General features: G+C 43.2%; 57 protein-coding genes, 1 tRNA gene and 2 pseudogenes (2 of these 60 running past the window's edge). 29 read left to right on the forward strand and 31 right to left on the reverse strand.

The annotated features are described in order from the left end of the window. From priA to dnaA, 22 genes are all read right to left on the reverse strand, one after another. Window positions 1-996: the start of a primosomal protein N' gene (gene priA, locus ICE94_RS04090; RefSeq protein WP_216149135.1), read on the reverse strand. It extends 1065 nt beyond the left edge of the window; 996 of the gene's 2061 nt are visible here — the first part of the coding sequence; it begins with the start codon at window positions 994-996; its stop codon lies off the left edge, out of view. 251 nt (window positions 997-1247) lie between these two features. Next, window positions 1248-2360 (reverse strand): uroporphyrinogen decarboxylase, encoded by a 1113-nt coding sequence (gene hemE, locus ICE94_RS04095; protein ID WP_216149137.1) that lies wholly within the window; start codon window positions 2358-2360, stop codon window positions 1248-1250. Then, complete coding sequence (locus tag ICE94_RS04100; RefSeq protein ID WP_216149139.1) at window positions 2361-2777, reverse strand: F0F1 ATP synthase subunit epsilon; 417 nt, start codon at window positions 2775-2777, stop codon at window positions 2361-2363. It abuts the gene before it with no gap. Between the two features lie 18 nt (window positions 2778-2795). Continuing rightward, complete coding sequence (atpD, locus tag ICE94_RS04105) at window positions 2796-4199, reverse strand: F0F1 ATP synthase subunit beta (protein ID WP_216149141.1); 1404 nt, start codon at window positions 4197-4199, stop codon at window positions 2796-2798. A 32-nt stretch (window positions 4200-4231) separates the two neighbouring features. Next, window positions 4232-5107, reverse strand: coding sequence for a F0F1 ATP synthase subunit gamma (atpG, locus tag ICE94_RS04110; RefSeq protein WP_216149143.1), 876 nt, complete (start codon window positions 5105-5107; stop codon window positions 4232-4234). A gap of 17 nt (window positions 5108-5124) precedes the next feature. Further along, window positions 5125-6666 carry a F0F1 ATP synthase subunit alpha gene (gene atpA / locus ICE94_RS04115; protein ID WP_216149145.1) on the reverse strand — a complete coding sequence of 514 codons (1542 nt, stop codon included), beginning with the start codon at window positions 6664-6666 and terminating at the stop codon, window positions 5125-5127. A 25-nt stretch (window positions 6667-6691) separates the two neighbouring features. Next, on the reverse strand, window positions 6692-7225 hold the full coding sequence (locus ICE94_RS04120) for a F0F1 ATP synthase subunit delta (RefSeq protein ID WP_216149147.1): 534 nt from the start codon (window positions 7223-7225) through the stop codon (window positions 6692-6694). Between the two features lies 1 nt (window position 7226). Continuing rightward, window positions 7227-7697 carry a F0F1 ATP synthase subunit B gene (locus tag ICE94_RS04125; RefSeq protein WP_216149149.1) on the reverse strand — a complete coding sequence of 157 codons (471 nt, stop codon included), beginning with the start codon at window positions 7695-7697 and terminating at the stop codon, window positions 7227-7229. A gap of 82 nt (window positions 7698-7779) precedes the next feature. After that, entirely contained in the window at window positions 7780-8046 is a 267-nt protein-coding gene (gene atpE / locus ICE94_RS04130; RefSeq protein ID WP_216149151.1) for a F0F1 ATP synthase subunit C, read from the reverse strand. A 36-nt stretch (window positions 8047-8082) separates the two neighbouring features. Beyond that, window positions 8083-8949 carry a F0F1 ATP synthase subunit A gene (atpB, locus tag ICE94_RS04135; protein ID WP_216149153.1) on the reverse strand — a complete coding sequence of 289 codons (867 nt, stop codon included), beginning with the start codon at window positions 8947-8949 and terminating at the stop codon, window positions 8083-8085. A 26-nt stretch (window positions 8950-8975) separates the two neighbouring features. Next, window positions 8976-9533 (reverse strand): ATP synthase subunit I, encoded by a 558-nt coding sequence (locus ICE94_RS04140; protein ID WP_216149154.1) that lies wholly within the window; start codon window positions 9531-9533, stop codon window positions 8976-8978. 18 nt (window positions 9534-9551) lie between these two features. Continuing rightward, window positions 9552-10412 (reverse strand): ParB/RepB/Spo0J family partition protein, encoded by an 861-nt coding sequence (locus tag ICE94_RS04145; protein WP_216149155.1) that lies wholly within the window; start codon window positions 10410-10412, stop codon window positions 9552-9554. Window positions 10413-10416: 4 nt separating this feature from the next. Further along, on the reverse strand, window positions 10417-11187 hold the full coding sequence (locus ICE94_RS04150; protein ID WP_216149157.1) for a ParA family protein: 771 nt from the start codon (window positions 11185-11187) through the stop codon (window positions 10417-10419). Between the two features lie 12 nt (window positions 11188-11199). Continuing rightward, window positions 11200-11898 carry a 16S rRNA (guanine(527)-N(7))-methyltransferase RsmG gene (gene rsmG, locus ICE94_RS04155; RefSeq protein ID WP_216149159.1) on the reverse strand — a complete coding sequence of 233 codons (699 nt, stop codon included), beginning with the start codon at window positions 11896-11898 and terminating at the stop codon, window positions 11200-11202. Then, window positions 11895-13820, reverse strand: coding sequence for a tRNA uridine-5-carboxymethylaminomethyl(34) synthesis enzyme MnmG (gene mnmG, locus ICE94_RS04160; protein WP_216149161.1), 1926 nt, complete (start codon window positions 13818-13820; stop codon window positions 11895-11897). The genes rsmG and mnmG overlap by 4 nt, the downstream gene beginning before the upstream one ends. A 68-nt stretch (window positions 13821-13888) precedes the next feature. Then, the gene (locus ICE94_RS04165) at window positions 13889-14668 is read right to left on the reverse strand and encodes a TSUP family transporter (RefSeq protein WP_216149163.1); all 780 of its coding nucleotides are present in this window, start codon (window positions 14666-14668) and stop codon (window positions 13889-13891) included. Then, entirely contained in the window at window positions 14668-16302 is a 1635-nt protein-coding gene (locus tag ICE94_RS04170; protein WP_370623775.1) for a GMC family oxidoreductase, read from the reverse strand. The genes ICE94_RS04165 and ICE94_RS04170 overlap by 1 nt, the downstream gene beginning before the upstream one ends. Further along, window positions 16299-16520, reverse strand: coding sequence for a DUF3717 domain-containing protein (locus ICE94_RS04175; RefSeq protein WP_216149165.1), 222 nt, complete (start codon window positions 16518-16520; stop codon window positions 16299-16301). The genes ICE94_RS04170 and ICE94_RS04175 overlap by 4 nt, the downstream gene beginning before the upstream one ends. Continuing rightward, window positions 16521-16997: an SET domain-containing protein gene (locus ICE94_RS04180; protein ID WP_216149167.1), complete on the reverse strand. Its 477-nt coding sequence runs from the start codon at window positions 16995-16997 to the stop codon at window positions 16521-16523. Next, window positions 16990-19488, reverse strand: a complete 2499-nt coding sequence (gene gyrB / locus ICE94_RS04185; RefSeq protein ID WP_216149169.1) for a DNA topoisomerase (ATP-hydrolyzing) subunit B — start codon at window positions 19486-19488, stop codon at window positions 16990-16992. Before gyrB ends, ICE94_RS04180 begins: the two co-directional genes overlap by 8 nt. A gap of 22 nt (window positions 19489-19510) precedes the next feature. After that, window positions 19511-20626: a DNA polymerase III subunit beta gene (gene dnaN, locus ICE94_RS04190; RefSeq protein WP_216149171.1), complete on the reverse strand. Its 1116-nt coding sequence runs from the start codon at window positions 20624-20626 to the stop codon at window positions 19511-19513. 278 nt (window positions 20627-20904) lie between these two features. Beyond that, window positions 20905-22332 (reverse strand): chromosomal replication initiator protein DnaA, encoded by a 1428-nt coding sequence (gene dnaA / locus ICE94_RS04195; protein WP_216149173.1) that lies wholly within the window; start codon window positions 22330-22332, stop codon window positions 20905-20907. Window positions 22333-22539: 207 nt separating this feature from the next. Between dnaA and rpmH the strand changes: the two genes are divergently transcribed. From rpmH to ICE94_RS04230, 7 genes are read left to right on the forward strand one after another with little or no spacing between them, the layout of a single operon-like run. Further along, the gene (rpmH, locus tag ICE94_RS04200; RefSeq protein ID WP_088812781.1) at window positions 22540-22674 is read left to right on the forward strand and encodes a 50S ribosomal protein L34; all 135 of its coding nucleotides are present in this window, start codon (window positions 22540-22542) and stop codon (window positions 22672-22674) included. Further along, entirely contained in the window at window positions 22643-23062 is a 420-nt protein-coding gene (locus ICE94_RS04205) for a ribonuclease P protein component (protein ID WP_216149175.1), read from the forward strand. The genes rpmH and ICE94_RS04205 overlap by 32 nt, the downstream gene beginning before the upstream one ends. After that, on the forward strand, window positions 23043-23279 hold the full coding sequence (gene yidD, locus ICE94_RS04210; protein ID WP_216149177.1) for a membrane protein insertion efficiency factor YidD: 237 nt from the start codon (window positions 23043-23045) through the stop codon (window positions 23277-23279). The genes ICE94_RS04205 and yidD overlap by 20 nt, the downstream gene beginning before the upstream one ends. Window positions 23280-23327: 48 nt before the next feature. Continuing rightward, window positions 23328-24983 (forward strand): membrane protein insertase YidC, encoded by a 1656-nt coding sequence (yidC, locus tag ICE94_RS04215; RefSeq protein WP_216149179.1) that lies wholly within the window; start codon window positions 23328-23330, stop codon window positions 24981-24983. Next, a complete protein-coding gene (mnmE, locus tag ICE94_RS04220) occupies window positions 24983-26374 on the forward strand; it encodes a tRNA uridine-5-carboxymethylaminomethyl(34) synthesis GTPase MnmE (RefSeq protein ID WP_216149181.1) in 1392 nt (463 codons plus the stop codon). The genes yidC and mnmE overlap by 1 nt, the downstream gene beginning before the upstream one ends. Further along, window positions 26371-27282, forward strand: coding sequence for a patatin-like phospholipase family protein (locus ICE94_RS04225; RefSeq protein ID WP_216149183.1), 912 nt, complete (start codon window positions 26371-26373; stop codon window positions 27280-27282). The genes mnmE and ICE94_RS04225 overlap by 4 nt, the downstream gene beginning before the upstream one ends. A 57-nt stretch (window positions 27283-27339) precedes the next feature. Then, entirely contained in the window at window positions 27340-29208 is a 1869-nt protein-coding gene (locus ICE94_RS04230; RefSeq protein WP_216149185.1) for a phosphoenolpyruvate carboxykinase (GTP), read from the forward strand. Between the two features lie 104 nt (window positions 29209-29312). Here the strand turns inward: ICE94_RS04230 and ICE94_RS04235 are convergent, their stop codons facing one another. Continuing rightward, entirely contained in the window at window positions 29313-30239 is a 927-nt protein-coding gene (locus ICE94_RS04235; RefSeq protein ID WP_255539080.1) for a M23 family metallopeptidase, read from the reverse strand. Between the two features lie 66 nt (window positions 30240-30305). Here ICE94_RS04235 and ICE94_RS08460 point away from each other — a divergent pair. After that, window positions 30306-31298, forward strand: a pseudogene (locus ICE94_RS08460) (FAD-dependent oxidoreductase); the annotation flags it as partial. Between the two features lie 50 nt (window positions 31299-31348). Here ICE94_RS08460 and ICE94_RS08480 read toward each other — a convergent pair. After that, complete coding sequence (locus tag ICE94_RS08480; RefSeq protein ID WP_216149187.1) at window positions 31349-33958, reverse strand: DNA topoisomerase III; 2610 nt, start codon at window positions 33956-33958, stop codon at window positions 31349-31351. Between the two features lie 120 nt (window positions 33959-34078). After that, the gene (dprA, locus tag ICE94_RS04245) at window positions 34079-34756 is read right to left on the reverse strand and encodes a DNA-processing protein DprA (protein WP_216149189.1); all 678 of its coding nucleotides are present in this window, start codon (window positions 34754-34756) and stop codon (window positions 34079-34081) included. A 69-nt stretch (window positions 34757-34825) separates the two neighbouring features. Here dprA and def point away from each other — a divergent pair, with 69 nt between their 5' ends. The 10 genes from def to ICE94_RS04295 all read left to right on the forward strand — a co-directional run bounded on the left by def (window position 34826) and on the right by ICE94_RS04295 (window position 44861). Beyond that, on the forward strand, window positions 34826-35332 hold the full coding sequence (gene def / locus ICE94_RS04250; protein ID WP_216149191.1) for a peptide deformylase: 507 nt from the start codon (window positions 34826-34828) through the stop codon (window positions 35330-35332). A gap of 1 nt (window position 35333) precedes the next feature. Then, window positions 35334-36317: a methionyl-tRNA formyltransferase gene (gene fmt / locus ICE94_RS04255; RefSeq protein WP_216149192.1), complete on the forward strand. Its 984-nt coding sequence runs from the start codon at window positions 35334-35336 to the stop codon at window positions 36315-36317. An 86-nt stretch (window positions 36318-36403) separates the two neighbouring features. Continuing rightward, a complete protein-coding gene (htpX, locus tag ICE94_RS04260; protein WP_216149194.1) occupies window positions 36404-37264 on the forward strand; it encodes a zinc metalloprotease HtpX in 861 nt (286 codons plus the stop codon). 22 nt (window positions 37265-37286) lie between these two features. Then, window positions 37287-38558, forward strand: a complete 1272-nt coding sequence (rsmB, locus tag ICE94_RS04265) for a 16S rRNA (cytosine(967)-C(5))-methyltransferase RsmB (protein WP_216149196.1) — start codon at window positions 37287-37289, stop codon at window positions 38556-38558. 56 nt (window positions 38559-38614) lie between these two features. Further along, window positions 38615-39136: a DUF4390 domain-containing protein gene (locus tag ICE94_RS04270; protein WP_216149198.1), complete on the forward strand. Its 522-nt coding sequence runs from the start codon at window positions 38615-38617 to the stop codon at window positions 39134-39136. 5 nt (window positions 39137-39141) lie between these two features. Further along, a complete protein-coding gene (locus ICE94_RS04275; protein WP_216149200.1) occupies window positions 39142-41355 on the forward strand; it encodes an ATP-binding protein in 2214 nt (737 codons plus the stop codon). Window positions 41356-41357: 2 nt separating this feature from the next. Further along, window positions 41358-42023, forward strand: a complete 666-nt coding sequence (locus ICE94_RS04280) for a response regulator (protein ID WP_216149202.1) — start codon at window positions 41358-41360, stop codon at window positions 42021-42023. 99 nt (window positions 42024-42122) lie between these two features. After that, window positions 42123-42680, forward strand: coding sequence for a peroxiredoxin (locus ICE94_RS04285; protein ID WP_216149204.1), 558 nt, complete (start codon window positions 42123-42125; stop codon window positions 42678-42680). A 375-nt stretch (window positions 42681-43055) separates the two neighbouring features. Continuing rightward, window positions 43056-44267: a tyrosine-type recombinase/integrase gene (locus tag ICE94_RS04290; protein ID WP_216149206.1), complete on the forward strand. Its 1212-nt coding sequence runs from the start codon at window positions 43056-43058 to the stop codon at window positions 44265-44267. Between the two features lie 9 nt (window positions 44268-44276). Beyond that, on the forward strand, window positions 44277-44861 hold the full coding sequence (locus ICE94_RS04295) for a hypothetical protein (protein ID WP_216149208.1): 585 nt from the start codon (window positions 44277-44279) through the stop codon (window positions 44859-44861). Window positions 44862-44929: 68 nt separating this feature from the next. On the opposite strand, the gene ICE94_RS04300 is transcribed toward ICE94_RS04295, so the two are convergent. Beyond that, on the reverse strand, window positions 44930-45334 hold the full coding sequence (locus ICE94_RS04300) for a hypothetical protein (RefSeq protein WP_216149210.1): 405 nt from the start codon (window positions 45332-45334) through the stop codon (window positions 44930-44932). A 156-nt stretch (window positions 45335-45490) separates the two neighbouring features. Between ICE94_RS04300 and ICE94_RS04305 the strand changes: the two genes are divergently transcribed. After that, complete coding sequence (locus ICE94_RS04305) at window positions 45491-46132, forward strand: outer membrane beta-barrel protein (protein ID WP_216149212.1); 642 nt, start codon at window positions 45491-45493, stop codon at window positions 46130-46132. A 40-nt stretch (window positions 46133-46172) separates the two neighbouring features. On the opposite strand, the gene ICE94_RS04310 is transcribed toward ICE94_RS04305, so the two are convergent. Beyond that, window positions 46173-46742 (reverse strand): site-specific integrase, encoded by a 570-nt coding sequence (locus ICE94_RS04310; RefSeq protein ID WP_216149214.1) that lies wholly within the window; start codon window positions 46740-46742, stop codon window positions 46173-46175. Window positions 46743-48009: 1267 nt separating this feature from the next. Here ICE94_RS04310 and ICE94_RS04315 point away from each other — a divergent pair. The 9 genes from ICE94_RS04315 to ICE94_RS04355 all read left to right on the forward strand — a co-directional run bounded on the left by ICE94_RS04315 (window position 48010) and on the right by ICE94_RS04355 (window position 53544). Continuing rightward, window positions 48010-48450, forward strand: a complete 441-nt coding sequence (locus ICE94_RS04315) for a DUF6641 family protein (protein WP_216149216.1) — start codon at window positions 48010-48012, stop codon at window positions 48448-48450. Window positions 48451-48687: 237 nt separating this feature from the next. Then, entirely contained in the window at window positions 48688-49068 is a 381-nt protein-coding gene (locus ICE94_RS04320) for a hypothetical protein (protein WP_216149217.1), read from the forward strand. 426 nt (window positions 49069-49494) lie between these two features. Further along, entirely contained in the window at window positions 49495-49872 is a 378-nt protein-coding gene (locus tag ICE94_RS04325) for a hypothetical protein (protein WP_216149219.1), read from the forward strand. Window positions 49873-50172: 300 nt separating this feature from the next. Next, window positions 50173-50248, forward strand: a tRNA-Phe gene (locus ICE94_RS04330). Window positions 50249-50320: 72 nt separating this feature from the next. Then, on the forward strand, window positions 50321-50719 hold the full coding sequence (locus ICE94_RS04335) for an MAPEG family protein (protein WP_216149221.1): 399 nt from the start codon (window positions 50321-50323) through the stop codon (window positions 50717-50719). A 34-nt stretch (window positions 50720-50753) separates the two neighbouring features. Continuing rightward, entirely contained in the window at window positions 50754-51584 is an 831-nt protein-coding gene (locus ICE94_RS04340) for a methyltransferase domain-containing protein (RefSeq protein ID WP_216149223.1), read from the forward strand. A gap of 65 nt (window positions 51585-51649) precedes the next feature. Further along, window positions 51650-52582, forward strand: coding sequence for a ketopantoate reductase family protein (locus tag ICE94_RS04345; protein WP_216149225.1), 933 nt, complete (start codon window positions 51650-51652; stop codon window positions 52580-52582). Then, a complete protein-coding gene (locus ICE94_RS04350; protein ID WP_216859824.1) occupies window positions 52572-53189 on the forward strand; it encodes a glutathione S-transferase in 618 nt (205 codons plus the stop codon). The genes ICE94_RS04345 and ICE94_RS04350 overlap by 11 nt, the downstream gene beginning before the upstream one ends. 1 nt (window position 53190) lies before the next feature. Further along, window positions 53191-53544 carry a hypothetical protein gene (locus ICE94_RS04355; RefSeq protein ID WP_216149227.1) on the forward strand — a complete coding sequence of 118 codons (354 nt, stop codon included), beginning with the start codon at window positions 53191-53193 and terminating at the stop codon, window positions 53542-53544. Between the two features lie 38 nt (window positions 53545-53582). Here the strand turns inward: ICE94_RS04355 and ICE94_RS04360 are convergent, their stop codons facing one another. Beyond that, window positions 53583-54125 carry a hypothetical protein gene (locus ICE94_RS04360; protein WP_216149229.1) on the reverse strand — a complete coding sequence of 181 codons (543 nt, stop codon included), beginning with the start codon at window positions 54123-54125 and terminating at the stop codon, window positions 53583-53585. Window positions 54126-54253: 128 nt separating this feature from the next. Between ICE94_RS04360 and ICE94_RS04365 the strand changes: the two genes are divergently transcribed. Next, window positions 54254-54538: an HU family DNA-binding protein gene (locus tag ICE94_RS04365; RefSeq protein ID WP_216149231.1), complete on the forward strand. Its 285-nt coding sequence runs from the start codon at window positions 54254-54256 to the stop codon at window positions 54536-54538. An 83-nt stretch (window positions 54539-54621) separates the two neighbouring features. Here ICE94_RS04365 and rodA read toward each other — a convergent pair whose 3' ends face one another. From rodA to mreD, 3 genes and pseudogenes are all read right to left on the reverse strand, one after another. Further along, window positions 54622-55764, reverse strand: coding sequence for a rod shape-determining protein RodA (gene rodA / locus ICE94_RS04370; protein ID WP_216149233.1), 1143 nt, complete (start codon window positions 55762-55764; stop codon window positions 54622-54624). 5 nt (window positions 55765-55769) lie between these two features. Continuing rightward, window positions 55770-57662, reverse strand: a pseudogene (mrdA, locus tag ICE94_RS04375) (penicillin-binding protein 2); the annotation flags it as partial. A 1-nt stretch (window position 57663) separates the two neighbouring features. Further along, window positions 57664-57671, reverse strand: partial view of a rod shape-determining protein MreD gene (gene mreD / locus ICE94_RS04380; RefSeq protein WP_216149237.1) — the 3' end only. 511 nt of this gene lie beyond the right edge of the window; only the last 8 of its 519 coding nucleotides appear in the window; its start codon lies off the right edge, out of view; its stop codon occupies window positions 57664-57666.

A 57671-nucleotide genomic window follows, 5' to 3' on the forward strand; every position in this document is an offset into this window, starting at 1 on the left:
GATTGCCTCAGGCACGGCCTTATGGCGAATGGTTAGCAATTCAAAACGGCCTTGTTTGGCATTGTTCCAACTTTCTAGGGAAGGCGTAGCCGATCCTAAGAGAATCGGTATCTTCAAATCATTGGCACGCCAAATAGCCAAATCTCGCGCCGAATAACGAACGCCTTCTTGTTGCTTATAGGATGTATCGTGCTCCTCATCGATAATGATGGCTCGCAGATGCGGGGCTGAAACACTCACCGAGAGTCGAGTTCCCAAGATTATTCTTGCTTGAGCCCTATGGGCCTTTAACCAAGCTTGGCCACGCTGAACTTCGCTGAGTGCGCTATTGAGTACCACGATGCTCTCTTGTGGGAATGCCTGCTGAAATAAGTTTTCTAATTGTGGTGTCAAATTGATTTCTGGCACCATCACCAATACTTGTGAGCGAGGGTGCTGACTTAATAACTCCCGAATCCAGTGAAGGTAAACCAAAGTTTTACCTCCTCCTGTGACACCATAGAGTAAATGTGTCTTAGGGCCAGCCGATAAAAGCTGATTGAGCACCACCTTTTGTTCTTCATTCAATGGCATTACAAATGGTGAAATATTCTCAGGCTTTGTTGTTGCCTCTTTTTTTTGTTTTCGCTCCACAAATCCTTTTTCCCAACGTCGATGATCTTTGACCATCGCCGGTAGCATCGGCAAAAGCACTTCACCTAAACTTTTTAAATAATATTGACTGGCAAACTCAGCCAATCTGATGAGCTCAGGACCCAAACAAGTGAGTGGAGCTACAGCCTCTACTTTTTTTAATTTTTCTATTGGATAGTCGCTAAGCTTGGCCTTGGCTATGACTATCCCAGGTAGTCTGCGTGTTCCAAACGGCACACTGACTAATTGGCCCATTTGAGGCTCGGTGGCCTCATCCCAAAGGTAATCAAATAGCTTTTTTAGAGGCAGATCAACGGCAATTTGTACGATCCACTGATTTGGTTTTAAGCCCACAATGCTCATGTTTTACTTTAAGTTATCTCTTAAATTTATTGGTATTAAATGGCTTTTTGCTTGTGGATAATTTTGTGGATAAACCTAGAATATCTTGCTTTAGCAGTATATAGTCTCGAGGCTTGATTTTATAGTCTAATGAACAGCATTAATACAAGTTATTGTTTTTAAATAGTATTTTCTCTTACCATGAGGCTTATACGGCCGGTAACCGAGACAAGTGAGCAAGCACTTACCTTGTGAATAAGTACCTAGTGTAACTACTGAGTTCTGAGAATTTGGGAGTGCTTTTGGACAGTCTCAACCAGGGCGGTGACGTGCTCTGGATTGGTAAATTGAGAGATTCCGTGACCCAAATTAAACACATGCCCATCCAATGCGTGCAGGCCTGGCTTAATGACAGGTGATTGGGATAGGTCATCCAAAATACGTCTAGCCTCGAGGGTGATTTGATCAGGTGTACCAAATAGGGCCAATGGGTCAAAGTTCCCCTGTAGAGCAACCGTCGCCTTATTTTGTACAAGCTCTTGTCTTGCTCTGGCTAAAGAGTAAGTCCAATCCAAGCCAATCACATCTGCACCACATTGTGCGATATCTTTTAACCAAATACCGCCGCCCTTGGTAAAGACCAAAATTGGAATTCGTTGACCATCTTTTTCACGACGCAGGCCAGCAATGACTTTTTGCATCGCCAATAAAGATGTTTTTTGATACCAACCATCTGGTAATAAACCACCCCATGTATCAAATAACATGAGCGCCTGTGCGCCAGCATCAACTTGCGCATTGAGGTAAGCGGTCACTGACTGGATGTTGACATCCAAAATCTTTTGCATCAGATCAGGTCTTTGATACAACATTGTTTTGGTAGTTCTGAAATCATCCGAACCAGAACCTTCAACCATATAACAAGCTAAAGTCCAAGGGCTGCCAGAGAATCCGATGAGTGGCACACGCTGAGACGAACCCTGTATTAATGCACGTCGAATTTCACTGACGGCATCAAACACATATTGCAATTGGCTCAAGTCTGCGACTCGCAACTTAGCAACATCAGCTTCCGTACGTAATGGTTTGCTAAAACGCGGGCCTTCTCCAGCCTCAAAACTGAGGCCCAAACCCATCGCATCAGGTATCGTCAAAATATCAGAAAACAAAATAGCAGCATCCAATGGATAACGATCCAAAGGCTGCAGAGTAACTTCTGTAGCTAACGTTGGGTTTTTTGCAAGCGCTAAAAAGCTACCCGCTTTGGCACGCGTTGCATTGTATTCAGGAAGATAACGGCCTGCCTGGCGCATTAACCAGATCGGAGTACGATCTGTTGCTTCGCCTAAGCAGGCCTTAATGAATCGATCGTTCTGAAGATTCAATTATTTTTTGCGACGGAATTTAGCAAGTGCAGCCAACTGTGCTGCTGCCATTGCAAACTCAGATTGGGCGCGTGCAAAGTCAATTTCACTAGATTGATTCTGCATAGCTTCTTCTGCAGCTTTTTTAGCTTCGTTTGCTTTTGCCTCATCCAAATCATGACCACGAATAGCGGTATCAGCAAGTACAGTGACCTTATTGGGCTGAACTTCTAAAATACCGCCCGCCACGAATACAAACTCTTCATCGCCATTGGCTTTTTCAATACGAACCGCCCCTGGACGAATTTTTGTAATGAGTGGTGTGTGGCCAGGCAGGATGCCTAATTCACCGCTTTCGCCAGGCAGAGCTACAAATTTAGCCTCGCCTGCGAAAATCGATTCTTCAGCACTGACGACATCTACATGGATGTTTGACATGTACGTTCCTTAATGGAATTACTGCAATTTCTTGGCTTTTTCGATCGCTTCGTCGATGCCGCCGACCATATAGAATGCTTGCTCTGGTAAGTGATCTAACTCACCGCTAACAATCATCTTGAAACCACGAATAGTTTCTTTTAATGGTACATACTTACCAGGTGAGCCTGTAAACACTTCGGCTACGTGGAATGGCTGTGACAAGAAACGCTGAATCTTACGAGCGCGAGCAACGGCTTGTTTGTCTTCTGGAGACAATTCATCCATACCCAAAATCGCAATAATGTCACGCAACTCTTTATAACGTTGCAAAGTTGATTGAACGGCACGTGCCACACCATAGTGCTCTTCACCCACCACTTGTGGATCTAACTGACGGCTTGTTGAATCTAATGGATCAACCGCAGGGTAGATACCCAATGCAGCGATGTCACGTGACAAAACAACTGTTGAGTCTAAGTGCAAGAATGTAGTCGCAGGAGATGGATCTGTTAAGTCATCGGCAGGAACGTAAACGGCCTGAATCGATGTAATAGAACCTGTCTTCGTTGAAGTAATACGCTCTTGTAAGCGACCCATTTCTTCAGCGAGTGTAGGCTGATAACCCACGGCTGAAGGCATACGGCCCAACAAAGCAGATACTTCTGTACCAGCCAAGGTGTAACGGTAAATGTTATCAACGAAGAACAAAATATCACGGCCTTCGTCACGGAAACGCTCAGCCATGGTCAAACCTGTCAAAGCAACACGCAAACGGTTACCTGGTGGCTCGTTCATCTGACCGAAAACCATCGCCACTTTATCGAGAACGTTTGATTCTTTCATCTCGTGGTAGAAGTCATTACCCTCACGAGTACGCTCACCCACACCAGCAAACACAGATAAACCAGAGTGTTGCTTAGCGATGTTGTTAATCAACTCCATCATGTTAACGGTCTTGCCCACACCGGCACCACCGAAGAGACCCACTTTACCGCCCTTAGCAAACGGACAAACTAAGTCAATAACCTTAATACCTGTTTCCAAGAGATCAACGGATGGTGACAACTCATCAAACTTAGGTGCCACTTGGTGAATCGCGCGACGCTCATCTGTACCAATTGGGCCGGCTTCATCAATAGGACGACCCAATACGTCCATGATTCGACCCAAAGTTGCTGGGCCTACTGGTACAGAAATAGGCTTGCCAGTATTGGCAACCTTCATGCCACGACGCAAACCGTCGCTAGAGCCCAAGGCGATTGTACGAACAACGCCATCACCCAAAAGCTGCTGCACTTCGAATGTCAAACCTTTTTCAGCAAATGATGCTTCGTTGCTTTCTTCTAATACCAGGGCATCATAGACGCGTGGCATCTGCTCGCTAGGGAACTGAATATCAACCACCGCTCCAATACACTGAACAATATTTCCGTTGCTCATCGTTTTTCTCCGATCACTAATTTAATTCTTTATCAAACTGCCGCGGCACCGCCGACAATCTCCGACAACTCTTTGGTAATAGCTGCTTGACGTGTCTTGTTGTAGACCAACTGCAACTCACCAATCACATTCTTGGCATTATCAGAAGCCGCCTTCATCGCCACCATACGCGCAGATTGCTCAGAAGCCATATTCTCTGCAACGGCCTGATAAATCAACGCTTCGACGTAACGCTTAAGCAGTTCATCAACCACAGACTGCGGATCTGGCTCGTACAAATAATCCCATCCGTATTCTTTGGCTTCTTCTGCACTTTGCTCTAATCGATCACTCGACAAAGGCAATAGTTTTTCAACTACGGGCTCTTGTTTCATGGTGTTAATAAACTTGGTATATGCCAAATAAACAGCATCTACCTCACCATTTTCATAAGCATCCAACTGAACCTTGATTGCACCAATGAGTTTCTCTAAATGCGGCGTGTCACCCAATTGAGTCACTTGAGAAACCACCTTGGCTTTAATTCGGTTCAAAAATTGGAAGCCCTTAGTTCCAATTGCTGTACATGAAACCTCGACGCTTTGTGCGCTGAGATCTTTCAGTGTATTAGTCAAGGCACGCAAGATATTGGTATTCAAACCACCGCACAGACCTTTATCGGTAGTTACCAAAATCAAACCCGCTTTTTTAAGCTCACGCTCAACCATATACGCAGGGCGATACTCTGGATTAGCTTTACCCAAGTTAGCCGCAATATTTCTGACTTTCTCAGAATATGGGCGCGCATTTCTCATGCGTTCTTGGGCGCGCCGCATTTTTGATGCGGCGACCATTTCCATCGCCTTGGTGATCTTGCGCGTATTTTGTACGCTCTTGATCTTGGTTCGTATTTCTTTTGTACCGGCCATATTGGCTCCCTAAATCCTTAGAAAGAAGCAGAACGTTTGTAGTCCTCGATCGCAGCACGCAATGCGGCTTCGTCTTCTTTCGAGAGATCTTTAGTGTCTTCGATACGGCCCACTAAGTCTGCATACTTAGACTTGAGGTGGTCATGCAAACCTTTTTCAAAGGCCAATACATTCTTCACATCGATATCATCTATGAAGCCATTGTTTGCTGCGTACAAAGAAGCAGCCAACTGCCATACTTGTTGTGGGGCGTATTGTGCTTGCTTTAACAACTCAGTCACACGGCGACCACGCTCCAACTGCTTACGTGTGGCTTCATCCAAATCAGATGCAAACTGCGCGAACGCTGCCAACTCACGATACTGAGCTAAGTCTGTACGAATACCACCTGACAACTTCTTAATTACTTTAGTCTGCGCTGCACCACCCACACGAGAAACAGAAATACCCGCGTTAATCGCTGGACGAATACCGGCGTTAAACAAGTCAGTTTCCAAGAAGATCTGACCGTCTGTAATAGAAATCACGTTGGTTGGAACGAATGCAGAAACGTCACCTGCTTGAGTTTCAATCACTGGCAAGGCTGTCAATGAACCTGTTTTACCTTTAACGGCACCCTTCGTGAACTTCTCAACGTACTCTGGGTTAACACGAGCAGCGCGCTCGAGCAAACGTGAGTGGAGATAGAACACGTCACCAGGATACGCTTCACGACCTGGAGGACGACGCAACAAGAGGGATACCTGACGGTAGGCCCAAGCCTGCTTTGTCAAGTCATCATAAATAATCAAGGCATCTTCACCGCGATCACGGAAGTATTCACCCATTGTGCAACCCGCATAAGCAGACAAGTACTGCATCGCTGCAGACTCAGAAGCAGATGCTGCAACAATGATGGTGTACTCCATCGCGCCATGCTCTTCGAGCTTACGCACAACGTTAGCAATGGTTGATGCTTTTTGACCAATCGCTACGTATACGCAATAAATGCCTTTACCTTTTTGGTTGATGATCGCATCAACCGCAACAGCTGTCTTACCAGTTTGACGGTCACCAATGATCAACTCACGCTGACCACGACCAATCGGTACCATGGAGTCAATTGACTTCAAACCTGTTTGAACAGGCTGGCTAACAGACTGACGATCAATAACGCCAGGAGCCACTTTTTCAATAACGTCTGTTAATTTAGCGTTGATTGGACCTTTACCATCAATCGGCTGACCCAATGCGTTAACAACACGACCCAAAAGCTCAGGACCAACAGGTACTTCCAAAATACGGCCAGTACATTTAACTGCATCACCTTCACGGATGTGCTCGTACTCACCCAAAACAACGGCGCCGACAGAGTCACGCTCTAAGTTCAAAGCAAGACCAAATGTGTTGCCTGGGAATTCCAACATTTCACCCTGCATCACGCCTGAAAGGCCATGTACACGGCAAATACCGTCGGTAACAGAAATCACTGTACCTTGATTGCGAACTTCGGCACCAACGCCTACGCCGCTGATTCTATTTTTGATCAGTTCACTGATCTCTGATGGATTGAGTTGCATTTGCTTACTCCTGGGATCTTATTCGTTATGCGCTAAGAGCGACTTGCATGGTGGCCAATCGAGCTTTCACAGAGGTATCCAAAACCTCATCACCGACTTGAACACAAACACCACCAATTAATTCTGGATCTACAGTAACTGTAGGACGAAGTTCTTTGCCGAAGCGCTTTTTCAAGCTGGCTAACAATGAATTCAGCTCTTCTCCGCTTAAGGGGAATGCACTCTTAATTAGCACTTCAGCAGCACCCTCTTTGGCGTTCTTCAAAGTCACAAACTGACTTTCAATTTCGGGTAAAGCCGCAAGGCGCCCATTTTGAACAACCATCGTTACGAGGTTTTTAACAGTTTCCGCGGGCTTAGTTTTAACAGCGCCTAACAAAATCTGCACAAGCTCATCTGCTGATAGCTTAGGATTATTAGCCACGGCCTGTAAGTCTGGGTTACTAGCCACCTGTGCTAACTCGGCCAATTGCTCGGCCCAAGCAGACAGGTCTGCAGATTGAGCGCTACGGAATAGAGCTTCAGCGTATGGTCGGGCAATAGTAGCTAAATCGGCCATATTACAGTTCTGCCTTTAACTGATCTAACAAACCTGCGTGAGCTTTTGCATCAATTTCACGACGCAAAATTTGCTCAGCACCCTTGACAGCTAGAGCAGCCACTTCAGCGCGCAATGTATCTCTTGCTTTTGATACTTGTTGCTCGGCTTCAGATTTGGCTTGGGCAATAATTCTTGCCGCTTCAGCTTGTGCGTTCGCTTTGATCTCTTCTGCAGACATCTGAGCACGCTTTTCAGCTTCAGCAATTCTTTGAGCACCCTCATTACGGGCTTCTGACAATGCTTGCTCAGCACGCTTGGTAGCCAACTCTAAATCAGCTTTACCGCGCTCAGCTGCAGCTAAACCATCAGCGACTTTGGCAGCACGCTCATCCAAGGCTTTAACTAGTGGAGGCCAAACAAACTTGGCTACCACCCACCAAAGGATGAAGAAAACGACCATTTGCGCAAATAACGTTGCGTTAAGGTTCACAGCTAGTTCCTTTCGGTCACGATTGACATACACTCATCGGGCGCTGCACCTATTGGCAGCGACCCAAAAACAGAATCAAAAATTACTTGATAACTGCGAGGAGTGGGTTTGCGAAAGCAAACAACATGGCAACACCAACGCCGATCAAGAAAGCAGCGTCGATCAAACCAGCGAGCAAGAACATCTTAGTTTGTAGTGGCTCCATCAACTCTGGCTGACGTGCACAGGCTTCAATGTATTTACCACCCATCAACGCGATACCCAAACAAGCACCGATCGCGCCTAAGCCGATGATGATGCCGATACCAATTGCTGTCAGACCTTGAATGTTAGCGAGAAAAGCTTGCATGTTGACTCCTAAGTAAAAAAACAGTTAATAAAAAAATCAGTGGTGACTATGTGCTTGGCCGATATAAACCAAAGTCAACATCATGAAGATGAAGGCTTGCAACAAAATCACCAAAATATGGAAAATCGCCCAGGCTGAGCCGGCTATCACGTGGCCAACAAAACCCAAGAACGAAAGATCGACACCAAAATGCCAGATGCCGCCTAACAGAGCGATTAGCAAGAAAACCAATTCGCCTGCATACATGTTGCCAAACAGTCGCATACCCAATGAAACTGCTTTAGCAATAAATTCAATAATGTTTAAGACGAGGTTAAATGGTGCTAAGTACCACTTTGCACCAAATGGGGCTGACAACAACTCGTGCACAAAACCGCCCGCACCCTTAGCTTTGAAGCTGTAAAAAATCATCAAAACTAAAACAGACATTGATAAACCTAATGTGCCGTTCAAGTCAGTGGTTGGTACTAACTTGTGGTGTGGCACGTGCATATGGAATAGGCCCAAGAAACCATTAACGCCATGCACCCAATCTACCGGAACCAAGTCAAGCGTATTGAGCAAAACAATCCAGCAGAACACAAACAAGGCTAATGGAGCGATAAATGTGCGGTCACCATGCACAATACTCTTGGACTGTGTTTCCACCATCTCAACGAGCATTTCAATTAAAGCCTGGAAACGACCTGGAACACCTGCAGTCACGCGACGTGCGGCGAGCAATAAAAAGCCCACCACAATCAAACCCATCATCAATGACCAGAATACGGTGTCTAAGTTAACAACTGTGAAATCAACGATGGATTCCTGCTTACCACCCAAAGTGTTCAAATTTTGGAGATGCTCAGCAATATATTCGGTGGGCGTTAAGGGCTTCGCAACGCCTGCTGCTTCAGTTGCCATTGTTTAAGTTTCCTTTAATCCTAAATTCACTTTCGCACAACCCAGACCAGCAAATAACATTTAAGTGCCAGCACATAGGTCAATAACATTGGCAACCATTTCAAGTCAGCATACAAAAGTACGGCTGAAATAAAGATTGCCACTGTCGCAATAATCTTTAACAACTCTCCCGTGACCAGCGCAAATATTGCCGCTCCTGATCCACCTGCTTTTTTAGTAATCAACTGTGCGCGCATCGCGAACAAGGCCGCTGGCAAAAACGCTGCCAACCCACCAAAAAATGCTGATATGGCCGCAGAGTCTAGCGCAAACGGCTTACCGATCGCTGACCATGCAATAACGGATATCAACGTGACCCCCATCTGCAGCAAAAGAAGCCTTTTCACCGTAATGGCGCTTGGGCGCAATATTTGTTTGCCCAGCTTGGCTTCTAGCTCAGCTCTCGTATACGGTTTAATCTCGTCTACAAGATCTTCAGAGGGGTCATCCCAAGATTGATCTGACAATTTTGGTTTTTGATGACTACCACTTACAAAGCCCCGAGATTTTACCGAATCTGGACTACTAGGGTCAATGTAATTCATAAAAAATTCACACTTCGTTTATGCCAGACCCAATTTCTTAAAGAGAGGGTCTAGCTCATCAAACTGGGTGAACTTGATTGAAATCTCGCCGCCACGACCCTTCGTTTTAATTTGTACATTCAAATTAAACTGATCTGAGAGTTTTTCCTGCAGGCTCAAAATATCAGGGTCAGACTGCTTGCTCTTCAACTTGGTCGGTTTAGCGTTGTTTTTTAGGGTGGCCTGGGTCACCATTTTTTCTGTTTCACGCACGGATAAGCCCTGAGCCAGCACTTTTTGTGCATGCAGTAGCTGTAAATTCGCTGGTAATGCCAAGAGTGCTCGCGCATGACCCATATCTAGCTCGCCCTTGGCGAGCATCTGTTGCACTCCTTTAGGTAATTGATTGAGTCGCAACAAATTAGAAACCGCGCTTCTTGATTTACCAACCACTTGAGCGGCTTGCTCATGCGTATAAGAAAACTCCTCAATGAGTCTAGCTAAGCCCTGAGATTCTTCAATAGGATTTAAATCCTCACGCTGCATGTTCTCAATCAGCGCCATAGCAGCGGCAGTCTTATCGTCTACCTTCTTAATTAAGACCGGAACTTTTTTTAAGCCCGCCTTTTGCGCGGCTCTAAAGCGTCTTTCACCAGCAATAATTTCGTACTGCCCGGCCGTAAGCTCTCGAACCAATAGGGGTTGCATAATGCCTTGCTCACGTATGCTATTGGCTAGCTCATCAAGGCCCTCGTCAGCCATGGTTTTGCGGGGCTGATACTTGCCCGCCTTTAATTGAGTAACGGCTAGTTGCATCATGCCATCACCACCAGTACTTGCCTGCTCCGAGGCGCCGAGAAGCGCTTCTAAACCACGACCTAAACCTTTTTTCTTATTCATAATTTCACATCTTTTGAATACGTTGAATCATCTCAGCGCCAAATTGAATATAGGCCTGAGCACCTCTTGATGATTTATCAAAAATAACGCCTGGCATGCCATAGGACGGCGCCTCAGCCAAGCGAACATTTCTAGGAATAATGGTGCTAAAAACTTTGTCTCCAAAGTGCGCCATCAATTGGTCAGACACCTGCTGCTGCAAAGTAACGCGCGCGTCAAACATCACTCTCAACAAACCAATAATCGTCAAATCGGGATTGAGATTGGCGTGAACTTGCTTAATGGTATTGACCAGATCAGACAAACCCTCTAGCGCAAAATACTCGCATTGCATCGGCACAATCACCCCATTAGCCGCGCATAAACCATTCAAGGTCAACAAAGACAGAGCGGGCGGACAATCAATCAGAACAAAATCGTACCGATCTTGCACAGGATCTAAAGCAAGCTGCAAACGTTTTTCCCGTTGCTCTAAGTCAACCAACTCGACCTCGGCTCCAGCCAACTCCCGATTGGCTGGCAAGACATCGTAAGCCCCTGATTCAGAACGAATTTTTGCCTCTAAAACACTCGTTTCACCCAATAAAACTTGATAAACAGAGGCCTCCAATTGCATCTTATCTATCCCAGAACCCATAGTGGCATTTCCTTGAGGATCTAGATCGATGACTAGGACGCGCTGCTTAAGCGCTGCTAAACCTGCGGCCAAATTGACTGTGGTGGTCGTTTTTCCCACACCACCCTTTTGGTTCGCTACGCAAAAAATTTTTGCCATAAGTTATATCTATTATTGAGTTATTGTTTTCGGGGAATGAGATTGTCGCATGTCTACCAGCCGCAATAAGCGTCTTTGAGCATCTAATCCGGGTATTTTTAGAGGCACATCTTGATCAATGGCCCAAGCTTCCGGGATGGAATTTAAATCCTCTTGGGGCACCTTCGCCTTCATTGCCCACAACGGAGATCCCGGCTGACAAAGCGGTTGCGCTAGGGCAATAAATTGCCCCAAGTCAGAAAAAGCCCTTGAAATACATGTGCTTAAAGTTCCAGGAAAGTCTTTGCTGAGCTGCTCAATACGTCCATGAATGACCTGTACATTGCTTAACTTAAGTTTCGCGACGATCATTTCTAAAAAGGTAGTTTTCTTTTGCACCGCATCGACCAAAACAAAACTCCATTGAGGACGACAAATCGCCAGAGGAATACCAGGCAAGCCTCCTCCAGTCCCCAAATCACCCAGCGTCACATCTGTTTGATCAAAATAAAAAGCATCCAGAGTAGGCAAAACTGCCAATGAATCCAAAATATGGAGCTTCAAAGACTCTTCGCTTTCTTGAATAGCTGACAAATTATGTGTTTTATTCCAGCGCTGAAACTCTGACAGATAGGTAATCAAAGCCTGCTGAGACACCTCAGACAAATCGATTCCCAGCTCCTGAAGGCCATGTTTGAGTTGGTTTTTTAGCTGGGACTCAAGAGCCATCATTGCTTCACCATGGGTTTGCGACCCAAACCCTTTTTCAGGTGAATCAATAAAAGAGAAATGGCGGCAGGCGTAATGCCCGAAACCCTAGACGCCTGACCCAAAGTCATGGGGCGATGTTTGTTTAATTTCTGCTGCACCTCTTTAGATAGACCGGTTACCAGGCCATAATCTAGGTCCTTGGGCAACTGAAGCTCCTCATAATAGGCTTGTCGAGCAATTTCAGTAGCCTGGCGATCAATATAGCCTTGGTATTTAATACCAATCTCTACCTGCTCGGCTACTTGATCAGCCAAGATCAAATCTCGGTCCAAAGGCTTTTCCGCTTGCCAGCGGCCATTAAATGCCGCCATCAAAGCTTGATAACTCATTTCTGGGCGACGTATCAAGTCAGCCAAGGAATATTCATGGGTAATTTCTTGACCCAACAAAGCAGCCGCCTCTTCCTTGGGTAAGTTTCTTGGGGATACCCAGGTTGTTTTTAAACGCTCTGTTTCACGTGAAACAGAATCGCGCTTGCGGCAGTAAAAATCCCAGCGCTCATCATCGACCAGGCCTAGGCGACGCCCGATTTCTGTCAAACGGCTATCGGCATTATCTTCACGCAAACTTAAGCGATACTCTGCGCGACTAGTAAACATGCGATAAGGCTCCTGAACGCCTTTGGTAATCAAATCATCCACCAAAACACCCAAATAAGCCTCATCGCGCTTGGGATACCAGGCTTCTTTTTGCTGAGCCGCTAAAGCAGCATTAATGCCTGCCAGCAAGCCTTGGGCAGCAGCCTCTTCATAACCTGTTGTGCCATTGATCTGGCCCGCAAAATACAGACCCTGAATCACTTTGGTTTCTAAGGTCGCCTGTAAACCGCGCGGGTCAAAATAATCGTATTCAATCGCATAACCCGGGCGCAATATCATCGCATTTTCTAAACCAGGAATACTTCTGACCAACCCCCACTGAACATCAAATGGCAAACTGGTAGAAATCCCGTTTGGATAAAACTCATGGGTAGTTAAGCCCTCTGGCTCCAAAAATATTTGGTGGCTCTCTTTGTCCGCAAAACGGTGGATTTTGTCCTCTATCGAAGGGCAGTACCGTGGTCCCACCCCCTCAATCACACCGGTATACATTGGCGAGCGGTCTAAGCCACCACGAATAATGTCATGGGTCTTATTGTTTGTATGCGTAATCCAGCAAGGCACCTGTTTAGGATGGTGCTCTGGGCGTCCTAAGTAAGAAAACACTGGAACCGGGTCTAAATCGCCCGGCTGTTTTTGCATGACAGAAAAATCAATAGTTCGACCATCGATTCGAGGAGGTGTGCCTGTTTTTAAGCGCCCCTGGGGCAACTTGAGCTCTTTGAGTCTATCGGATAAGCGTACCGCAGCGGGGTCACCGGCGCGTCCAGCGGAATAATGACTTAAACCGACGTGGATTTTTCCGTCCAAAAAGGTTCCTGCCGTTAAAACTATTTTGGGAGCATAAAACTTCAGGCCCAACTGGGTAATGGCACCCTTAACAGCGTCGCCCTCAACGATCAAATCATCAACCGCAGCTTGAAACAATGTCAAATTGGTCTGGTTTTCCAAAGTATGGCGCATCGCCGCTTTATATAAAACGCGATCGGCTTGGGCACGGGTGGCTCTGACGGCTGGGCCCTTACTTGAGTTCAAAATTCTAAATTGAATGCCAGCCCTATCGGTCACCGCCGCCATCGCGCCACCCATGGCATCAATTTCTTTAACGAGGTGGCCCTTCCCAATACCCCCAATCGATGGGTTACAGCTCATTGCGCCAAGCGTTTCTATGCTGTGCGTCAGTAAAAGAGTTTTCGCGCCCATGCGCGCAGAGGCCAAAGCAGCCTCAGAGCCGGCATGGCCGCCACCGATCACGATAACGTCAAAATTAACTGGAAAATCCATTTTTTACCCCTAGGGGCGTGATGATATCACTCGCGCGCTCCGATACAAAACTGTTTCACGTGAAACAGTTAAATATTCAAAGCGTCGTAGCCTGTTTTTAATATGAGGGCGGCAACCACCAGCAAAAAAACTTTTCTAATGAACTGATTACCGTGTTTGAGCGCATATGAAACGCCGACCAAACTGCCGAGCAAATTACAGCTCATCATAGCCAAACCCAATGGCCAATTCAAATGCCCATAGATCCCAAATAAAAGTATGGCTGCTAAATTAGTGGTTGCATTGACCAACTTGGCTGATGCTGATGCATGTAAAAAGTCAAAGCCAAAAACTCGCACAAAACCAATCAACAAAAAACTGCCTGTACCCGGGCCAAAAAAACCATCATAAAACCCGACCACACCCCCTAGTGCCGCAGCCTTCAAAGACGCATGGCGTTGTTCATGAAGCGGGGCGTGATCCAGCCCCAAAGTTTTTTGCCGATAGGTGTAAATCAAGAGCGCCAAAAGAATGATCGGCAATAAAATCCTAAACACCTCCACCGACATACCCTTCACCACCCAGGCCCCCAAAAACGAGCCAAGGAATGCCGTCAAGATAGCCGGAATTAAGACATTATGAGGTAATTTAATTGTTTTTAGGTACTTTTTAGCGGCACTTAATGTGCCGGCAACCGAAGCCAATTTGTTGGTGCCCAAAAGAGTGGCCGGATGAGAGCTAGGGCTCGCGGCAAAAAGTGCGGGAACCTGTATCAAGCCACCACCACCAGCCACCGAATCAACAAAGCCCGCGAAGAATGCCGCCAACAACAGAAAAAGCAGGCCCCACCAGGAAACCGCCTCAAACATTAGATGTTCTCTTGAAGTATTTCGGCCGCTACTTTTTCGGCAAACATCATGGTGGGCGCGGCGGTATTGCCTGAGGTGATCGTAGGCATGACGCTTGCATCCACCACCCTTAAGTTTTCAAAGCCAATCACTTTCAAGCGCGAGTTAACGACAGCTGTAGGGTCGCCTTCTGTACCCATTTTGCATGTCCCAACTGGATGGAAAATTGTTGTGCCAATATCCCCGACCTTTCGCAAAATCTCACTATCGCTTTGAGCATCTACGCCAGGCTTAAGCTCTTGCGGTTGATACGGTTCAAAGGCTTTGCTAGCCAATATTTGTCGTGTGAGCCTAATTGAATCAACCGCAACTCTTCGATCTTCTTCTGTAGCCAGATAATTAGGATCAATCAAGGGGGCATCACTAGGATCCTTTGAGCGAATATGTACCGAGCCTCGGGATGTTGGTCTAAGGTTGGCGATGCTTGCTGTAAAAGCATTAAAGCGATGTAATGGGTCGCCAAATTTTTCTAAAGATAGTGGTTGTACGTGATACTGAACATTGGGCCGATCAAAATTTTTCTCAGTGCTAGTAAACGCACCCAACTGTGATGGCGCCATCGACATTGGGCCGCTACGCTTAAATAAATATTGCAGACCTATCCATAATTTTCCCCACCAACGATGGATTAAGGTATTGAGGGTGGCCAAACCAGTCACTTGATAGACCAAACGAATTTGTAAATGGTCTTGTAAGTTCTCGCCTACGCCCGGCAAATCTTTCTTAACCGCTATACCTAAAGATTCAAGTCTGTCTTTTTGACCGATGCCTGAGCGCTCTAAGATTTGTACAGAACCGATCGCTCCTGCACAAAGCATCACCTCATTATTCACATAGGCCTTGTGGCGTTGGCTACCGCCAAGAAACTCAATACCCGTACAACGATCACCATCAAACAGTAGGCGATCGACTAATGCGCCCGTGATGATGGTGAGATTACCTCGTTTCGCTGCCGGCTTTATAAATGCTCTGGCAGCATTTAAACGCCACCCTTCTTTTTGCGAGACATCAAAGTATGAAACACCGAAATTATTGCCTCGATTAAAGTCATCTACCGCTGGAATACCATTTTCAATCGCTGCTTTTTTAAAAGTTTCTAAGACATCCCACGAGAGTCGTTGCTTAGAGACCAACCATTCACCATTAACGCCATGATATTCATTGGCGCCTGAATGATAGTGCTCCATCTTTTTAAATAAAGGCAAGACTGACTGCCAACTCCAGGAGCTGTCTTGAGTTAGCTTAGCCCAATCATCATAGTCTTGGGCCTGGCCACGCATATAAATCATGCCATTAATCGAAGATGAGCCACCAAGCACTTTGCCACGAGGGTAAATCAAACTGCGTTGGTTTAGACCTGGCTGGGGGTTGGTTTTAAACATCCAATCAGTTTTCGGATTGTTAATGCAATATAAATAGCCCACCGGAATATGAATCCACAAATAGTCGTCTTTAGCACCCGCATCAATCAATAAAACCTGATTATTCTTGTTTTGAGTTAAACGGTTGGCCAATACGCAGCCTGCGCTACCAGCGCCGACAACTATATAGTCGTATGTATCTAGTTCAATGTCTTGCTCATGTATTTCGCTCACGATGCATCCTTGGCATTTAAATACTTCAGATAAGCGTCTTTGGCTTTATCGCTGAGGCCATCAACGGGTAAACGTACAGAACCTTGAATAATCATCATGGCGTATGGTTTAGCTAAAGCTGAGGCCTCTTGGCACAACTCTAAACAATCGCCCTGTGAAGGAGATAAGTTACGCCAGTAGTTAATGGCAGCCTCGAGCTCTTGTAAAGAAATAAACATCTATGCCTCTGCCAACATAGTGCCGCGACATTTTTTATGTCCGCAATAGCACGCATATTCTTTCTTCATTTTTTTTGTAATTTTGTCTTCGACCACTAAACCGTAGTCATAAAAGAGCTCATCACCCTTAGCAATATTTTTTAGCGCGTAAAGAAACACGCGGGTACCTTTTTTTGCGTCTTCTTCTAACGCTTGGCAATTAGGCTTACAAGAGTGGTTGATCCACATCGCCTCATTGCCACCATATTTTGCGTCGATGACACAACCGTCTTCAAGACCAAAATAAAAGGTATGGTTAGGTTGAGATGGATCGTGTGGGTGACGCCTGAGAGCCTCATCCCAATCTATCACTTGACCAATGTACTCAATAATCTGGGTCCCTTTGGGAATGTCTTGTTTAGCAAATACACCCCGACCATGTACCGTAGACTGCCTAACTTCAATTAGGCAGTCCTTTTTCTTGCTTTTCTTAGACATCGATATTTCTGGCGATTAGTGCGTTATCTTCAATGAAGGCTCTGCGTGGTTCAACTTCATCACCCATCAAGGTTGTGAACACTTGGTCAGCCAAGATGGCATCTTCAATTTGGACTCGTAACAAAGTTCTGGTATTCGTGTCCATCGTTGTTTCCCAAAGCTGTTCTGGGTTCATCTCACCAAGACCCTTGTAACGCTGTCTTGAAATGCCACGCTCTGCTTCTGATAAAAGCCACTCCATGGCTTCTCTAAAGTCTTTAACTTTCGCCTCGCGGGTATTTTTATCAGGATCTCCACGGCGAACGGTTGCACCGGCACCCACAGAGCCCTTCAATAATTTTGAAGCCTCTACCAAAGCGGCGTAATCAGCACCATGTACAAAATCTGAATCGATCACAGAAATCTTGACGTTGCCATGGATGCGTCTAGAAATTAAAAGACGATAGCGTTCGGTTCTCTCTTCTTTTTGTACGGTAATGCTTGGTGGGTCCACCCGAACATCCTGCGCACTCAGATAGGTCTTCAGTGCATTAGCTGATGTTTGAGCTTGAGACTCTTGATCAAGGCTGAGCTCAACTCCAGCAGCAATGGCACGGATGGATTCTTCGTCCATGGTGCGTGACAAACGATCAACAACGCTTTGAATAGTCTGATAAGCATTGGAGAATTTTTGCAACTCTTCGCCCGCAATCGTTTGCCCATTTTCAAGGACAATGCTGGCATTTTCTAAAGCCTGTTTTAACAAGAAAGCATTCAGTGCCGTATCGTCTTTAATATATTGCTCGTGCTTGCCTTGCTTGACCTTATACAAAGGCGGTTGTGCAATGTAAATATGCCCTCTTTCAATTAACTCGGGCATTTGACGATAGAAGAACGTTAATAACAGAGTACGAATATGGCTACCATCCACGTCCGCATCCGTCATGATGATGATTCTGTGGTAGCGCAACTTATCTGGGTTGTATTCTTCTTTACCAATCCCCGTGCCCAAAGCAGTAATTAAAGTAACTACTTCTTGGCTACTTAGCATTTTGTCAAAGCGAGCTTTTTCAACGTTAAGGATTTTTCCTTTTAAAGGCAAAATCGCTTGGAATTTTCGATCACGACCTTGTTTGGCTGAGCCTCCCGCAGAATCGCCCTCGACAATAAAAAGTTCAGATTGAGCGGGATCCTTTTCTTGGCAATCGGCCAATTTACCAGGCAAGCCTAGGCCATCTAATAAGCCTTTTCTGCGCGTCATTTCACGCGCTTTTCTTGCAGCCTCTCGCGCCCTTGCAGCCTCAACAATTTTTCCGCAAATGATTTTTGCGTCTTGTGGGTTTTCTTGTAGGTACTCAGTCAATGCGGCACCCACGACTTCTTCTACAGGCCCTCTGACTTCGCTAGAAACTAATTTGTCTTTTGTTTGGCTGGAAAACTTAGGCTCAGGTACTTTGACAGATAAAACGCAAGTTAAGCCTTCGCGCATATCGTCACCATTGATTTCTACTTTGGCTTTTTTAGCTAGTTCTTCTTCATCAATGTATTTATTGATGACTCTCGTCATTGCAGCGCGCAGGCCTGTTAAATGGGTACCACCATCGCGCTGCGGAATGTTATTGGTAAAGCACAAGACTTGTTCGTTAAAACCATCATTCCACTGCATAGCGACTTCAACGGTAATTTGACCACCCAAATCAGATGGTTTATCCCCCAATGAATAGAAGATATTGCTATGTAAAACAGATTTATTTTTGTTGATGTACTCAACAAAACCTTTGACCCCACCAGAGAAAGCAAAATCTTCTTCTTTACCAGAACGCTGGTCAATTAGACGAATATGGACACCGTTATTTAAGAAAGAGAGTTCGCGAATTCTTTTTGAAAGAATCTCGTAGTGATATTCAATATTTCCGAAAATTTCTTCGTCAGCTAGGAAATGAACTTCTGTACCACGCTTATCTGTATCACCAATCACTCTAATAGGTGATGTCATGGCGCCATTTTGCTCAACTAATTCTCTATTTTGAGCAACACCACGAGCAAACTCCATGAAATGGACTTTGCCATCACGACGCACGGTTAAGCGTAACCACTTTGACAATGCATTAACACAACTGACACCTACACCGTGAAGACCACCAGATACTTTGTAACTGTTTTGGTCAAACTTACCACCTGCATGTAATTCAGTCATCACGATCTCAGCAGCACTTCGCTTTGGATCATGCTTGTCATCAAATTTGATACCCGTTGGAATACCGCGACCGTTATCAATAATTGAAATTGAATTGTCTGTATGAATTGTTACTAAAATCTCTGAACAATGTCCTGCTAGGGCTTCATCAATTGAGTTATCGAGAACTTCAAACACTAAATGATGAAGGCCCGTACCATCAGATGTATCACCGATATACATCCCAGGGCGTTTACGAACAGCCTCTAAGCCTTCAAGAATTTGAATTGAGGATGCGCTGTACTGTTGTTCAGCCGTTTTAACTTCTGCGTTCATTGATTGTCTTTATTTGGATTAATTAAATGCGCATCGGCATAACAACATACTTGAAACCATCTTGTTTAGGTATGGTGATCACAGCACTACTATTGGAGTCACCTAAACTAATTTGAATAGTTTCATTCTTCAAATTAGCTAATACATCTAACAAATAAGAAACATTGAAACCAATATCAATCTTGTCACCTTCGTATTCTGTTTCAATATCTTCTTGTGCTTCTTCCTGTTCAGCATTGGTTGACTGAATTGTTAAACAGTTTTCACTCAAAATACAACGAACCCCTTTGAACTTATCACTGGTCAAAATAGCGGCTCTTTGAAGTGCAGACTGGAGTAATTCACGACTAACAGATAGCGTGTTCTTGTGGCCCTTAGGAATAACCCTTTGGAAATCTGGGAACTTTCCTTCCACCAATTTAGAAAGAAGTTCTACATCACCAAAATTAAATTTAATCTGATTGCTTGATAAAGAAATTGCTACAGACTCATCAGAATCTTCTAATAAATGTTGTAACTCAAGAATTGTTTTTCTTGGAATAATGACTTCCTGTTTAGCTCCTGATCCAGTAGGCTCTTTATCTAAAACGATATGGCTATACGCTAAACGATGGCCATCTGTAGCAACGGCAATCACAGTTTTACCTTCTACAACCAACAACATACCGTTCAAGTAATAACGAATATCTTGTTGCGCCATTGCAAAGTACACCTGGCTGATCAATTGCTTTAATGACTTTTGAGACATTTCCCATTTCGCCAAGATATCTGATGATTCAGACATCATCGGGAACTCAGAAGCAGCTAATGTTTGTAAAGTAAATTTACTCTTGCCGCTTTGTACAACCATCTTGCTATCTTTCATCGATAGCTTAAGTTCTGATTCTGGCAGCGCACGCAAAATATCTACTAGTTTTCTCGCTCCCACAGTGGTGCTGAAGTTATCACTACCTACACCAAAGTCTGCATGAGTCGTAATTTGAATTTCGATATCTGTAGAGATCAAAGAAACAGATTGACCATTTTTTTTCAGAAGTAAATTTGCAAGGATGGGTAGTGTGTGTCTACGTTCAACAATGCCACTGACAAGTTGTAATGGTTTGAGTAATTTGTCTCTTGATGCACTAACCAGATCCATGGTTCTATTTCCTATATTTATTAAGTTGTATATATATCTCTAGTAGTAATAGTAAGACTTGCGTTTTTCTGTGGATAAGCAAAAAAACATTTATTAATCAGTATTTTACACCTAAGAAATGCCTGTGGATATGCTTTGGATAGCTTGTGGATTGATGTTAATAACTTTGTTAAAAAATTTAGTTTTGTAAGTTGTTCACAAATTATTCACAGCTAATTCAAGTACTTATCCAAATACTTATACATGACTTATCTACACAGTTATACACAGGGCTAATCTTAGTTTTTTAATGCTTGTTCGAGAACATGTAATTCATGATTTAGCTGGTTGTCTCGAACACGTTCCTCAGCAATCTTTCGTACCGCATGTAATACCGTTGTGTGATCTCGCCCACCAAAAAGCTCACCAATTTCAGGCAGACTTTTTTGGGTTAATTCTTTAGCAATGTACATTGCAATTTGACGAGGCTTAGCAATATTCGCGGGCCGTTTTTTTGAGTACATGTCAGCCACTTTGATGTTGTAAAAATCAGCCACCGTTTTTTGAATATTCTCAACAGAAATTTGCCTGTTTTGAACAGACAAAAGGTCTTTTAAAGCTTCTTTGGCGATCTCAATAGTAATCTCTTTGCCATGAAAACGAACATAGGCCAAGATTTTTCGCAAAGCCCCTTCTAGCTCGCGTACATTGGAGCGCAGGTGTTTCGCAACAAAGAAAGCGACGTCCTCAGAGAGTGGCAAACCTTCTGCAAGGGCCTTTTTCATGAGGATAGCCACCCGCATTTCTAATTCGGGTGGCTCAATCGCCACGGTCAAGCCCGAGTCAAATCGCGATATCAAGCGATCATCAATGCCAGAGATTTCTTTGGGATAGGTATCGCTAGTCATGATGACTTGAGATTTATTTGCAGTAAGTGCTTCAAAAGCGTAGAAGAACTCTTCTTGAGATCTGGGCTTGCCTGCAAAGAATTGAATATCGTCAATCAACAGAAGATCTAAGGAGTGGTAGTACTGCTTAAACTTATCAAAAGATTTTTGTTGATAGGCTTTAACCACATCAGAAACATATTGCTCAGCGTGGATGTAACGAATTCTGGCCTGAGGCTTTATTTGTAGAAGGTGGTTACCGATAGCGTGAATCAGGTGTGTTTTACCCAAGCCCACGCCACCATATAAATACATGGGGTTGTAAGAGGTTCCAGGGTGATTGGCCACCTGAATAGCTGCTGCACGCGCTAGTTGGTTGGCTTTACCCGTCACGAAGCTATCAAAGGTCAAATTAGGATTGAGTCTTGAGCGGTTATCAATGCCAATACTTGGTAAATCAGTGCTTGGCTCGGAGTCTTCCGCTGCGCCTATTTGTGGCGCAATAGCCGGCTCTTCTTCTGTATTTGAGCTTTCAGAATTGAGTAATTTAATCTTCGGATCCAAGACCCAATTCAGCTGTATAGGGGCTTCAAAATACTCTTCAGCTAATGCGTTAAGTTTTTGATTAAATTGGGTTTTTGCCCAATCTAGCTTGAATCTATTAGGGGCGGCCAAATCCAAAACCTTGCCGTCGTTATCATAGGCAATGGCATATAAAGGCTTGATCCAGGTTTTAAATTGTTGAGGAGTTAGCTCTCTACTAAAGGCTGTCTCAACATATCCCCAAAATCCCTCTAGACTTTTATTATTAGTGACGTTTTCAGTATTGGTGATTGTCATAGTTGTCTCATATTTGACGAAATTGTAATTTCCAATCAAAGTTATCCACAAAGGATAAGTCAGTGGATAAGCTGTGGATAACTTGTGGAAAACCGCTAATCTTATAAAAAACAGCAGCTTAGACCCTGAAAAATATTTTTTAATATTTACATCTATTGACGAACGCTGCCAAATCACACATAATCTGCGGTTCCCTAGGAAAAGACTATGAAACGTACATACCAACCATCCGTAACTCGTCGCAAACGCACTCATGGCTTTCGTGTTCGCATGAAAACCAAAGGTGGCCGTCATGTTTTAAATGCCCGCCGTGCCAAAGGACGTAAACGTCTCGCCGTTTAATAGCGCAGATACAAACTCAGCGACTGGTAGCCAGGGCTTCCCACGCTCTAGTCGCCTGAGTGATGCTGGCGTGATATCTAAAACGCTCGCCCAAAAACCTCTAAAAAAAACGCATTTAGCACTTCACTCTCATCAAAGTGGTGATGTTGGGCTTGCTTTAGCCATTCCTAAAAAGCTGGCAAAGCGTGCCGTTGACCGCAATAAAATCAAGCGCTTAATTAGAGAGGCCTACAGGACTCAACCCCAAGAAAAAAAACAACTCTGGGGCTCTGTCGTTGTGCGCCTACATAAAAAAATAGGTCAAATAAAGAACCAGTTGTTCAAGAAACAAGAAAAAGAAATGGCCATGGAAGTTAGGCAGGCGTTTGATGCTAAAAAAAATCCTTAAAGGTTTGATTCGTTTTTATCAGCTCACCTTGAGCCCTTTCTGGGGTTCACAATGCCGGTTTCATCCAACATGTTCACACTACGCCATAGAGGCTATTGATAAACATGGTGCATTAAAGGGCTTTTTTATGGCCATTTGGAGAATCCTGAGATGTAACCCCTTCGCCAAAGGGGGGCTTGATCCTGTACCCGAAAAGTCTAGGGAAAAGAAAACTTAAAAGACTACAATTCACGTTTAAACAATTTTTAGCAAAAAGTAAAAAATAATGGATATCAGAAAGACCTTGCTTTGGGCCATCTTTACGATTTCGGCCATCATGTTGTTTGACTCATGGCAAAGACATACTGGGCAACCATCCCTATTTTCTCCAGCGACGCCGGCCGCAACAGCCCCGCAAAATAATGCAACTGGTGCCGCTGGTGGTGCATCCAGTGCTACGGCAAACGCTGATTTACCTAAAGCGGTAGCGAACAATAACGCTAGTGCACCAGTAGCGTTGAGCAACAGAGCCGGTGAAATCGTTTCTCTAAAAAATGAAGTGCTAGATTTAGAAATTGATACCTTAGGTGGTGTTGTTGCCAAAGCACAATTACTCAAGCATCAAGATGATCAAGGTAAGTCTGTCATCTTATTTGATCGAAGCAATACGAGACAATATTTTGCGAGAACTGGCTTAGTAACACCTTCTGGTATTGAGTTACCTAATCACACGCAAAACTACAGTGTTATTCGTAAAGATGGTCAATCTGTTGTTATGGCGACAGAAAAAAATGGCGTGCGCTTAGAAAAGACATTTACTTTAGCGGCGAACTCATATGTTGTTGAACTTAAACACACGATAAAAACTAATAATCCACAACTCGGTCAAGCAAGCTTATATGCTGAATTGGTTAGGGACGGGACTAAGCTTGAAGAAAGCATGTTCTACAGTACCTTTACTGGCCCTGCTTTATATACCGATGGCGAAAAATTTCAAAAAATTGAATTTGCAGAAATAGAAAAAAATAAAGCCAAATTACCTGCAGCCCAAACTCAAGGTCAAAACACATGGGTGGCCATGGTGCAACATTATTTTGCTACTGCCTGGGTCCCTAGTACCGAAACCCATCGTGACCTATATGTTGGTAAGTTAGACAATAATCAATATCGTATCGGTGTTCAAAGTCGTGTTGAAAATCTGGCCCCAGGACAAGAACAAACTCAGACACTTAAGTTGTTTGTTGGCCCACAAGAAGAGCGTTTATTAGAACAAACAGCGGTAGGTTTAGAGTTAGTTAAAGACTATGGCTGGCTCACCATATTGGCAAAACCGATTTTCTGGTTGCTTGAAAAAATTCATACCTTTGTGAATAACTGGGGCTGGGCGATTGTGATTCTCACAATCTTAATTAAGCTCGCCTTCTTCCCCTTGTCTGCCGCAAGTTATAAATCAATGGCTCGTATGAAAGAGGTTCAGCCACGTTTGCTTGACCTCAAAGAGCAATATAAGGGCGATCCACAAAAGCTTAATCAGGCGATGATGGAGATGTATCGTAAAGAAAAGATCAATCCATTGGGCGGATGTTTCCCGGTCTTGATCCAGATCCCTGTGTTTATTGCTTTATATTGGGTGCTATTGGCATCCGTTGAAATGCGCGCTGCCCCTTGGGTGCTGTGGATCCATGACTTATCAAAGCCAGATCCGTATTTCATTTTGCCGATCATCATGGCGGTGTCGATGTTTATTCAAACAAAGCTCAACCCAACGCCACCAGATCCATTGCAGGCTAAGTTGATGATGTTTATGCCGATCGCATTTTCGGTGATGTTCTTTTTCTTCCCCGCGGGCTTGGTCTTGTATTGGGTTGTAAACAACATCTTGTCAATTGCACAACAGTGGCAAATCAACAAAATGATTGGCACTAAAAAACTACGTAGCTAATGAATGTAGTGCGCGACCCCATTATTGCTTTAGCAACGGCAAGGGGTCGTGCAAGTGTAGGTATCGTTCGAATATCTGGACCACATCTTGTAGATTTGATTCATGCGATATGTGGCCAAGCACTCAAGCCTCGGCAGGCAAGCTTATTAACCTTCAAAGATCGTCATCAAGAAGCAATTGATGAAGGTTTAGCAATTTACTTTGCTGCACCACACTCATTTACTGGCGAAGATGTTTTGGAGTTGCAGTGTCATGGCAGCTCATCGGCCCTCGACCTCTTGATAGATGAATGTTTATATTTGGGTAAGTCTCAAGGTTTAAGGCTTGCAAAGCCAGGGGAGTTCAGTGAGAGGGCTTTTTTAAATGGCAAGATGGATCTTGCCCAAGCCGAAGCTATTGCCGATTTAATTGATGCGGGCTCAAGTTTGGCAGCCAAGAGTGCTGTGAAATCATTAAAGGGCGATTTCTCAAAAAAAATACATGGGTTCTTAGATGCGCTTACTGAATTACGCGCTCTCACAGAAGCTACGTTAGATTTTCCCGAAGAAGAAATTGACTTTATTGAACAGTATGCAGTTGTTGGTCGTTTAGAGAAAATTCAAAACCAGATTAAAGATATTTTGCGGGCGGCTAAACAAGGCGCTATCTTGAGAGATGGCATACAGATTGTTTTGGTAGGTCAACCCAATGTGGGGAAAAGCTCTTTACTGAATGCTTTGGCTGGGGATGAGGTGGCTATTGTTACGCCTGTGGCGGGAACGACACGGGATCGTTTAAAAGAAACAATACAAATAAATGGTATTCCTCTGAATATTGTGGATACAGCGGGCCTGCGTGACACAAGCGATGCTGTTGAGGCAATTGGTATTGAAAGAACTTGGCAAGCGATTGAACAAGCCGATGTTGTTTTACATTTGCGTGATTTGACTTCATTAGACGATAGTCATGTGGCGGATCAAGCGCTCTTGGAAGAGATTGTTGGGCGACTTGAAAAAAGAGTGCCTATAAGAACTATTTGGAATAAGTTAGATCAAAACCCCCATGTAAAACAAGCTACAAGCGAAGATGAATGGGGCCCCAAGGACTTTTTTATTTCAGCGAAGACGTCTGAGGGGATCGATCATTTAAAAGAGAACTTATTGAAAATGGCGGGTTGGCAGCCGGAGGCCGAAGGTACCATCATGGCGCGTAAGCGTCACATTGAGGCACTTAATGAGGCTCAAGGGCATATTCAAAAAGCTCTTGCCGAATTAGCGCAAGGGGCTCAATTCATAGACATAGCAGCAGAAGAGATGCGTCTAGCGCAAGAGGCCTTGAGCACAATCACGGGCGAGTTTTTGCCTGATGATTTATTAGGAAAAATTTTTAGTACTTTTTGTATTGGTAAATGAGCATGCATATTGGTCAAGTTGTCCTGGCCGGTGGTGGAAACCGTTGCTGGTGGCAAATTGGTTTTTGGCATCGCCTAAATGAAATAACTCCTATAAGCACTAACCGGATTTATGCCATTAGTGCGGGTTCAGCGACCGCCTGCCTACTATTTACCCGTCCGGGTCGAGAGGGTGCTGAGCATGCCTTGGGCTACTATCGCCAAACTCTAGAAGGTGTGAACAGAAACGTTTATTGGGAAAATCTTTTCAGCAAAGAATCTATATTTCCTCATCACTCAATTTATAGAGGTGCTTTGATGCATATGTTGGTACCAGGCTTTGAGCATTTAAAGTCGGCACCTGAAATACATATTGGTTTAGCCATCACGCCACCCTATTTGAATGCACATTTTGCTGTTCTAACCGGCTTGTTGGCTTATAACTTAGAAAAGCATTTATTTAAAAGTTTGCACCCCCGCTTTGGTCGGGCTTTGGGTTTTACACGTCGCTTTGTCCGGGCGCAAGACTGTAAAACGCCTGATGATTTAGCCGAGTTAATTTTGCAGTCCTCATGTACCCCGCCATTTACGCCTGCCATGGTCCGTGATGGCCAAGCCGTTTTAGACGGCGGCTTGGTTGACAATGTGCCCATCGATGGCCTCACCTTTGACGAGAAGCTTGTGGGCAACAATAAAGTAATTGTTCTGTTGACGCGTCGATATCCCTTACCGGATATTTTTATTAGAAAAATCAAAAACTTGAATGTTTTATACATTCAGCCCAAAACGAAGGTGCCCATCTCAAGCTGGGATTACGCCAATTACCATTTGATGCCAATAACCTATCAACAGGGTTTAAATGATGCTGAAAAATCGTTAAAAGACCCTATCTTCATGGATTTTCTTAGGGAAGACACTAGCCTCGTGTAAGGCTAATTTGGCTACAAAGTGGTATCCTTACGTCATTCCAATCACACTAACCATACTATGAATCAACCAACAATTAAGGGTGTGGCCGCCCTCAATGTGCCGTCTTATGTCAAGCATGAGAAATTGATTGCGTGGGTTGCGGAAATTGCCGCCCTGACTCAGCCAGATAGCATCTATTGGTGTGATGGCTCAGAAGAGGAGTACAACCGTCTATGTGACCAAATGGTGGCAGCGGGAACTTTGAAAAAACTTAATCCAGCTAAGCGTAAGAACTCTTACTTAGCTTGTTCAGATCCTAGCGATGTGGCACGTGTAGAAGATCGCACCTATATTTGTTCTAAGAAAAAAGAAGATGCGGGCCCGACTAACAATTGGATGGACCCCACAGAAATGCGCGCTACTTTGCAGCCACTATTTACAGGTTGCATGAAAGGCAGAACCTTATATGTCGTGCCATTCTCTATGGGCCCATTGGGTTCGCCTATTGCGCACATTGGTGTGGAGTTATCTGATAGTCCTTATGTAGCTATCAATATGCGCATCATGACACGTATGGGCAAAGGTGTATTTGATGTCTTGGGTACTGATGGCGAGTTTGTACCTTGTGTACATACTGTTGGTAAGCCATTGCAAGCGGGTGAGAAAGATGTTGCATGGCCATGCAACAGCACGAAGTATATTGTTCATTATCCTGAGACGCGTGAGATTTGGTCATTTGGTTCTGGCTACGGCGGCAATGCCTTGTTGGGCAAGAAGTGCTTTGCTTTGCGTATTGCCTCTACTATGGGCCGTGACCAAGGATGGTTTGCCGAACATATGCTGATCTTGGGTGTTACATCGCCTGCTGGCAAAAAATATCATGTCGCGGCAGCCTTCCCTTCAGCTTGTGGCAAAACAAACTTTGCGATGTTGATTCCACCACAAGGTTTCAATGGTTGGAAGGTAACAACGATTGGTGACGATATTGCTTGGATTAAGCCACGCAAAGATGCTAAGACGGGTAAGACTCGCTTATTTGCGATTAACCCAGAGGCGGGCTATTTTGGTGTTGCTCCAGGAACTAATACCCTCACTAATGCCAACTGTATGGCTTCTTTGAATGAGAATGTTATTTTCACGAACGTCGCCCTCACAGATGATGGTGATGTTTGGTGGGAAGGTATGACTGATAAAGCGCCTGATCATTTGATTGATTGGCAAGGTAAGGACTGGACGCCTGCAGATGGTGCTGCTGGACGCAAAGCCTCTCACCCTAATGCACGCTTTACAGTAGCAGCAACGAATAATCCCGTGATTGACCCAGAGTGGGACAATCCTGATGGTGTGCCTATCGACGCATTCATCTTTGGTGGACGTCGTTCCAATACGGTGCCTTTAGTGACTGAAGCGCGCAATTGGATTGAAGGTGTTTACATGGCTGCCACGATGGGTTCTGAAACCACGGCTGCCGCTGCTGGTCAGCAAGGCGTGGTTCGTCGCGATCCATTTGCGATGTTGCCATTCGCTGGTTACAACATGAGCGACTACTTCCAACATTGGTTAAATATGGGCAAGAAGCTCGAGTCTGAGGGAGCTGATTTACCAAAGATCTATTGTGTGAACTGGTTCCGTAAGGATGAGAACGGTAAATTTGTATGGCCAGGTTATGGTGAAAACATGCGCGTTCTCGCTTGGATGTTAGAGCGCATTGAGGGTCAGGCCGGTGGTTTGAATAATCCTTTTGGTACAACCCCGTCTCATCAGGACCTCAATTGGACTGGCTTGGATTTTTCTGCTGAGCAATTTAATAAGGTCACCTCTGTAGATAAAGATGCATGGTTGGCTGAAATGAAGTTGCACGATGAACTATTCCAGCAACTGTCTTATCACTTGCCTAAAGAGCTTGTAGAAACCAAAAAGGCATTGGAAGCGCGTCTAAGTGCATAAGAGAACTGCTAAAGCTTAGTTGCTAGTGATGTAAAAAAGGCCCCTTAGGGCCTTTTTTATTATTCTGTGCAAAAGTAAAGATTAAAAACCGGGGCTTTATTCAACTATTTAGCTGCTAGCCTAGGAAACATATTGCTTGGATTGATATGTGCGCCGCCGCGCATTACTTCATAGTGTAGGTGGGGTCCTGTTGAGCGACCGGTATTACCTACTTTGGCAATCACATCGCCACGTTTGACCGTTTGTCCAACGCGAACCATGAGTTGGCTAGCGTGTGCGTAGCGAGTTTTGAATCCTTCTGCATGATTAATTTCAACAACGTTGCCATAGTGTCGATCCCAACCAGCACGACTAACAACGCCACCCGCAGAAGCCAAAATAGGAGTGCCTACTGGTGCGGAAAAGTCGATACCCTCATGACGTGCCATTTGTTGTGTAAATGGATCAATACGTAAACCGAAGCCACTGGTTAATGAAAAACCACCTTTAATGGGGATTTCTGTTGGCAGACTAGCTAACCAGTTAGCCTGGCGATGCCATAGGTCTGTGATTTCAGAAACACTTTTCTTGAACTCAGAAACATCTTGAAGAGAAGCATCTAAAGTTGAAATCAAGTCCTGAGTTTGAGTCTTAGAGTTGGTGTTGAGTTTAAGAGGGCCACCCTTACCATCCCCTTTGGGCGCAAGATTTTTGACTGCGCTCGGTGTGGCCATATCCATAAAGCGGTCTTTTGCTTTTTGCAACTCTAGGATTTCACTGGCGGTTGCTTCAAGCTTTTCTTGAATTTGATGAAGGCGTACACGGTAGCCCTCTTCAATTTTGTCCTGTTCGGCTTGAGTTAAGACACCACCCATCGCACGTGCAATGTCAGGCCTTGCTTCAATCGCGATTCTTAAGCCCACGAAGTGCAGAATGCCACCGACTGCAATTAAAAATACAGCCATGCAGGCAATGGCAATGGCCACAGTCCTGAGCGTAATGGAAATTTTTCTAACTCGGCCCGTTGGACCTGAGACCCACATTAACTGCATGTTTTATCGGTTTTTATAGACGAAGGCGTATTATAAGTCTTTCAACCTGAGTTTTCGAGTAAAAAAGTGTTTGATGCCGTCGTCATTGGCGCTGGAATTGCGGGTGCCTCAGCCGTAAAGTCGTTAAAAAACAATGGCTTAAATAAAATCCTCTTGATGGATCGGGCACAGGATTTGGCGCAGGGTGCTAGCGCCCATCATCATGCTTTGTGCCACCCTTACATTGGTCGTGGCGCGAGTCGTTTACAGCGCTTGACCCAGCTTGCCTTTGGCGCAGTGCCAGAGGTCTGGGGCCGCTACTTTGAACAAACTGGTGTTTTCCATTTGGCAGGACCTAGATTTAAAGAGAAAAAAGATCTAAGTGAGCACTTGCAAACATTAGGTTTTGATACGGGCAAGACCCTAGCCTATGGGGCAACCGAGGCATATGCAGAATTTGGCATAGAGCAAACAGGTACATGGTTTGCCGATGGCGGCTATGTAAATTTGCAGCGCGCTGCCCAAGAAACGCTGGCTGACTTACCAAATCAAGATCGCCTTTTGGGTGTAGAAATTAATGCAATCAGGTATGTCAATAAAGTTTGGACTATAGACTTGGCTGATGGTGTAACTCATCGTGCTAAGCGAGTATTTATTTGTGCCGGCTATGGATCATCGGAATTACTTGAGGGATTGAAACTTGCTTATCCACTAAAACCAGTTCGAGGACAGTTGAGTTATCTGCGCAAAAAGGATGGCATACAAACTTGTCTGCCCAGAGTTCCGTTGACATCGGATTTTTATTACATACCTTATCAACAAGAAGATCAGGTACAGAAATTTATTCTCGGTTCTACGTATGATGAACACAATCAAGATTTGTCACCCTGGCCAGCCTCACATGAGGCCAATCTAGAGCAGTTCACAAAGCTATTGGGGCCAATTACTGGTCTAGAAATAGAAGATGCATATGTGGGGATTCGATGTGTGGCGCATGATCGCATGCCAGTGATAGGGCCGGTGCCCAATTACCCTGGACTCTATGTAATCACCGCTCTAGGCTCTAGAGCGGTGATGTGGACAGCATTAGCAGAGCGCTTAATGAGTGCTCATTTAAAGCAGGAGCTAAATCAGGCGTCTTTTTTTGCTGCGCGTTTTTTACTCGGGGACTTAGCCTTTGCGGGCTTTTCCGATGACTTGGTTTCAGCTTTTTCGCCAGCACGCTTTTTAGCAGGCGTCTCGAATTCAAAACCCACCTTACCCTTTTCATCACAGACTAGATAGGCCTTAAAGCCTCTTCCAGTTCTGAGCGACTTAAAGTTATTGAGCAAATCTGTTTTCTTCTCGCGCAATAACTTACCGACTTGCTCACGAGAAATTTCCTGTTGCAAGATAATTTTGCCAGTCGAGAAATCACACGTTTTTGCAGCACCTGTACTGTGTTCGCAAACGTATTTCATGCCGTGTTCGTAGACGGCGCCAGAACATTTGGGGCAAGCGCCTACCGCTTCTTGGCCCGTGAAGTCGGCGGGCTCTTCATCTTCAGCAGCACTGTTACCGAAATCAAATTCCAATTTATAGCCAGCATTTGGATAGTCTTTGTCATCCTCAGGAATGCTCACTAGTTTGATGATTGCCGCAAAAGGTCGACCCATCTTGCTGCGAAATCCTTGTAATGGGCCGATTTCTTTATTGGCCAGCAGCTCTTCGGCCTCATGTGTTTCGAAGGCTCTGCCCCCCGGAATCTTACTAATAGAAAAACCGCACGATTCACAGGAGAAGCGACGATAGTTTTCCTTAACCACGCCTTTGCAATGTGGGCAGGGTGTTTTCAGTGTTGCATAGTCACCAGGGATCGTATCGCTGTCATATTCTTTGGCACGTTTAACTATGCGCTGAGTCATTTGTGCAATTTCTTGCATGAATGAGTTTCGATCAAACTGGCCTTTTTCCATGAGGGCCAGTTTGTGTTCCCAGTTACCCGTTAATTCGGGGTGTGTTAATTCTTCAACGCCAAGACCTCGTAGTAAGGTCATCAACTGGAATGCTTTTGCCGTCGGTATTAGTTCACGCGCTTCTCGAACAATGTATTTTTCAGCAAGTAGACCTTCAATAATTGCCGCGCGTGTTGCTGGTGTGCCAAGGCCTTTATCAGACATCGCTTCACGATAGTCATCATCATCAATAAGCTTCCCAGCACCTTCCATGGCAGAGAGTAGCGTTGCTTCGGTATAGCGTGCGGGAGGCTTGGTTTTTAGAGGAACTAACTCAACTTTTTCAGTGGCTACTTTTTCGTTTTCAGCAACGGCCACCAGTTCTTTATCTTCCTGATTGCTCTTGCCGTAAACGCTTAGCCAACCGGGTGTAATTAAAACTTTACCTTCGGTTTTAAAGTGATGGCCATTTACCTCGGTGATACGGGTCGTTACGCGGAACTCGGCAGCTGGGAAGAAAACAGCCATGAAACGTCTTACAACTAGGTCGTATAACTTTTGCTCAGGCTCAGATAGGTTTTTCGGAGCTTGCAAGGTTGGAATGATTGCAAAGTGATCCGATATTTTGCTGTTATCAAAAATCTTTTTATTAGGTTTTACCCAATGATTATTCAGAATCTGTGAAGCAAAGGGGTAGTAGTTGTCTGAACTATCAGCTAAAACCTCTAGTGTGCTCTTAACGGTCTCTAAATAATCTTCAGGAAGCGCGCGTGAGTCAGTACGTGGATACGTTAAGACCTTGTGTTTTTCATACAAGGCTTGGGCTAATCCAAGAGTGTTCTTCGCAGAAAAACCAAATCGCGCATTCGCTTCTCGTTGCAAGCTGGTTAAGTCAAACAGATGCGGCGCACTTTGTGTGCTAGGTTTTGATTCTTCTTTGACCTTGCCAGCAGTACCAGAGCAGGCCGCCACAATACTTTGGGCTGCTGCCTGACTCCAAAGACGAGACTCCTTTTTCTCGGGGTCGTTAGCCGCCTCTTTGCTATCTTTCTTAAATTTGGGATCAAACCACTTGCCTTGATAAATGCCTGCAGCACAGATGAATTCTGCGCTGACTTCCCAATAGTCACGGGAGTTAAATTTCCTAATGAGCTCTTCTCGCTCGACGACAATGGATAGTGTTGGTGTTTGTACGCGACCTACAGTCGTTAAGAAAAACCCACCCGCCTTACTATTAAAAGCGGTCATGGCACGAGTGCCATTAATACCAACCAACCAATCTGATTCTGAGCGGCAGCGTGCGGCATTGGCTAGGTTCATGAGTTCTTCATCAGGGCGTAGCTGAGCAAAGCCATCCCGAATGGCAGCGGGTGTCATCGATTGCAACCATAGACGTTGTACTTTTTGGCTAGCTTGCGTGTATTGGGCAATCAATCTAAAAATCAACTCACCTTCGCGTCCCGCGTCGCATGCATTGATTAATCGATCAATGTCTTTACGTTTAATGAGTTTTTTTAATACTTTAAGGCGCGCCTCAGTTTTAGCAATCGGCCTTAAGTCAAAGTGAGGGGGTATGACAGGCAAATGATTAAATGACCATTTGCCCCGTTTAACTTCATATTGCTCTGGGGCTGCAATTTCTAATAGGTGGCCTACAGCCGATGACACGACATAGTCATCGCTTTCAAAATAGTCATCATGCTTCGTGAAGCCACCTAAAGCACGTGCAATATCAGCAGCTACAGAAGGTTTTTCTGCAATGATTAGGGCTTTTAATTTATCTGTGGAGCCGGTACTTTTTGCCAATTTTTTGTTCCTTCAGACACTTTTTTGGGTCATTTCCTTTTTTCATTATTAACCGATAAATAAAAAATTAGGAAATTTCTCTGAATGTCCTTTCAATGGCAGCACAGAGACCAAGACCCGCTAATGATGTATAGAAGGCCTGTAAGTCTTTAATTCTACGAGGATATCTTCCAGACTATGGACTAATTTTGCGCCGTTTTGAATCAGCAAATGGCAGCCTCGGTGGGATATTCTGGTCACATCGCCTGGTATGGCCATGACTTCACGGCCTAATTCATTAGCAAAATCTGCGGTAATTAGGGATCCCGATTTTGGTGCCGCCTCTGTCACTATGGTGGCCTGACTGAGCGCTGCGATTAAACGATTGCGTTGTACAAAGAAGTTTGGCCTGACCTTTTTATCAGCAGCATATTCAGATATACATAGGTGATTTTTACAAATCTCTTTTTGAAAAAATAGATTTTCTTTTGGGTAGACTTGCGTCAGGGGGGTGCCGCAGACAGCCACTGTGCTGCCTGAACGGACTGCAGCCATGGCCCCAGTATGAGCTGCAGTATCTACCCCCCTCGCAAGACCTGAAATAATGACAAAACCCCGTCTCGCTAATTGATATGCCAAGAAATAGCTGAGGCTCAAACTTTGATGGCTGGGGTTGCGAGACCCTACGATGGCCACAATAGGTTTAGTCAGTAACTCTATATTTCCCTGGTAATAGATTTGACTTGGAGGATCGGCAAGATCAAATAGTTTGGGGGGATAATGCAGATCAGTCGGTTTCAGTGTCAAAATATTACTCATGCAAGAAATCTAAACTAGTACTTTGGAAATGAGAACTTCCAAATTACTTATTTTGTTGTAGGAATCACGATGGCTTTATTACCCATACTTCATTACCCTGATCCAAGACTGCATACCATTGCAAAGCCAGTGGAGCGCGTCGATGAGAAGATTCGTCAATTGGTTGCCGACATGGCAGAAACTATGTATGACGCGCCGGGGATTGGTTTGGCAGCCACGCAGGTTAATGTGCATCTGCAAGTTATCGTGATTGATTTGTCCGATGATCGGGATCAGTTACAGGTATTTATCAATCCTCAAATTACTTGGGCCAGTGTAGAGAAGAAAAACTGGCAAGAAGGTTGTTTGTCTGTGCCAGATTTCTTTGATGAGGTTGAAAGACCTGCAGAAGTCAAAGTTAAAGCTTTAGATATCGATGGCCAAGAGTTTGAAATTAAGGCTGATGGTCTCTTGGCTGTCTGTATTCAACATGAGATGGATCATTTGAAGGGCAAAGTATTTGTTGAGTACTTATCATCGCTGAAGCGAATGAGAATTTCTAGCAAACTCAAGAAAAAGGCGCGCCTGGCGCTTTGAAATGAAGAAAGTAGTTTTTGCCGGAACTCCAGAGTTTGCAGCGAAGGCCTTAGAGGCGATTGTGGCAGCTGGGTATCCAGTCGTGATGTGTCTAACGCAACCTGATCGGCCTGCCGGACGAGGGATGCATCTGCAGGCGAGCCCCGTCAAACGTTTGGCTCAGGATTTAAACATCCCTGTTTTGCAGCCCACCTCTTTGAAGGTCAACGGTAAATATTCAGAAGAGGCTCAAGCAGCACTCGCGCAATTACAAAACATTGAGTTTGATGTGATGATTGTTGCAGCGTATGGTCTTTTGTTGCCCCAAGAAGTTTTCGATATTGCTACGCGTGATGGGCGTGCGGGCTGTATCAATATTCATGCCTCCCTATTGCCACGTTGGCGAGGCGCAGCGCCTATTCAAAGAGCTATTGAAGCAGGCGATACAGAGACCGGGATCGCCATTATGCAAATGGATTTGGGTCTTGATACAGGCCCAGTGATTTGTCAAGAAAGCCTATCGATTGGTGCCGATGAGACGGCGCTTGATTTACACGATCGTTTGGCCGAACAGGGCGCGCGATTAATTGTGCAGGTCTTACATCGTTTAAATGAAGAAGGCGCAGTGTCTGCTATACCGCAAGCTGAATTAGGAGTTACTTATGCTGCCAAAATCCAGAAAGATGAGGCGCAGATTGAATGGGCCCTGAATGCAAAAGTACTGCATAAAAAAATTAGTGCCTTCAATCCTTTTCCAGGTGCAGTGGCATATTTGGATGAAGAAAAAAACAGTTTTATTAAAGTTTGGCGCTCATCTTTAGCGGATCCTCAAAAACAGAATTCAGACCCGGGGACTATCCTTGAAATCAATGATCAAGGTGTTTTGCTTCAGACCGGTGAAGGTTGTCTCTATTTAAAAGAATTACAAAAGCCAGGTGGTAAAAGACAAGATGCAAGCACATTCGCTTTGCAACAATCATGGTGCGTGGGCCAGCGCCTCTTTTAACCCCCTTGAAGACTCAACAATTGGACCTATATTAGATTGCCTCAGAGCCTCTAAAATAAGGCTTAGCTAGAACAAAGGAGTGAACCATGTTTAATTGGGTAAAAACCGCCATGTTGATGGCTGCCATTACCGCCCTATTTATTGTTGTGGGTGGCATGATTGGCGGTGAGCAAGGTATGTTGCTAGCCCTATTGCTAGCTTTAGGCATGAACTTCTTTAGCTATTGGTTCTCCGATAGCATGGTCTTGCGCATGATGAATGCGCGAGAGGTTGACGAGGTGACTGCGCCTCATTTTTATCGCATGGTTCAAGAGTTGGCTTACAAAGCCCAGTTACCCATGCCGCGCGTTTATTTGATCGATGAAGAAGCGCCTAATGCATTTGCTACAGGTAGAAACCCACAGCATGCAGCAGTGGCAGCCACTACGGGCATCCTAAGAATTTTGTCAGAGCGAGAGTTGCGTGGCGTGATGGCTCATGAGTTGGCGCATGTCAAACATCGAGACATTTTGATTTCTACAATTTCTGCCACCATGGCAGGCGCCTTATCAGCCCTTGCTAACTTTGCGATGTTCTTTGGTGGTCGTGACTCAGAAGGACGCCCTGCTAATCCAATAGCGAGTATTTTGGTCGCGATTTTGGCGCCATTAGCGGCAAGTCTGATTCAGATGGCTATTTCTCGTGCCCGTGAGTATGAGGCTGATCGTGGTGGTGCAGAAATTTGCGGTGATCCTAGCGCCCTAGCTAGCGCCTTGGATAAGATTCATCGTTATGCGAGTGGGCAACATTTTGATGCTGTAGAGCATCACCCTGAAACAGCTCAAATGATGATCATGAACCCATTATCAGGTGGAGGCATTCAGGGTTTATTCTCCACCCACCCACCGACTGAAGAGCGTATTGCACGATTGATGGAAATGGCCAAGACAGGCAGCTATCCTGGTTGATTCAGCAAAAAAAGGAGTTAACTTGGCCGAGGCTATCGTTGCCTCAGCCAAAGTAATTTCACAGGTTCAAGCGGGGCAGTCACTCAGCCAACTACTGCCAACGCTTGATAATAAGCTAAGGCCTGCTGTTCAGAGCATCGTTTTTCAGGCTCTCAGAAAAGCATCTTGGGCCGATGCCATTATTCAAGATTATTTGAGTCGTGCGCCATCTGATGAACTTAGGCAATTACTAAGAGTAGCGATTGCCCTATTGCCAGATGGTTCTGAGCAAAATACTTATTCTGCTCATACGCTCGTTAATGAAACTGTTAAAGCAGCGGCGCTATCTAAAAAAACATTTCATGCTAAGGGCTTGTTGAATGCGGTGATGCGTAAACTCATTGGGCAGACCTCGCTTTATCAAGAATACCCTTTAGATCAATACTTACCATTTCCGCAATGGTGGCAAAACAAAATACAAAGAGCGTACCCCGATCAATTTACCAGTATTTATCGCTCAGCTTATCAAGCCGCGCCCTTAACCATACGTCTAAATTTAAAAAAACTAAATACTCAAGAAAAAATCAAGGCGTATCTGGATTCCTTATCAACAGCTGGCTTTGATTGGATCGACTGTCCAACAATCTCTGGACATAACTTAATGCAGGCGAAGATTATTCTCAATCCAAAACCTGTGCAGCTGATTCCGGGTTTTGATTTGGGTTTATTTTCAGTACAAGATGCGAGTGCACAGTTAGCGGCCAAGCTAATCGATGTGCCGCCCAAAGCCATGGTCCTGGATGCTTGCGCGGCACCTGGAGGTAAAACCGCGCACATACTAGAAACTTACGATGTTACCGTTGATGCAGTTGAGATTGACCCTGAGAGGGCGGCGCGCATTGATGAGAATTTACGGCGTTTGGGATTAGAAAATTATCGAATAGAAGTGGCAGATGCCAGTGCCAATCTGGGCAGTTTTGAGCAAGAGCGATATGACGCCATATTAGCGGACGTGCCATGTTCGGCTTCCGGCATTTTTCGTAGACACCCCGATATTCCCTATCTTCGCTTAGCCGAAGACATCAGCCAGTTAGTTGATATTCAAAGAAAAATTCTCAAGAACTTGTGGTCAAGGCTTAAGCCCGGTGGTAAATTACTCTACGTGACTTGTTCAATATTCCCTGATGAGGGTGAAGAGCAGGCTCAGTGGTTGATGCAACATTTAGCCGGGATTGCTCGTCATGAGGCCCCTGGCCAAATCTTGCCATCAGAATTTAACGACGGGTTTTATTACGCACTTTTTTCAAAACAATAAAGTTCACAATGCGCTTTGCCATTAAAAAAGTAATAACTTTTTTTGGGGCCGCAATATTGGCCCTTGGTATAGCGCATGCGCAGAGCCTAGCATTCAAATCCATAGAGCTTTTAAATAAGGATAAAAATTGGGTGCTAGCTTCTAAGATTTCTTTAGAGCTTAATCCCACCTTAGAGCAATTTGTCAAAAAAGGACTAACTCTTTATTTCGTTGCTGACTTTCAATTAAGTAAATCTCGTTGGTACTGGTTTGATGAAAAAATTGTCGAGCATTCTCGGGTAATGAAAATTACCTACCATGCGCTCACTAATCAATATCGTGTCACATTAGATGGCTTGAGTGTTGTGGCCCCCTCATTGAAAGACGCGTTGACTGTGGTGGGAACCATTGAGGATTGGCCGGTCATTGAGCAGGCCCAGGTTGTAGATGGTCAAGTCTATCAAGCTGCTTTAAGAATTCGTTTAGACACGAATCAATTTGCGAAGCCTTTACAGGTAAACGCTCTCAACTCGAAATCTTTAAATATGCAAAGTGATTGGCGACGCTTTGAGTTTGTGCCCAAGAAGGTTGCTCCATAAGCATCATGCTCAATACTTTTGCAAAACCATTTTTTGTTAGCTTAATTGCGATATTGGCATTGACACTTTTAGTGCTCTTAGCCTTGGCGTCCGCTAATACACAGTTTTTTGATCAGTATTTCACTTGGCTTTATGTTGCCAATATTGTCATTGGCCTCATATTTTTATTTGTCATTATCACGCTGGTATTTAATTTGTGGTTGCGCTGGCGAAAGGGCCAATTTGGTTCTAAGCTGATCATTAAGCTCGCCGCTTTTTTTGCTTTAGTGGGCGTCTTGCCGGGTGCCATTTTGTATGGCGTATCTTTACAGTTTGTGTCTCGTAGTATTGAGTCTTGGTTTGACGTTAAGGTTGAAAACGCCCTAGAAGCCGGCCTCTCATTGGGTAAGTCAACAATACAGATAACCCGCCAAGATTTATTGCAAAAAGGCACAGAGCTCGCCACAGAAATTGATGCGATTAGTCGTCGTTCTGGCGAGGGTGGTTTAACACTTCTTTTATCTAGACAGCGACAACAAATAGATTTAGATGAGCTCACACTTTTGGTGAACGCTCAAAAAGTGGTAGCTTCCTCTACAACGGGTTTGGTTTCATACGCCAGTCAAATGGGTGTTGTCGATAAGTTAGATCAAGCCAAATTAAAAGGTAGCTATATTGAGATTGATGAGCCTAACCGTGAGCTTGATAAATCGAGCTATACCATCAAGATATTGATACCGATTTACTACGGATCATCGTCTTTGGGCGTCTTTAATCTACGTAGTCGTTCAGAAGATCGTTTTTTATTACTGGTTAAGAATCTACCAGTAGGTTTAAGTAATAATGCATTAGCAGTTCAAGAGGCCTATACAGAGTATCAAGAGAAAGCTCTCGGTCGTTCAGGCTTGAGAAAGATGTATATCGGCACTTTGACCATCAGCTTATTCTTGGCCATGTTCATAGCGATGGGGCTTGCTTTCTATTTGGGCCGACAGCTTGCCTATCCTTTAATTACTTTGCTCAAAGGCACTAAAGAAGTCGCAGAGGGTAATTTGAGCCCGAAGCCAGAAATCAATACCGGTGATGAACTGGGCTTACTCACTAAGCAATTTAATTTGATGACTTCTCAATTAAGAGAGGCCCGCACATCGATAGAGCAGGCTAGGAAGTTTTCTGAAACTGTTTTGTCTAACTTAAGTGCTGGTGTTTGTGTGTTTGATATAGATTTTCGTTTGGTACTTGCTAATAGTGGTGCCGACAGAATCTTTTCACTGCCATTGCAACAAGCGCATGGCAAAAAATTATCAGACTTTCCTAAGTTGGTGCGATTAGAGCAAATGGTGCAAGAGGCTTTTGCTACCCATGAGGTGATTTCTGATGATGACCATTGGCAAAAACAATTAATCTTGGATGATGGCTTAGCTATTGATCCGCAACATGAACATGGAATTACTTTGTTGGCGCGTGGCTCTAAGTTGTCGACAGGACAATATATTTTAGTTTTTGACGATATATCGGACGTGGTCAGCGCTCAAAGAGCTTTGGCTTGGGGCGAAGTCGCAAGACGTTTGGCACATGAAATAAAGAACCCACTCACGCCCATACAGTTATCTGCTGAACGTTTGCAGCAAAAGCTATCGGATTCTTTAGAGCAATCACAAAAAGAGTTGTTAGAAAAAAGTACCAATACCATCATTAATCAGGTGCAAGCCATGAAAACCATGGTGGATGACTTTAGAGACTTTGCTAAAACACCTGAAGCAAATTTACAAGATATGTCTTTAAATGGCTTGATTGAAGAGTTGCTAGGTTTGTATGAACAAGTAGGCATTCAAGCGCAGCTGGATTCTCGTTGCCCTATGATGAAGGGTGACCCGACACAATTGCGCCAGGTGATTCATAATTTGTTACAAAACTCGATGGATGCATCTTCGGATGCTGGCCGACAGCCTGAAGTGATAGTCAAAACTGAGTATCTACCCTTTACCGCAACTAGCACGAATGGGAAAGGCGTCATCAGAATGACAGTGAAGGATAGTGGAAGCGGTTTCTCGGCGAAAATTTTAGCTAGAGCGTTTGAGCCCTATGTCACTACGAAAGCTAAGGGCACCGGTTTGGGTTTGGCGATGGTGAAAAAGATTGTTGATGATCATCAGGCGAAGATTGAAATTAGGAATATCGTCGTCAATGAGAGTGTCACGGGTGCAGAAGTATCAATATTATTTAATCGTTTGGTGTAACTATGGCAAGCATATTGGTTGTAGATGATGAAATGGGAATTCGTGAGTTACTCAACGAGATCCTCACTGATGAGGGGCATACAGTCATTGCCGCAGAAAATGCAGAAGAGGCTAGACGTGCTCGTGATAACTTAGATCCAGATTTAGTTCTTTTAGACATTTGGATGCCTGATATTGATGGTGTCACATTACTTAAAGAGTGGTCGACAAACGGTAAGTTAACGATGCCCGTTGTGATGATGTCTGGGCATGCCACGATTGATACGGCTGTAGAAGCAACTCGCATTGGCGCGATTAACTTTTTAGAAAAACCAATTGCTTTACAAAAGTTATTAAAAACTGTTGAGGCGGCTTTGGAGAAGGCACCTCCTAAAGAGTTTAGAGAGCCCCCTGCCTCACTCGATCTTAAAGAAAAGCCAATCAATGAGGTTGCTAAGATAGAAAAGGTTGACTCTACTCGTCCAGCAAGTAGCTTTGATACAACCTATGTTGATCTACCACTAAGAGAAGCCCGGGACTTATTTGAAAAAGCTTATTTTGAATATCATTTGGCTCAAGCACAGGGCAGTATGACCAGGGTTTCTGAAAGAACAGGTTTAGAGAGAACCCACTTGTATAGAAAATTAAAGACTTTGGGGATAGATGTCAGTGCCTATAAGGCTGAATAATCTATAGCGGTAATTATTTGTAGCCTAGGCTTTATTAAGCACAGTCTAAAACTAATCATCTCTTTTATCCCTAACGCATTGATGTACTGATTAGGTGATATGGTTGACTTAACTAAGACACCCGATAACTTGCCAATTCCAGAAGATGATGGTGCCGCTAATCATCTAATTGGAATGACTTTGCCCAAGTTATCTTTACAAGCCACCAATAATCAAAAAATAGATTTTTCTTCGCCTAGCAAGTTTTTAGTTATCTACTGCTATCCAATGACTGGAAGACCCGATCTGCCATTACCTGATGGCTGGGATGAGATACCTGGTGCTCGAGGTTGTACGCCACAAAGTTGTTCATTTAGAGACCACTACAAAGAATTACAAGAGTTGAAAGCTGAGGTAATTGGTCTAAGTGTTCAAACGACTGAATACCAGAAGGAAATGGTAGAAAGACTTCATTTGCCATTCCCAGTTGTCAGTGATGCTGACTATAAATTTCAAAAAGCTCTTGGCTTGCCTACATTTGTTGCCTCAGGAATGACTTTACTTAAGCGATTAACGCTCATAGTTAAAGAGGGAAAGATTGTTAATGTTCATTATCCAATTTTTCCAAGTGATAGCGATCCTGCTTGGGTTATTGATTATTTAAAGGCTAATCAGTAAATAGTCCTAACCGTCAGCAGGATTGAACATCCTTACAGAGCTTAGGATTAACGGCGTTGAGGCAGGGTTAACACAGTCCAACACATTTCTTTATTGTTCATATCAAATAAGCTATAATCTCGCTTCTTGGCTCGGTAGCTCAGTCGGTAGAGCAGAGGATTGAAAACGCTAATTTTTGAGTAAAAGACAGTTCAAAAACATTAACTTCAATCGCCCGCAAACCCTTGCCACATAAGCATCCTAGCGAGTGGCACTCAACAAAAAAATTACAAATCGCAACAGCATTCGCAGAGTGTTGTGTGTAAAAAATTTTCGGTCGCATAAAAAATTTACTGACAACACAATTGTAAAAATATTTTTTGTTTTGCGATTGTTATGTCAAATCTCAACTATCTATTTTCAAACGCAGAAGTAAAAGATGATGCTGTCATTAAGTTAATGAATGACAAACTCATTGTCTATAAGCGTGCTAATTCATCACAGTGGCAATGTCGCTTTAAGTTAGCGAATGGCAAATGGCATAGTGCCTCAACGAATACGAACGCTATAGAACAGGCGAAGATACAGGCAATATCGATCTACGAAACAGCACAAATCAAAATCAGTGTTGGTTTGTCGCTAAGCACAAAGACATTTAAACAGGTGGCATTGGATGAATTAACCAATATGCGTAGTCAGCTGAACGCAGGCGTGGCAAAGACAGCCTATAGAGATTACGAATTTGCGATTAACAAATATCTAATCCCCTTCTTTGGCAAATACGAAATCAAAGATATCACTACAGAACTAGTCGCAGACTTTGAACAATGGCGAACTAGTGAAATGGGAAAGGTGCCTAAAGCGAGTACCAAGCTCAATCACAGTAGTGCTTATAACCGTGTCATTAACTTAGCTAGAGAGCGTGGCTATATCGCAGGCAATCATACTGTCCCACAGTTAGACAGTAAGGGTGAAAAGAGTATCGCTCGCCCTGCTTTTACGGACGAAGAAGTGAGAGATTTATTGGGTTACTTAGAAACCTGGCAAAAGAGTAGCTATACAGAACACACACTGAAAATGAGAATACTCTGCGGTGCTTATGTGAAGTTCTTATTACACACAGGTGTTAGGCACGGTACTGAAGCACTACGAGTGAGGTGGAAAAACTTACAGTGGCACTGGGTAGGAAATAAAAAGTATCTGCGTATATGGGTCAGTGGAAAAACAGGACCTCGTTATCTGATTGCCAAGCGTGAAGTCATAGAAGTGTTAGAAGGTTTGATTAAGTGGCAGAAGTTAGATTACAAAAATCTCAACACGGTCATAGAAGCACGACTAGATAGGCTGGTGTTTGTGCTGCCTGACAACAAACAGCTTAGCAATATAGAAAACATATTCAGAAATTTAATGATACGAAGTCATTTACGTACAGATGTCAGCGGTAGAAATAGAACGCTGTACAGTCTGCGACATACCTACGCTACACAGGCATTGGCTAAGGGTGTTGATATACATACGCTAGCAAGGCAGATGGGTACTAGCGTAGGAATGATAGAAAGACACTACAGCAAACTAACGCCTATGCTGAAAGCTGATATGTTAGGTTAATATTTCTATATGCCAAAACTTAACCCTACACACCTACCAGATAGATTGCGTGAAGTTATTGATCAGCTTAAGCGTGGTGAAGAAGTTGAAGCTAAGAAAAATAAAACGCTACTTAATGCTACGCAACAACAAGCACTAGAAGATGAGTGGAACAAACAGCAAGTGCTTCGTAAAAAACATAAGCCACCTAAAACGCAAGCAGAAAAACAAAAGTTAGGTTGGAAAGACAAGCGAGAAGTCAGAATTGAAATTTATGAGAAGGCATATGCTCAATTACAAACTGATTTAGTTGGTGATTTTAGAAAATTACAAAGAAAGCGTGAAGCTAAAGCCGCAGATGCTTATTTGAATGGTTACTTTAATGCCAAAGATGGTGTGAATAAAGATAGTGCTGGAAATATCGCTATCACAAGAGCTCGGCTTAAACCACCCACAAGTAGGTTTAGAAAAAGAGATAGACAAGTAAATGCTTTAGAAGAACAGTTACTCAATCAGTTTGAAGCTGAAATGACTGAAGAAGAGCGAGAACAGCGAAAATTATTGAAAGAGACAGAAAGAGCGGAAGAACGAGCGAGAAAAGGTAGGTTTAAGTAAAAGCAGGATTTTTGACTGTTAAAAAACCTGCTTTTTAATAAACCCTATATCTGCTGTCCCTAAAGCCCTTATAGAGACTGACTTTGAAGGCTATCAAGTTTGACGCTAATCCAATCTAGTTTAGTTTGGTGTTCAAAGAAAGTTTTTTCTAAATTAGTAGTGAGCAAATGTAATCGCTTTAAAAGTTTAGAGCTAGGTAAAACAATCTTCACTCTCGCATCTTTATCTGATTTGCGTAATTCAATCCAATTACTTTTAATTAATCTATCAAAGTGATGTCGTGTTCCCATAACGCTGTATGGTAGTTCTGCGAAAAGTATCTTTACAGATATTTCTTTATTTTCAAAATAGCTATCCAACACTTTAAAGATAATGTCCTGTGGAATGTAAGAGTGACCGATTGGCAAATGGATAGAAATTTGCCAACGAATATCTCTTAACAAATTTACTAGTCCGTGTTGTTTTTCTATCACTACAAGTCCTTATCAAAAACATAAAGACTTTAATTTCAATAATTAATAATTCCTATAGATTTCATATACGAAGATTCGTATTCGTTTTTCATTGTTATGTTCTGTATATGACAAAAAAATACTAATTCCTATAAACAGTTTAAGAAGGAAGTTAGTATGAAAAAAACCGCTTTAGCGTTAGCTTTATTAGCGACAACAGGTGTGGCGCAAGCTCAATCCAAAAATTTTGAAGGTGCTTTTGGTACCTTTGGTGTTGCCAGTGTAAGCAACAGTCTGAGTACCACACTAAATAATGGACGGGGAGCCTCACTAGGTCTTAAGAGTGGCGATACTGGTACTACTACAACTGTATCAGGTGGTTATAACTTTATTCTCGATGATAAGTTTTTAGTTGGATTATCGGCTAGCTATGATTTATCTAATGTCAAAGCAGGAACAATCAGTGGTGCTCAAGATAGTCAAGGTGCCTTCGACTTAACAGCAAAAATGAAAAACCATTGGGCTATTGCTGTAGAGCCTGGTTATGCTTTTTCAAATAATGCTATGGGCTACTTAAAGCTGAGTTATAACAAAGCAAAAGGTGAGCTAGCATATGGTGATAGCACCCTTTCTACAAAGTTCAATGGTGTAGGTTTAGGTGTTGGAACAAGAATATTCTTGGACAAAAATTTATTCTTACAAGTTGAAGGTGAGCAAATTAGCTATAGCTCTAAAACTTGGACATATGCGAACGGCGAATCAGAAAGCTACAAACCAAAATCAACTATCGCCAGATTTTCAATTGGCTATAAATTCTAATTTTTTATAAATTATGTAAGCCCGCGTTATGCGGGCTTTTTTACACCAACTCTACAGCACTACGCTTTACTTCATCATTGGTGTCTATATAAACCATTGTCGTATTGATTGATTTATGCCCTGCTAAGCTGGCGAGTACTCTCACACCTACTCCCTTGTTGGCTAAGTTAGTAATAAATGTTCTTCTGCCGCTGTGCGACGATGCTGAACTAATACCTGCTTTCTTGTACAACCAAAAGAACCACTGTGTCAGTGTATTGGCTGTGAACCCTTCTCGCTTTTCCGTATAGAACAGTGGCTTTTGTCTATCTTTGATTTTTAAGTAGTTGAGATAGTTAGCTAACTCTGCTCTTAGCTTCTCATTGACAAATACCACTCTGCCCACATTACCCTTCGTTTGATTGGCACTAAGTCGTATTTCTTTCTTAATAGTGCCGTCTTCGTTTTGTACATCGCAGATTCTTAGACTGGCAATCTCACCTACACGCATCCCACTGTAAAAGCTTGTTAGTAAGATTGTGCGATTGCGAATGCTGTATCTGTGCTTAGTAGCGATATAACGCAGTACTTGGTCTATTTCGTTTTGTGTCAGTGTTTTAGCTTGTGCCATATTCAGTCCCTTATCAAATAATTTGTTGTAGTTATTGTGTTTTCTTTTGTGTCGTATTCCTACCTCTTTTTGACCACATAAATCTCTTCCAAAATTCAAAGACTTACGCAAAAGAGCAAAGAAACTAACAATTTTCTTTGGTGTATTTAATGAATATGCTGTTTAAAACGACTGAGAAAAAACCTGCTTTTACTTAAACCCACTATCAAATCGCTTCGTAGTGCTGTTTTTCATAAATCCAGCTACTCACATAGCTGATTGGTAAAGATTTCAGCTTATAGGGCTGATTTGAGGTGTTATCAGTAGTTTTACTAATTGGTAGTTCTCTGATTGATTTGAAATACTTCAAACATAACAAGAGGAGAGAAAGCAGTATGTACTTAGGTATAGCCGTACTATTGTTTGTTGCGTTCTTAGCTTTGACAGTTTTTAACTTAACTACTGAACCTACAGATAAGTCAGTGAATGTAATGTTGGTTTCATCTACAACATTGATCGCAATGACAATAGCGGCTATCTTCCTTATTGTCTTTGACTAATAAGAGCTAACTGCGTTAGCTCGCTCTTTCGCTGTCGCTCATCGCATTTTTCTTCTTCTTTGAATATTTGAACAATAATTTTGTTTTTATCTCTTTACTAGGAAGCACAAGCCACGCTAGTTTTTAGCGTAGCTTAAGCTAATCTTTACTGAGGATTAACAACTGATATACACACAACTTAATTGAATAAGAAAGGTAGGTTTTGCGATCACCTTTTCCGTGCTTGCCTTACGCAACACATCCACTGCCTATATCAGAAGCATTGTGGTGTGCTTGTGGGTTTGATTGTGGCATTCCCACTCACTTTCAGCCTATACATAGTATTTGCCTACATTCGCATATCGCTACGCTACCAACTAGTACATCTTCACAAACGGAACTATCACATAGGGATGTCGTTTAAAGCATCTAGCTAAAAGCTAGGTAGTGTGAAGAAGCGAGTAATGAGCAACTCAATTGCGTACCGTTACACATCAGAACGGATTAACAGCACTATTACATTTGGCGTGCCAACCTTAATCTCATTTGTACATTTATTTAGCTATGTGAAAAGGACTGAATAAAAAATGTGGCTTTTTATTTGGTGAGATTGGCAAAATAGGCTGAAAAGCTAGTCCAAATAAGGCTCTGAAGCTACTGTAGATATAGGGTTTAACAAAAAGCAGGTTTTTTATCGCTAAAAAGTCTGCTTTTACCTAAACCTATACCTAACTGAATAAGGAGTCAAAATGAGCACATTAGAAGGACTAAAACTAGTAGCAGTCAAAAAGCCTACACATATACCTACTGTAATGATTCGCAGAAACAAGCTAGCTAGCAAAGTGTGGGAACAAATACAGCTAGCAAAAAGTCAAATAGAAGGCACTGAATTTGTAGTCAAAAAGTACCGTAGCTATACAGACAAAGACACGGGCTTACGCAAACAGATTGAGATGCCTAAGCGTGTTAGAGAATGGTGGTTTAGGAATGAGCAAGGTAAAGTCTGTGTGGCTATCAAATACGGTACTCGTGTATTGGAGCTAGCTAAGGGCAAACACAGTATTGAAGTGGCTAATGCCAGTGAGTTAGTCAAAGCACTAGAACTAGTCAAGCAAGCTGTAGAGTGTGGCGAGCTAGACGCACAATTAGAACAGGCTAGTGTTGGCGTGAGGGCAAGTTTTAAGAAGTGATTATTCTTAAAGAGTAAATAGCATTACTAAAGCTAAGGTTTAATTAGGTAATATTTTTTTAACAATTCTTATTTAGACTTCGTATGTGTAGTTTTTGATACACGTCTCCTCTGTAACCTTAACTCGCACCATAAGTGTGCGAGTTTTTTTTGTTTCAATTTTTAATTAATAAAATACTTATTGATTGTAAGTAATAGAAAATATTTTTGATTTCTTTATTCATATAGAAATATATCAGTGTCAAATAAAAAAATAATCTATCAATGCTTCAAAGCCTATGAGGAATCTACGAGATACTACAAGGACGGTAATTCTGTAATCTTCAGAAGTGTCTATCACTATGCTGAACTTGAATACTCTGATAAATGTATCTTGCCTAAAAAATCTATTGATGGAAATTTCTATTCTTTTAGTGATCCTATTAGAGCTGAAGTAGGCAATGTCTATTTAGAGCGTGTAGATTTTATTTTTATTGATAAGTTAGCTGAAGTTATCAATAAACAACAGTTATCAGAGATGACAATCAATGATTTTGAACAATCAATCATTCTCTTAGGCTATGACAAAGAGGTTTATCAGGTAATGTATGGCAAGGGTACTACAGTCATCAATAAATAACTGTATGCGTTTCTTTGAAATCAAAACTATCAAACCACTCACACCGCAACAACAGCGTATTAAATCATTACAGACGCAGAAACAGAATATCGCTAAGCAGTTAAAAGCTGAAAGAGATAGGCAGAAGATACAGAAAGCACAGCAGACAATTCAGTCTGTGATCCATAAAAAGTAGTTAAGCAGTTTCTCAAGCACTAACTACTTTTTCATAACCCCACTTGATTTTTGACCATACCAACACAATTCAATTACTGATTGCGATTGTGAAAAAAATTCACATCTATGTTGAAAATATTTCATCATAAAAATATTGTTTATTTAAAACATATATATAGAATGACTTTTTAGAAATTCCCGTAAAAATAAGTCGTAATTACTAATACGACTGACCTATGACACAGGCAATGGCAAAGGGGGGGTAATAGTATGAACTTGGCTAACAATAAGATAAGAGAATTAAAAAATAGATTTTCAAAAATATTTAGAGATTCTCTAAAAGAACGCTACGGTAAATTACCGTCTGCTAACTGCGTGGCACGAGACTTTAACTTAATAGCCTACGATATCAATCCCGTCACGCAGGAAACAGTCAGGCGTTGGATGCGAGGGATTTCAATGCCAGAAGATGTGAAGCTTAAAGTTTTAGCTAATTGGTTACATCTTGACTTAAATTCAATCTTCAACATACCCACTTCAGAAAAACAATCATTCAAAGTTCCCAAAGAATGGCACTCGCTCAGTGAGCGTGAATACAAAATAGTAGTCATCATTATCAATACATTGTTGAATCACATACATCTATAGACGATCTATTCACAGTTAAAACCAACAATTTGAACCAAAATCGTATGGTTTTTGGTGCTTCGTATATAGATTTAAATTCTTTGTTTCAACGAATGAGAGGCATAGTTGAAATACTAGGTTTAACTAAACGCAGGTTTTTTCCACGCATAGATAAAAACCAATCCCCTGCTCTACCACTCATACCGTTAGCAGGATTAAACATCCGCACTAACCTTAGGATGCTTAAAGCATAAGGAGAGTCTATACAGTCGGTTACATTTCTTTATGGTTTTGAGCAAATAAGCTATAATCTCGCTTCTTGGCTCGGTAGCTCAGTCGGTAGAGCAGAGGATTGAAAATCCTTGTGTCGGTGGTTCGATTCCGCCCCGAGCCACCAAAATAGAGAAAACCACCTTCGGGTGGTTTTTTTATTTGTGGGTAATAATGAGGGCTGACCTAGGAGGCCTCATTGTTAATCGTCACATCAATCATTGCCGCCATTCTTGCAGGCATACTCATTAAATTGTCGCTTGCCGTTATCAAGCTCAGAAGAAAAAATAGAGTAGCTTTGGGCGATGGTGGTTTTGAAGATTTAGAAAGGGCTATACGAGCTCAGGGTAATTTTGCGGAGTATGCTCCTATTGGCATTATTTTGTTGGCATGCCTAGAATTAAATGGCGCACCTTGGTGGTTAGTGGCTATACCTGGCTGCACTTTAATCATTGGGCGTATTTTTCATGCAATAGGCATTAATGAACCGCCACCCAATTTTGCTAAACGTGTTAGTGGTATGAAATTTACTTTAAATACTCTCATAGCACTCATTGTTTTGAATTTAGTTTGGTCAATTTATATCTGGCTGTATTAATGAATAAACCAAGAAACGTAAAAAATATTTAACTATGAATTTATATAAATCTATTTTTATCTTAGCGGCGCTAGCCCTTGCCGGCTGCGCAACTAAAAATTATGGGGATGAAAAATTCCATTTGCAAATGGCCACGCACGGCAAAGATGTGATGTGGGTACCCACTAAAGTAGAGATGGCTCATGAAATGCTATCGGTAGCTAAGGTTAGGCCTGGCGACATAGTCTATGACTTGGGTTCAGGTGACGGCGTTATTCCAATTGAAGCAGCTAAAAAATATAAGGTGCGTTCAGTAGGTATTGAATACAACAAAGACCTTGTAGCCCTTTCTAAGCGCAATGCCGAGCGCGCCAAAGTGTCAGATATTGTCGAGTTTAAGCATGGGGATATCTTTGTAGAAGATTTTTCTCAAGCAACCGTTTTAACTTTGTATCTAGGCGACAACTTAAATTTCAAGTTGATGCCTAAGATTCTGAAAATGAAACCAGGTACACGTGTTGTTTCAAATACTTTCCGTATGGAGTCATGGGTGCCTGATCAGGAAATTCGGATCTCGAATGGTGAGGTCGCCTATTTATGGATTGTTCCCGCACAGATAGATGGCCTATGGCACTTTACTGGATTACCCGGTATGGAAAGTATCCAGTTACAAGTTGTGCAAAAGAAACAATTCTTTGATGGCAGTTTAAGTCAGGGTGCACGCAGAACAATCCATTTTGAAGATGGCCGCATCAGAGGTCATCAAATTCAATTTGAGTTTGTGCACAAGTCAAAGAAATATTCATTTAAAGGCGAGCTTAAAAACTCAGAGATCGTGGGCTACGTTAATGATGACCCTAACTTAAGGGTTGTGGCAAAGAGATAACTGCCAGACCTCCTATTCTGATGGCTTCCTTGCGCGAAGCCATTTTCTTTTAAACTCCTTGAATAATGGATGGTAAAGCTACTTCACGCATATATATATTAGGCGCCGGAGCTGTAGGTTGCTTCTATGGTGGCCTTTTGTCTAGCGCGGGGCATGAGGTTAATTTTGTGGTTAAACCCCAACATCTAGAGAGTTTCCAAGGCTATTTGAATCTAGAGTGGGCGTCACACCAGACCCGGGTGAAGGTTCGTGCAACTACTGAGCTAAAAGATTTAGTTCACGCAGACATTCTGATTGTTGCAGTTAAATCAGCCGATACATTGCCAGCCATTCAGAGCTTAAAAGAATATCTTCCTGAAAATATTCCTGTATTGAGCTTTCAGAACGGTGTGACTAATGCGAAAACAATCGCCGCTGAAATTAATAACCCAGTTTATCCAGTCGTCGTTTACGTTGCCACAGCCATGCAAAAACCATGGCACGTGAAGCATTATGGTCGTGGCGACTTATTAATTGGCCAGCCTGAATTAGGCAGGAGTAATGCTGTTTCAGTATTAGTTCAACTATTCAACCAAGCACAAATAAAGACAGAATTTTCTGAGTCGATAGAAATAAAAATGTGGGAGAAGTTTCTAGTCAACTGTACTTACAATGCGGTTTCAGCGATGGGTCAAATATCTTATGGTGAGATGGTCAAAAACCCACAGACATTGAACTTGTTGAATGATCTTCGTGATGAGTGTCTGTTGGTGGCACATGCATTAGCAATTCCCTTGAGTCAGGAGCGAGCAGCTGAGCTTAATCAACAAATTGCACAGGGCATGGCGCAACAAAAGTCATCAATGGCACAAGATTTAATGAAGGGGCGTCAGACTGAAATTGATTATTTGAATGGCTATCTGGTGCGCGAGGCACAACGCTTGGGTTTGAGCTTGCCCAAAAATGAAGTCGTGTGTGCTTTAATCAAAATGCTAGAGCATAAAAATAATGCTAGCTAGCCAACTTATTCTTTACTCATATCGCCGTTGCCCATATGCCATGCGTGCACGGATGGCTTTAGATCGTTCAGGCATAGTAGTCGAAATTAGAGAAATTTCATTAAGAGAAAAACCCAGTTCGATGCTGGAGGTTTCACCTAAAGGCACTGTGCCTGTTTTGCTAATGAAAGATAGTGATAGTGTTCAAGTCATCGAAGAGAGCCTAGAAATCATGCTTTGGGCACTCAAGCTCAAACAGGATAATTTGCTAGCTACCTCATTGGATGACTCACTTCAGTGGATTGAACGCAATGACACTCGTTTTAAATATCTATTAGACCGGTTTAAGTACCCGGAGCGTTATGAAGTGGATCAGGTAGAGATTGCTAAATTAGCGGGTGAAGAGTTTTTAGACATTTATGAGAGTGGCTTAAGCCAGCATTCATATCTTCTGAGTGATCAAGAAACTCTTGCAGATCTGGCCATTTTTCCATTTGTTCGTCAGTACGCAAAAGTCCGAGATGATGCCTTGGAGTCCTACCCACATTTAAAAGCATGGTTGGCAAAGTATCAAAACTCGGATGCCTTTAAGCGTATTATGCGTAAGTATCCTACGTGGACAGACTAATATGCTTAAAAAATTTATTACATTCTTGATTCTCGCGCTAATACTTTTTGCGCTGTACACATGGGCCGTTTTAACTTGGAGTTATTCGCAGGGTGAGCGAGCAGGTTTTGTACAGAAAATCTCTTATCGAGGTTGGATCTGCAAGACATGGGAAGGTGAATTAGCCATGATTAATATCCCTGGAACGCTTACTGAGAAATTTAACTTTACAGTTAAAGATGAGGCGGTCGTCAAAAAAATTAATGCTAGCTTAGGTAAAAAGGTGACTCTCATTTATGAAGAGCACGTCGGGATACCGAGTAGCTGTTTTGGAGATACGGGCTATTTTATTAAGGACGTTATCACTTTAGATTAGGTCAGTGAATACTTTAGGTGCAGATCAGTCTCTTAAGCCTAATTTTTTAGCTTGGCTAATTTAATCAGTAGTTTTACAAGATAGATGATGGCGAATGTCCCTAGTAAGTCACCGATTAGCATCACGCCCAAAGTTTCAATAAAGTGCTCGGTATAGCCCGTCATATAGAAAAGAATTTGGTGCAAGAAAGAGCTAATCAATGCATAAATAAATATACAGTTGAGCAACTTGCCGCCATCTAGATGAAATAAATCCTGATCAAGGGCCATATTCTTAAATACTAATTTAAGAGCTATATATGGAGCGAGACCGCCTAGCGTCCCTGCCAAAATGGCAGTGAGTAGATCGTCACTAAAAAAGAAAAATACCCCCAGTAGGATTGAGCTTAGAGAAATTCCAATAGCACCATTAAGGCCAAGCAAGAGAGTTAGAACCAAGCGAAAGCCTGCTGGCAAAAAAATCCAAGAAACCCCATCTGAAAAGCTCAAATTAGAAAAAAGGAGTTCATTAATGCCAAATAAAAGAGCATAAAGAAGTGCGCTAATGGCAATTTGAATTAAGTTTGAGCCAATAATAGCCATCCCTCAATAGTACATAAATAAAAGCATTAAAACCTTGTATATTTTTCATAATTTGTGGTTACAATTCAACGCGGGGCTCAGGAGGAGTCCGGTTTTTATTATTTAGCTTATTTCCAAAGGAGCAAAACTTGAATAAAGCAGAATTGATTGCGGTTATCGCAGAAGATGCAGAGATTTCTAAAGCTAAAGCAGAGTTCGCATTGAACTCAGTGATGGACACCATCAAGAAAGCTGTTACTAAGGGCGATAGCGTTCAGTTAATCGGTTTTGGTACATTCAGCTCAGGTAAGCGCGCTGCTCGTACAGGCCGTAACCCTAAGACTGGCGAAGCGATTAAGATCGCAGCTGCTAAGACAGTTAAGTTCTCAGCTGGTAAAGCATTTAAAGATGCTGTGAACAAGCGTAAGAAGTAATTCAACTGAATTACCTAATCAGCCTGGCGCGTTAAGCGACCAGGCTTTTTTTTGGCATTTTATGGGGTAGCTAGAACGCTTCTTTATGATTGAACTAAGCGTCTATGACGATGAATGCTCATTAGCATCCCAATACCAACACCTAAGGTCACTAATGCTGTGCCGCCGTATGTAATAAATGGGAGCGGTACACCCACCACAGGCAGTATGCCGCTGACCATGCCCATATTCACAAAGGCATAGGTAAAGAAAATCATCGTAATTGAACCGGCTAATAGTCTAGAAAAAAGAGTTGGCGCATTGGAGGCGATTTCTAGGCCGCGTTTGACCAGTAAGAAGAATAAGCCGAGCAGGATGATATTGCCTAGCAAACCAAATTCTTCTGAATAAACAGCGAAGACAAAATCAGTGTGTTTTTCTGGAATAAATTCAAGATGAGACTGGGTGCCTTTTAGCCAGCCTTTCCCAAATAGGCCGCCAGAGCCAATTGCAATCACGGACTGAATAGTATGAAAGCCTTTGCCTAAAGGGTCAGAGCTTGGGTCTAAAAGAGTACAGACCCGATTTTTTTGATACTCATGAAGAATGGGCCATTTGACTTGTGGTTCACAAATATAGCCACCAAAGATGATGATAAGAAGAATAAAAAAGACGCCTATACCGACAATGGGTACGAGGATTTTCCAGGGGAAGCCCGCCAAAATGATGACATACATACCTGCTGCAAAAACAAGCAAAGCAGTACCTAAGTCAGGTTGTCTGGCAATGAGTGCAACAGGTACGGCTAACAGAATAAGAGCAACTGCATAATCCCAATTTTTTAATATCCCTTCCCGTCTTTGAAAGTACCAGGCAAGCATCATGGGCATGGCAATTTTCATTAATTCAGATGGCTGAATCACTACCCCCACATTGACCCAACGCCTGGCCCCCTTTTTAATCAAGCCAAATAGAGCAACTGCGATCAAAAGCCCAACACCTAACAGAAAAACCCATATCGCAAGCTTTTCAAACCACTTGGGGGGAACATGTGATACGGTCCACATCACTACAAAAAACAATAGTAGATTGCGCACTTGATCGATCATCTTCACGTGTGCGCCACTGGAAGATGAAACAAAGGTGACGATGCTTATAAAGACCAGGGCAAGTACAGTCAGGCCTAAGCTTTTATCAAAGCCAGACCAAAGAAAATCGAGTCTTTGGATTAAGGGGCGTTTTTCCACTCGGGGACCTCCTTCGGCCAACGACCTTCTAGGTAATAATCAAGTGCCCTTCTAGCGATGGGAGCCGCATGCGCGGCACCAAAACCGGCATTTTCAACAATCATGCCAATGGCGATTTTCGGCTTATCTGCCGGAGCAAAGACGATATATAGGGCATGGTCACGTAAAAATTCAGGGGTAGCGCCATGGTTATAGTTTTTTGAGTTCAGACTAAATACCTGAGCAGTACCAGTCTTGCCGGCCGCTACATATTTTGCGTCGGTAAAGACACGTGAGGATGTGCCAAAACGGTTAACGTCGACCATAGCATTTTTGATGACCTCTAAGTTTTCTGGTTTGAGATCAATTCGATAACTTTCTTTAGGCGTAGTCAGTTTTTTGTCTTTAGTAATCGGGTTTTCAATGGACTTGACGATGTGGGGCTTCATCACAATGCCACGATTAGCCAATGTAGCAGTTGCATGCGCTAATTGCAGAATCGTAAAGCTGTTATAGCCCTGACCAATACCTAAAGAGATTGTTTCGCCTTCGTACCATCTTTGTTGCTCAGGTTTTTTAAAGGCCTTTTGTTTCCAGTCTGTGGAGGGTAGTATGCCGCGCACCTCACCTTGTAAATCAATGCCTGTAATCTGTCCGAAACCAAAAGGTTTCATAAAGTCATGCATTAGATTGACACCCATATCGCGTGCGAGATGATAGTAATACGTGTTACAAGAATCAATAATTGACTTAGCCATATCCACTACTCCGTGGCCGCCAACTTTATCGTCACGGAAGGTGTGGTTACCAAAATTAAAATAGCCTGGGTCAACGATTGATTGATTAGGTGTACGTTTGCCAGTTTCTAGGGCCGCTAAAGCCATAAAGGGCTTATACGTTGAACCTGGCGGATGAATATCTTTGAGTGGGCGGTTATATAAAGGTTTTTCTGCAGACTCATTGAGCTGTTTCCAAATCTGAGGATCAATGCCTTCAACGAAATCATTAGGATTAAAGTTAGGCTTAGAAACAAAAGCTAGAACATCGCCAGTTTCTGGTTCAATCGCAACAAATGCACCACGTCTTTTGCCATAGAGTTCTTCAACCAAATATTGAAGTTTGATGTCCACAGACAAATGCAGATTATTGCCGGGGCTAGAGGAGCTCACTGCCAGCGTTCTAATAGCTCGCCCACCCGCGGTGATTTCCACTTGTTCAAAGCCAGGTTTGCCACGCAATACACCCTCATAGCTTTGTTCAACCCCTACTTTGCCGATGTAAGGCATGCCTTGCAAGCTAATATTTTTTCTTGCATTCGCGTTTTCATCACCGACCGTGCTATCAAGTTCAGCAATTAATTTTTCACGATCACGTTGAGAAACTCGGCCGATATAGCCAATTAAGTGAGAGCCCAACTCACCATAAGGATATTGTCTAAATAGGCGCGCCTTGATTTCTACCCCGGGAAATCTAAAGCGTTGCGCAGTAAAGCGGGCCACCTCTACATCGCTTAAGAGTGTGCGAATCGGGAATGAATCAAAGGTTTTTGATTCATTAACCATTTTCATGAAGTTGCGACGATCTTTCGGTTGAATATCGATCACTTCAGATAAATCATCCAACAGATCTGAAAGTTTGCCTTGGGTTTGAGAGGGGTTGATTTCAAGCGTATAGGCAGAATAGTTTCTGGCAATCACAATGCCATTGCGATCAACAATCAAACCTCGGCTAGCTGGAACAGGAACTAAGGCAATACGATTATTTTCTGCCGCCGAATAGTGTTTGTGATGAGTGAAAATTTGGAGCCAAACAAAACGTAACAACAGCAAACCAAAACATATCATCACAAAGACAAGCGCAACACTCAGCCTGTCCTGAAAAGACTTGACGGAGGGTTGGTTGTTCTTAAAAGAATCCATACTACAAAG

Source organism: Polynucleobacter sp. MWH-Loch1C5 (genome assembly GCF_018881775.1).
Taxonomy (GTDB): domain Bacteria; phylum Pseudomonadota; class Gammaproteobacteria; order Burkholderiales; family Burkholderiaceae; genus Polynucleobacter.

Coding starts and splice junctions, on each gene's coding strand:
- ICE94_RS04345 (WP_216149225.1), top strand. CDS start 51,650: ATGGATGGTAAAGCTACTTCACGCATATATATATTAGGCGCCGGAGCT.
- htpX (WP_216149194.1), top strand. CDS start 36,404: ATGTTTAATTGGGTAAAAACCGCCATGTTGATGGCTGCCATTACCGCC.
- ICE94_RS04310 (WP_216149214.1), bottom strand. CDS start 46,742: ATGGCACAAGCTAAAACACTGACACAAAACGAAATAGACCAAGTACTG.
- ICE94_RS04355 (WP_216149227.1), top strand. CDS start 53,191: ATGCTTAAAAAATTTATTACATTCTTGATTCTCGCGCTAATACTTTTT.
- def (WP_216149191.1), top strand. CDS start 34,826: ATGGCTTTATTACCCATACTTCATTACCCTGATCCAAGACTGCATACC.
- ICE94_RS04280 (WP_216149202.1), top strand. CDS start 41,358: ATGGCAAGCATATTGGTTGTAGATGATGAAATGGGAATTCGTGAGTTA.
- atpD (WP_216149141.1), bottom strand. CDS start 4,199: ATGAGCAACGGAAATATTGTTCAGTGTATTGGAGCGGTGGTTGATATT.
- ICE94_RS04175 (WP_216149165.1), bottom strand. CDS start 16,520: ATGTTTATTTCTTTACAAGAGCTCGAGGCTGCCATTAACTACTGGCGT.
- ICE94_RS04340 (WP_216149223.1), top strand. CDS start 50,754: ATGAATTTATATAAATCTATTTTTATCTTAGCGGCGCTAGCCCTTGCC.
- ICE94_RS04360 (WP_216149229.1), bottom strand. CDS start 54,125: ATGGCTATTATTGGCTCAAACTTAATTCAAATTGCCATTAGCGCACTT.
- dprA (WP_216149189.1), bottom strand. CDS start 34,756: ATGAGTAATATTTTGACACTGAAACCGACTGATCTGCATTATCCCCCC.
- gyrB (WP_216149169.1), bottom strand. CDS start 19,488: ATGAACGCAGAAGTTAAAACGGCTGAACAACAGTACAGCGCATCCTCA.
- ICE94_RS04150 (WP_216149157.1), bottom strand. CDS start 11,187: ATGGCAAAAATTTTTTGCGTAGCGAACCAAAAGGGTGGTGTGGGAAAA.
- atpB (WP_216149153.1), bottom strand. CDS start 8,949: ATGGCAACTGAAGCAGCAGGCGTTGCGAAGCCCTTAACGCCCACCGAA.
- ICE94_RS04290 (WP_216149206.1), top strand. CDS start 43,056: ATGTCAAATCTCAACTATCTATTTTCAAACGCAGAAGTAAAAGATGAT.
- ICE94_RS04225 (WP_216149183.1), top strand. CDS start 26,371: ATGAGCATGCATATTGGTCAAGTTGTCCTGGCCGGTGGTGGAAACCGT.
- fmt (WP_216149192.1), top strand. CDS start 35,334: ATGAAGAAAGTAGTTTTTGCCGGAACTCCAGAGTTTGCAGCGAAGGCC.
- ICE94_RS04315 (WP_216149216.1), top strand. CDS start 48,010: ATGAGCACATTAGAAGGACTAAAACTAGTAGCAGTCAAAAAGCCTACA.
- ICE94_RS04285 (WP_216149204.1), top strand. CDS start 42,123: ATGGTTGACTTAACTAAGACACCCGATAACTTGCCAATTCCAGAAGAT.
- mnmE (WP_216149181.1), top strand. CDS start 24,983: ATGAATGTAGTGCGCGACCCCATTATTGCTTTAGCAACGGCAAGGGGT.
- ICE94_RS04295 (WP_216149208.1), top strand. CDS start 44,277: ATGCCAAAACTTAACCCTACACACCTACCAGATAGATTGCGTGAAGTT.
- dnaA (WP_216149173.1), bottom strand. CDS start 22,332: ATGACAATCACCAATACTGAAAACGTCACTAATAATAAAAGTCTAGAG.
- atpA (WP_216149145.1), bottom strand. CDS start 6,666: ATGCAACTCAATCCATCAGAGATCAGTGAACTGATCAAAAATAGAATC.
- rsmG (WP_216149159.1), bottom strand. CDS start 11,898: ATGATGGCTCTTGAGTCCCAGCTAAAAAACCAACTCAAACATGGCCTT.
- ICE94_RS04165 (WP_216149163.1), bottom strand. CDS start 14,668: ATGTTTGAGGCGGTTTCCTGGTGGGGCCTGCTTTTTCTGTTGTTGGCG.
- ICE94_RS04180 (WP_216149167.1), bottom strand. CDS start 16,997: ATGTCTAAGAAAAGCAAGAAAAAGGACTGCCTAATTGAAGTTAGGCAG.
- ICE94_RS04140 (WP_216149154.1), bottom strand. CDS start 9,533: ATGAATTACATTGACCCTAGTAGTCCAGATTCGGTAAAATCTCGGGGC.
- dnaN (WP_216149171.1), bottom strand. CDS start 20,626: ATGGATCTGGTTAGTGCATCAAGAGACAAATTACTCAAACCATTACAA.
- rpmH (WP_088812781.1), top strand. CDS start 22,540: ATGAAACGTACATACCAACCATCCGTAACTCGTCGCAAACGCACTCAT.
- ICE94_RS04120 (WP_216149147.1), bottom strand. CDS start 7,225: ATGGCCGATTTAGCTACTATTGCCCGACCATACGCTGAAGCTCTATTC.
- atpE (WP_216149151.1), bottom strand. CDS start 8,046: ATGCAAGCTTTTCTCGCTAACATTCAAGGTCTGACAGCAATTGGTATC.
- yidD (WP_216149177.1), top strand. CDS start 23,043: ATGCTAAAAAAAATCCTTAAAGGTTTGATTCGTTTTTATCAGCTCACC.
- atpG (WP_216149143.1), bottom strand. CDS start 5,107: ATGGCCGGTACAAAAGAAATACGAACCAAGATCAAGAGCGTACAAAAT.
- ICE94_RS04235 (WP_255539080.1), bottom strand. CDS start 30,239: ATGCAGTTAATGTGGGTCTCAGGTCCAACGGGCCGAGTTAGAAAAATT.
- ICE94_RS04230 (WP_216149185.1), top strand. CDS start 27,340: ATGAATCAACCAACAATTAAGGGTGTGGCCGCCCTCAATGTGCCGTCT.
- ICE94_RS04145 (WP_216149155.1), bottom strand. CDS start 10,412: ATGAATAAGAAAAAAGGTTTAGGTCGTGGTTTAGAAGCGCTTCTCGGC.
- yidC (WP_216149179.1), top strand. CDS start 23,328: ATGGATATCAGAAAGACCTTGCTTTGGGCCATCTTTACGATTTCGGCC.
- ICE94_RS04305 (WP_216149212.1), top strand. CDS start 45,491: ATGAAAAAAACCGCTTTAGCGTTAGCTTTATTAGCGACAACAGGTGTG.
- mnmG (WP_216149161.1), bottom strand. CDS start 13,820: ATGGATTTTCCAGTTAATTTTGACGTTATCGTGATCGGTGGCGGCCAT.
- ICE94_RS04100 (WP_216149139.1), bottom strand. CDS start 2,777: ATGTCAAACATCCATGTAGATGTCGTCAGTGCTGAAGAATCGATTTTC.
- ICE94_RS04275 (WP_216149200.1), top strand. CDS start 39,142: ATGCTCAATACTTTTGCAAAACCATTTTTTGTTAGCTTAATTGCGATA.
- ICE94_RS04325 (WP_216149219.1), top strand. CDS start 49,495: ATGAACTTGGCTAACAATAAGATAAGAGAATTAAAAAATAGATTTTCA.
- ICE94_RS04350 (WP_216859824.1), top strand. CDS start 52,572: ATGCTAGCTAGCCAACTTATTCTTTACTCATATCGCCGTTGCCCATAT.